At 40.9% G+C, this 57,175-nt stretch carries 63 protein-coding genes and 1 riboswitch (2 of these 64 running past the window's edge); of the genes, 12 read left to right on the forward strand and 51 right to left on the reverse strand.

Translation table 11 applies throughout. The features are described 5' to 3' along the window. Together ACSQ2E_RS12160 and ACSQ2E_RS12165 are read right to left on the reverse strand one after the other, a co-directional pair. On the reverse strand, positions 1 to 87 hold the start of the coding sequence (locus ACSQ2E_RS12160) for a GNAT family N-acetyltransferase (protein ID WP_435990813.1). Its footprint begins 372 nt before the window's first position; only the first 87 of its 459 coding nucleotides appear in the window; it begins with the start codon at positions 85 to 87; its stop codon lies off the left edge, out of view. 250 nt (positions 88 to 337) lie between these two features. Beyond that, entirely contained in the window at positions 338 to 985 is a 648-nt protein-coding gene (locus tag ACSQ2E_RS12165; protein WP_435990815.1) for a pentapeptide repeat-containing protein, read from the reverse strand. Positions 986 to 1,198: 213 nt separating this feature from the next. Between ACSQ2E_RS12165 and ACSQ2E_RS12170 the strand changes: the two genes are divergently transcribed. Next, positions 1,199 to 1,705 (forward strand): GNAT family N-acetyltransferase, encoded by a 507-nt coding sequence (locus ACSQ2E_RS12170; RefSeq protein WP_435990817.1) that lies wholly within the window; start codon positions 1,199 to 1,201, stop codon positions 1,703 to 1,705. Between the two features lie 153 nt (positions 1,706 to 1,858). Here ACSQ2E_RS12170 and ACSQ2E_RS12175 read toward each other — a convergent pair whose 3' ends face one another. Continuing rightward, positions 1,859 to 2,368, reverse strand: coding sequence for an NUDIX hydrolase (locus ACSQ2E_RS12175; protein ID WP_435990819.1), 510 nt, complete (start codon positions 2,366 to 2,368; stop codon positions 1,859 to 1,861). A 270-nt stretch (positions 2,369 to 2,638) separates the two neighbouring features. Further along, positions 2,639 to 3,724: a citrate synthase/methylcitrate synthase gene (locus ACSQ2E_RS12180; protein WP_435990821.1), complete on the reverse strand. Its 1,086-nt coding sequence runs from the start codon at positions 3,722 to 3,724 to the stop codon at positions 2,639 to 2,641. A 112-nt stretch (positions 3,725 to 3,836) separates the two neighbouring features. Between ACSQ2E_RS12180 and ACSQ2E_RS12185 the strand changes: the two genes are divergently transcribed. Next, positions 3,837 to 4,715 (forward strand): LysR family transcriptional regulator, encoded by an 879-nt coding sequence (locus ACSQ2E_RS12185; protein ID WP_435990823.1) that lies wholly within the window; start codon positions 3,837 to 3,839, stop codon positions 4,713 to 4,715. 51 nt (positions 4,716 to 4,766) lie between these two features. Here the strand turns inward: ACSQ2E_RS12185 and ACSQ2E_RS12190 are convergent, their stop codons facing one another. Both ACSQ2E_RS12190 and ACSQ2E_RS12195 read right to left on the reverse strand, forming a co-directional pair. Further along, positions 4,767 to 5,471, reverse strand: coding sequence for a class I SAM-dependent methyltransferase (locus ACSQ2E_RS12190; protein ID WP_435990825.1), 705 nt, complete (start codon positions 5,469 to 5,471; stop codon positions 4,767 to 4,769). A 336-nt stretch (positions 5,472 to 5,807) separates the two neighbouring features. Then, positions 5,808 to 6,332, reverse strand: coding sequence for a GNAT family N-acetyltransferase (locus ACSQ2E_RS12195; RefSeq protein ID WP_435990827.1), 525 nt, complete (start codon positions 6,330 to 6,332; stop codon positions 5,808 to 5,810). 190 nt (positions 6,333 to 6,522) lie between these two features. Here ACSQ2E_RS12195 and ACSQ2E_RS12200 point away from each other — a divergent pair, with 190 nt between their 5' ends. Together ACSQ2E_RS12200 and ACSQ2E_RS12205 are read left to right on the forward strand one after the other, a co-directional pair. Beyond that, on the forward strand, positions 6,523 to 7,080 hold the full coding sequence (locus ACSQ2E_RS12200; protein ID WP_435990829.1) for an MEDS domain-containing protein: 558 nt from the start codon (positions 6,523 to 6,525) through the stop codon (positions 7,078 to 7,080). 133 nt (positions 7,081 to 7,213) lie between these two features. After that, positions 7,214 to 7,648, forward strand: coding sequence for a hypothetical protein (locus ACSQ2E_RS12205; RefSeq protein WP_435990831.1), 435 nt, complete (start codon positions 7,214 to 7,216; stop codon positions 7,646 to 7,648). 73 nt (positions 7,649 to 7,721) lie between these two features. On the opposite strand, the gene ACSQ2E_RS12210 is transcribed toward ACSQ2E_RS12205, so the two are convergent. Continuing rightward, the gene (locus ACSQ2E_RS12210; RefSeq protein ID WP_435990833.1) at positions 7,722 to 8,096 is read right to left on the reverse strand and encodes a nucleotide excision repair endonuclease; all 375 of its coding nucleotides are present in this window, start codon (positions 8,094 to 8,096) and stop codon (positions 7,722 to 7,724) included. A gap of 127 nt (positions 8,097 to 8,223) precedes the next feature. After that, positions 8,224 to 9,111, reverse strand: a complete 888-nt coding sequence (locus tag ACSQ2E_RS12215; protein ID WP_435990835.1) for a diacylglycerol/lipid kinase family protein — start codon at positions 9,109 to 9,111, stop codon at positions 8,224 to 8,226. A 354-nt stretch (positions 9,112 to 9,465) separates the two neighbouring features. Between ACSQ2E_RS12215 and ACSQ2E_RS12220 the strand changes: the two genes are divergently transcribed. Then, entirely contained in the window at positions 9,466 to 10,488 is a 1,023-nt protein-coding gene (locus tag ACSQ2E_RS12220) for an STAS domain-containing protein (protein ID WP_435990837.1), read from the forward strand. Between the two features lie 15 nt (positions 10,489 to 10,503). On the opposite strand, the gene ACSQ2E_RS12225 is transcribed toward ACSQ2E_RS12220, so the two are convergent. Next, a complete protein-coding gene (locus tag ACSQ2E_RS12225; protein WP_435990839.1) occupies positions 10,504 to 11,373 on the reverse strand; it encodes an aminoglycoside adenylyltransferase domain-containing protein in 870 nt (289 codons plus the stop codon). Between the two features lie 148 nt (positions 11,374 to 11,521). After that, the gene (locus tag ACSQ2E_RS12230; RefSeq protein WP_435990841.1) at positions 11,522 to 12,919 is read right to left on the reverse strand and encodes a protoporphyrinogen oxidase; all 1,398 of its coding nucleotides are present in this window, start codon (positions 12,917 to 12,919) and stop codon (positions 11,522 to 11,524) included. A gap of 220 nt (positions 12,920 to 13,139) precedes the next feature. Continuing rightward, positions 13,140 to 13,247: riboswitch (SAM riboswitch) on the forward strand. A gap of 106 nt (positions 13,248 to 13,353) precedes the next feature. Between ACSQ2E_RS12230 and ACSQ2E_RS12235 the strand changes: the two genes are divergently transcribed. After that, positions 13,354 to 13,569, forward strand: a complete 216-nt coding sequence (locus ACSQ2E_RS12235; protein WP_435990843.1) for a Fur-regulated basic protein FbpA — start codon at positions 13,354 to 13,356, stop codon at positions 13,567 to 13,569. Between the two features lie 72 nt (positions 13,570 to 13,641). Here the strand turns inward: ACSQ2E_RS12235 and spoIIP are convergent, their stop codons facing one another. Then, positions 13,642 to 14,808, reverse strand: coding sequence for a stage II sporulation protein P (gene spoIIP / locus ACSQ2E_RS12240; protein WP_435990845.1), 1,167 nt, complete (start codon positions 14,806 to 14,808; stop codon positions 13,642 to 13,644). Positions 14,809 to 14,980: 172 nt separating this feature from the next. Next, entirely contained in the window at positions 14,981 to 16,456 is a 1,476-nt protein-coding gene (locus ACSQ2E_RS12245; protein ID WP_435990848.1) for a flavin monoamine oxidase family protein, read from the reverse strand. 203 nt (positions 16,457 to 16,659) lie between these two features. On the opposite strand from ACSQ2E_RS12245, the gene ACSQ2E_RS12250 reads away from it, so the two are divergent. Next, on the forward strand, positions 16,660 to 16,896 hold the full coding sequence (locus ACSQ2E_RS12250; protein ID WP_435990850.1) for a hypothetical protein: 237 nt from the start codon (positions 16,660 to 16,662) through the stop codon (positions 16,894 to 16,896). 327 nt (positions 16,897 to 17,223) lie between these two features. Here the strand turns inward: ACSQ2E_RS12250 and ACSQ2E_RS12255 are convergent, their stop codons facing one another. Further along, the gene (locus ACSQ2E_RS12255; protein ID WP_435990852.1) at positions 17,224 to 17,538 is read right to left on the reverse strand and encodes a DUF3892 domain-containing protein; all 315 of its coding nucleotides are present in this window, start codon (positions 17,536 to 17,538) and stop codon (positions 17,224 to 17,226) included. A gap of 148 nt (positions 17,539 to 17,686) precedes the next feature. Further along, entirely contained in the window at positions 17,687 to 19,099 is a 1,413-nt protein-coding gene (locus tag ACSQ2E_RS12260) for an N-acetylmuramoyl-L-alanine amidase (RefSeq protein ID WP_435990854.1), read from the reverse strand. A 676-nt stretch (positions 19,100 to 19,775) separates the two neighbouring features. On the opposite strand from ACSQ2E_RS12260, the gene ACSQ2E_RS12265 reads away from it, so the two are divergent. Continuing rightward, positions 19,776 to 20,369: a glycosyltransferase gene (locus ACSQ2E_RS12265; protein WP_435994518.1), complete on the forward strand. Its 594-nt coding sequence runs from the start codon at positions 19,776 to 19,778 to the stop codon at positions 20,367 to 20,369. A gap of 56 nt (positions 20,370 to 20,425) precedes the next feature. Here the strand turns inward: ACSQ2E_RS12265 and ACSQ2E_RS12270 are convergent, their stop codons facing one another. The 3 genes from ACSQ2E_RS12270 to ACSQ2E_RS12280 form a co-directional block, all read right to left on the reverse strand. Continuing rightward, on the reverse strand, positions 20,426 to 20,998 hold the full coding sequence (locus ACSQ2E_RS12270; protein WP_435990856.1) for a maltose acetyltransferase domain-containing protein: 573 nt from the start codon (positions 20,996 to 20,998) through the stop codon (positions 20,426 to 20,428). Positions 20,999 to 21,206: 208 nt separating this feature from the next. Beyond that, positions 21,207 to 22,499: a M20 family metallo-hydrolase gene (locus ACSQ2E_RS12275; RefSeq protein ID WP_435990858.1), complete on the reverse strand. Its 1,293-nt coding sequence runs from the start codon at positions 22,497 to 22,499 to the stop codon at positions 21,207 to 21,209. Between the two features lie 231 nt (positions 22,500 to 22,730). Further along, a complete protein-coding gene (locus tag ACSQ2E_RS12280) occupies positions 22,731 to 23,600 on the reverse strand; it encodes a sulfite exporter TauE/SafE family protein (protein WP_435990860.1) in 870 nt (289 codons plus the stop codon). Between the two features lie 79 nt (positions 23,601 to 23,679). Here ACSQ2E_RS12280 and ACSQ2E_RS12285 point away from each other — a divergent pair, with 79 nt between their 5' ends. Continuing rightward, entirely contained in the window at positions 23,680 to 24,522 is an 843-nt protein-coding gene (locus ACSQ2E_RS12285; RefSeq protein WP_435990862.1) for a LysR family transcriptional regulator, read from the forward strand. Between the two features lie 49 nt (positions 24,523 to 24,571). On the opposite strand, the gene ACSQ2E_RS12290 is transcribed toward ACSQ2E_RS12285, so the two are convergent. The 11 genes from ACSQ2E_RS12290 to ACSQ2E_RS12340 form a co-directional block, all read right to left on the reverse strand. Continuing rightward, positions 24,572 to 25,795 carry a dicarboxylate/amino acid:cation symporter gene (locus ACSQ2E_RS12290; protein ID WP_435990864.1) on the reverse strand — a complete coding sequence of 408 codons (1,224 nt, stop codon included), beginning with the start codon at positions 25,793 to 25,795 and terminating at the stop codon, positions 24,572 to 24,574. Positions 25,796 to 25,910: 115 nt separating this feature from the next. Beyond that, positions 25,911 to 26,843 carry an NAD(P)H-binding protein gene (locus ACSQ2E_RS12295; protein ID WP_435990866.1) on the reverse strand — a complete coding sequence of 311 codons (933 nt, stop codon included), beginning with the start codon at positions 26,841 to 26,843 and terminating at the stop codon, positions 25,911 to 25,913. A gap of 51 nt (positions 26,844 to 26,894) precedes the next feature. Continuing rightward, a complete protein-coding gene (locus tag ACSQ2E_RS12300; protein WP_435990868.1) occupies positions 26,895 to 27,464 on the reverse strand; it encodes a TetR/AcrR family transcriptional regulator in 570 nt (189 codons plus the stop codon). Between the two features lie 127 nt (positions 27,465 to 27,591). After that, positions 27,592 to 29,265: a ribosomal protection-like ABC-F family protein gene (abc-f, locus tag ACSQ2E_RS12305; protein WP_435990870.1), complete on the reverse strand. Its 1,674-nt coding sequence runs from the start codon at positions 29,263 to 29,265 to the stop codon at positions 27,592 to 27,594. A gap of 471 nt (positions 29,266 to 29,736) precedes the next feature. Beyond that, positions 29,737 to 30,516 (reverse strand): SDR family oxidoreductase, encoded by a 780-nt coding sequence (locus tag ACSQ2E_RS12310; RefSeq protein ID WP_435990872.1) that lies wholly within the window; start codon positions 30,514 to 30,516, stop codon positions 29,737 to 29,739. Positions 30,517 to 30,788: 272 nt separating this feature from the next. Then, positions 30,789 to 31,208, reverse strand: coding sequence for a GNAT family N-acetyltransferase (locus ACSQ2E_RS12315; protein WP_435990874.1), 420 nt, complete (start codon positions 31,206 to 31,208; stop codon positions 30,789 to 30,791). A 161-nt stretch (positions 31,209 to 31,369) separates the two neighbouring features. Beyond that, a complete protein-coding gene (locus ACSQ2E_RS12320) occupies positions 31,370 to 32,302 on the reverse strand; it encodes a sigma-70 family RNA polymerase sigma factor (RefSeq protein ID WP_435990876.1) in 933 nt (310 codons plus the stop codon). Between the two features lie 197 nt (positions 32,303 to 32,499). After that, positions 32,500 to 32,733, reverse strand: a complete 234-nt coding sequence (locus ACSQ2E_RS12325; protein ID WP_435990878.1) for a hypothetical protein — start codon at positions 32,731 to 32,733, stop codon at positions 32,500 to 32,502. Between the two features lie 19 nt (positions 32,734 to 32,752). Beyond that, positions 32,753 to 32,950 carry a hypothetical protein gene (locus ACSQ2E_RS12330; RefSeq protein ID WP_435990880.1) on the reverse strand — a complete coding sequence of 66 codons (198 nt, stop codon included), beginning with the start codon at positions 32,948 to 32,950 and terminating at the stop codon, positions 32,753 to 32,755. Positions 32,951 to 33,085: 135 nt separating this feature from the next. Beyond that, positions 33,086 to 34,243 carry an ABC transporter permease gene (locus ACSQ2E_RS12335; RefSeq protein ID WP_435990882.1) on the reverse strand — a complete coding sequence of 386 codons (1,158 nt, stop codon included), beginning with the start codon at positions 34,241 to 34,243 and terminating at the stop codon, positions 33,086 to 33,088. Beyond that, the gene (locus ACSQ2E_RS12340) at positions 34,233 to 34,985 is read right to left on the reverse strand and encodes an ATP-binding cassette domain-containing protein (protein ID WP_435990884.1); all 753 of its coding nucleotides are present in this window, start codon (positions 34,983 to 34,985) and stop codon (positions 34,233 to 34,235) included. The genes ACSQ2E_RS12335 and ACSQ2E_RS12340 overlap by 11 nt, the downstream gene beginning before the upstream one ends. A gap of 165 nt (positions 34,986 to 35,150) precedes the next feature. On the opposite strand from ACSQ2E_RS12340, the gene ACSQ2E_RS12345 reads away from it, so the two are divergent. After that, a complete protein-coding gene (locus ACSQ2E_RS12345) occupies positions 35,151 to 35,849 on the forward strand; it encodes a LytR/AlgR family response regulator transcription factor (protein ID WP_435990886.1) in 699 nt (232 codons plus the stop codon). Between the two features lie 24 nt (positions 35,850 to 35,873). Then, positions 35,874 to 36,845, forward strand: coding sequence for a sensor histidine kinase (locus ACSQ2E_RS12350; RefSeq protein WP_435994520.1), 972 nt, complete (start codon positions 35,874 to 35,876; stop codon positions 36,843 to 36,845). A 409-nt stretch (positions 36,846 to 37,254) separates the two neighbouring features. On the opposite strand, the gene ACSQ2E_RS12355 is transcribed toward ACSQ2E_RS12350, so the two are convergent. From ACSQ2E_RS12355 to ACSQ2E_RS12435, 17 genes are all read right to left on the reverse strand, one after another. Beyond that, a complete protein-coding gene (locus ACSQ2E_RS12355) occupies positions 37,255 to 38,268 on the reverse strand; it encodes a serine hydrolase domain-containing protein (protein ID WP_435990889.1) in 1,014 nt (337 codons plus the stop codon). A gap of 86 nt (positions 38,269 to 38,354) precedes the next feature. After that, positions 38,355 to 38,876: a DinB family protein gene (locus tag ACSQ2E_RS12360; protein WP_435990891.1), complete on the reverse strand. Its 522-nt coding sequence runs from the start codon at positions 38,874 to 38,876 to the stop codon at positions 38,355 to 38,357. A gap of 28 nt (positions 38,877 to 38,904) precedes the next feature. After that, a complete protein-coding gene (locus tag ACSQ2E_RS12365; protein WP_435990893.1) occupies positions 38,905 to 40,029 on the reverse strand; it encodes a metallophosphoesterase in 1,125 nt (374 codons plus the stop codon). A 35-nt stretch (positions 40,030 to 40,064) separates the two neighbouring features. Further along, entirely contained in the window at positions 40,065 to 40,469 is a 405-nt protein-coding gene (locus ACSQ2E_RS12370; RefSeq protein ID WP_435990895.1) for a nucleoside 2-deoxyribosyltransferase, read from the reverse strand. Positions 40,470 to 40,495: 26 nt separating this feature from the next. After that, positions 40,496 to 40,780, reverse strand: a complete 285-nt coding sequence (locus ACSQ2E_RS12375; protein ID WP_435990897.1) for a hypothetical protein — start codon at positions 40,778 to 40,780, stop codon at positions 40,496 to 40,498. A 106-nt stretch (positions 40,781 to 40,886) separates the two neighbouring features. Next, positions 40,887 to 41,045 carry a hypothetical protein gene (locus ACSQ2E_RS12380; protein WP_435990899.1) on the reverse strand — a complete coding sequence of 53 codons (159 nt, stop codon included), beginning with the start codon at positions 41,043 to 41,045 and terminating at the stop codon, positions 40,887 to 40,889. 147 nt (positions 41,046 to 41,192) lie between these two features. Next, complete coding sequence (locus tag ACSQ2E_RS12385; protein ID WP_435994522.1) at positions 41,193 to 41,885, reverse strand: DUF421 domain-containing protein; 693 nt, start codon at positions 41,883 to 41,885, stop codon at positions 41,193 to 41,195. A gap of 117 nt (positions 41,886 to 42,002) precedes the next feature. Next, entirely contained in the window at positions 42,003 to 42,593 is a 591-nt protein-coding gene (locus tag ACSQ2E_RS12390) for a kinase (RefSeq protein ID WP_435990901.1), read from the reverse strand. Between the two features lie 199 nt (positions 42,594 to 42,792). Beyond that, a complete protein-coding gene (gene helD, locus ACSQ2E_RS12395; RefSeq protein ID WP_435990903.1) occupies positions 42,793 to 45,087 on the reverse strand; it encodes an RNA polymerase recycling motor HelD in 2,295 nt (764 codons plus the stop codon). Between the two features lie 218 nt (positions 45,088 to 45,305). Beyond that, a complete protein-coding gene (locus tag ACSQ2E_RS12400) occupies positions 45,306 to 45,698 on the reverse strand; it encodes a nuclear transport factor 2 family protein (protein WP_435990905.1) in 393 nt (130 codons plus the stop codon). A gap of 26 nt (positions 45,699 to 45,724) precedes the next feature. After that, positions 45,725 to 45,925: a hypothetical protein gene (locus tag ACSQ2E_RS12405; RefSeq protein WP_435990907.1), complete on the reverse strand. Its 201-nt coding sequence runs from the start codon at positions 45,923 to 45,925 to the stop codon at positions 45,725 to 45,727. Positions 45,926 to 45,961: 36 nt separating this feature from the next. After that, positions 45,962 to 46,669, reverse strand: coding sequence for a M48 family metallopeptidase (locus ACSQ2E_RS12410; RefSeq protein WP_435990909.1), 708 nt, complete (start codon positions 46,667 to 46,669; stop codon positions 45,962 to 45,964). A 3-nt stretch (positions 46,670 to 46,672) separates the two neighbouring features. Further along, entirely contained in the window at positions 46,673 to 47,185 is a 513-nt protein-coding gene (locus tag ACSQ2E_RS12415; protein WP_435990911.1) for a DUF1456 family protein, read from the reverse strand. Positions 47,186 to 47,352: 167 nt separating this feature from the next. After that, positions 47,353 to 47,970, reverse strand: a complete 618-nt coding sequence (locus ACSQ2E_RS12420) for an HAD family hydrolase (protein WP_435990913.1) — start codon at positions 47,968 to 47,970, stop codon at positions 47,353 to 47,355. A gap of 83 nt (positions 47,971 to 48,053) precedes the next feature. Further along, a complete protein-coding gene (lepB, locus tag ACSQ2E_RS12425) occupies positions 48,054 to 48,605 on the reverse strand; it encodes a signal peptidase I (RefSeq protein WP_435990915.1) in 552 nt (183 codons plus the stop codon). A gap of 143 nt (positions 48,606 to 48,748) precedes the next feature. Further along, positions 48,749 to 49,660, reverse strand: coding sequence for a cupin domain-containing protein (locus tag ACSQ2E_RS12430; RefSeq protein ID WP_435990916.1), 912 nt, complete (start codon positions 49,658 to 49,660; stop codon positions 48,749 to 48,751). Positions 49,661 to 49,740: 80 nt separating this feature from the next. Continuing rightward, a complete protein-coding gene (locus ACSQ2E_RS12435; protein WP_435990917.1) occupies positions 49,741 to 51,045 on the reverse strand; it encodes a D-serine ammonia-lyase in 1,305 nt (434 codons plus the stop codon). 129 nt (positions 51,046 to 51,174) lie between these two features. On the opposite strand from ACSQ2E_RS12435, the gene ACSQ2E_RS12440 reads away from it, so the two are divergent. After that, positions 51,175 to 51,951, forward strand: a complete 777-nt coding sequence (locus ACSQ2E_RS12440; protein ID WP_435990918.1) for a putative hydro-lyase — start codon at positions 51,175 to 51,177, stop codon at positions 51,949 to 51,951. A 47-nt stretch (positions 51,952 to 51,998) separates the two neighbouring features. Here the strand turns inward: ACSQ2E_RS12440 and ACSQ2E_RS12445 are convergent, their stop codons facing one another. From ACSQ2E_RS12445 to ACSQ2E_RS12470, 6 genes are all read right to left on the reverse strand, one after another. Next, positions 51,999 to 53,414, reverse strand: a complete 1,416-nt coding sequence (locus ACSQ2E_RS12445) for an MDR family MFS transporter (protein ID WP_435990919.1) — start codon at positions 53,412 to 53,414, stop codon at positions 51,999 to 52,001. Positions 53,415 to 53,436: 22 nt separating this feature from the next. Next, positions 53,437 to 54,057, reverse strand: a complete 621-nt coding sequence (locus tag ACSQ2E_RS12450) for a TetR/AcrR family transcriptional regulator (RefSeq protein ID WP_435990920.1) — start codon at positions 54,055 to 54,057, stop codon at positions 53,437 to 53,439. A gap of 115 nt (positions 54,058 to 54,172) precedes the next feature. After that, positions 54,173 to 54,910: a glycosyltransferase family 2 protein gene (locus tag ACSQ2E_RS12455; protein WP_435990921.1), complete on the reverse strand. Its 738-nt coding sequence runs from the start codon at positions 54,908 to 54,910 to the stop codon at positions 54,173 to 54,175. A gap of 156 nt (positions 54,911 to 55,066) precedes the next feature. After that, entirely contained in the window at positions 55,067 to 55,972 is a 906-nt protein-coding gene (locus ACSQ2E_RS12460) for a glycine betaine ABC transporter substrate-binding protein (protein ID WP_435990922.1), read from the reverse strand. 24 nt (positions 55,973 to 55,996) lie between these two features. Further along, positions 55,997 to 56,734 carry an ABC transporter permease gene (locus tag ACSQ2E_RS12465; protein ID WP_435990923.1) on the reverse strand — a complete coding sequence of 246 codons (738 nt, stop codon included), beginning with the start codon at positions 56,732 to 56,734 and terminating at the stop codon, positions 55,997 to 55,999. A gap of 4 nt (positions 56,735 to 56,738) precedes the next feature. Then, positions 56,739 to 57,175 carry the end of an ABC transporter ATP-binding protein gene (locus ACSQ2E_RS12470; RefSeq protein ID WP_435990925.1) on the reverse strand. The gene runs 556 nt beyond the window's last position, so only the last 437 of its 993 coding nucleotides appear in the window; the start codon falls outside the window, past its right edge; the stop codon is at positions 56,739 to 56,741.

A 57,175-nucleotide genomic window follows, 5' to 3' on the forward strand; every position in this document is an offset into this window, starting at 1 on the left:
CTGTTGCTCAATAGATAGTTCCAGCTGACAGCATTCGTACCAATTTTCGGCGTTTACTTCTGCGATTTTCACATGATTCTTATTCAAATATGTTCCCCTTTCACTCCATGATGTTCTTGTATTTTAGACCATTGAATCATACCATAAATTTCAAGAAATAAGGAGCGTATTTTCATTTTTTAAAATAAATAGAAATTATTTTTTATCTGTCATTAACTCTTGGATTTACGAAGAAACTGCGGATAGGCAGCGATGGCAATCAAGCCACCAGCTTTTCCGGCATTCTGCCTTGTCAACTCATAGATAAAGGAAGTTTTGAACAACAACAGTCTTTATACTACTCCTTCACTTTCAATCCCAATAAGCTTGCAAACCCGATCGCCTGCTCAGGTGAAACTTCACAACCAGAAAGATTTTCAAGGGCTACATTGATGCGTGTAAACCTGCATGTACTAATATCAATACCCTTTAGGTTAGTCTGAGTGAAGTCAATATCATTAAGATTGCACTGATTAAAGTTGACCTTAAGCAGTTCACAGTCAGAGTAATTGGCATTTTGTAAAAAGGTCTTGTTATATGTTACCTGTTTTAATCTTGCTTCAACAAAGTCACACATATTTGCCAGGCACTCTTCAAAACGGACATTTCCTAAATGAGCACCGGTAAAATTCACACCCAATAATTTGCATTCTTTGAAGATGACCCGATGGATGATTCCTTCACTGAAGTTTACATTCGACAGATCGCAGTTTTCAAACACGACATCTGTCATGTCGATACGGGGGAAAGATGCACCGGTGAATGAGACATTTTTAAACATAACTTTTGATAGTACGAGCTGATCGATCTCTTCCAGGTCCAACCCCGTATTTTCTATCGTACAATTCGATAGGAATGGATCTTCTTCATAATAGATATCTTGAAAATTGGCAGACCTTAAACGAGCAGGGATTTTCGGGTCTTCGATTTTAAATTTGTGGCCCATGATTACACCTCAGATTATGTTCATTTTGTATAAAGAAACTATAACATGAAGAAAATTGAATAGTAGTCTTGGATTTTTAATAGGTGTGTGTCTCGCAATGGTGTTAGTGGTCAAGTTTATAGCATTAAGCGTAGTTAAGAGAAAATAATGAATTTCCTCTCTTAACTATTTCAAGTACAATAAGGTGGAATGATTGGAAATGGGGTGTTCACTATGAAAGTAACAGAAACGAATCGTCTCTCCCTTAGATGGGTGGAGGAATCGGATACAGGATTTATTTTGACATTATTGAATGAGCCTGGATGGCTTCAATATATTGGAGACAAAGGGGTTCATACTTTGGAAGATGCAAATCGTTATATCTTGAAAGGTCCGAGAGCCATGTATGAGCAAGAAGGATTCGGATTATTCTTGGTAGAACGAAAGCTTGATCATGCACCGATCGGTTTGTGTGGACTGATTAAGCGAGACGGACTGGAAGACGTGGATATTGGTTTTGCCTTTCTAACTGACTATCAATTTCAAGGGTATGCATATGAAGCCGCTTGCGCTACGGTGGAGTTTGCTAAAGAACTCGGGATTAAACGACTGGTGGCGATAACGACAAAAGATAATGATTCTTCCTCTAAACTTCTTGAAAAATTGGATATGAAGTTTGAAGGATATGTGACATTGCCCAATGATACAGAAGAACTAAAGAAATACGGATTGAAACTCTAACTATATAGGAAATTTAATAACTGAGTAAAATTTTCTCATATCGAAAAGAGCTGGGTCATTAAACAGACAGCTCTTTTCCATAGTTTATAAATAATCGGTTTTGCCTGAATGAATAAGAACACGCCTAACCTATACCAGGTAAGCGTTTACGTCCTATTCGTATAATTTCTTTAATTCTACCAAAACATAGTTTTCCCTTTTAATCCATCGATTGTCCTCATACGTGCCCATCAACATTTCGTTCCCGTCAATGGCTTCATCCAATGTTACCCATCTGGGAGTCATCTCGAGCTCCGCCTCATATTCTTCTAATCGTTGAGGTATTTTATCCAAGTCTGATAGTTCGCAATGAAAATAGTGTGAAGTCATTTCAAATAGTGTATCTTCATCATTCATGTCCATATGCCTTTGTGTCACGATACCTACAGGCTCTTTTACCTGACAGTGTATGAAGCCGGTCTCTTCGGCAACTTCCCTTATCAGGGCAGCAGACAGACTTTCATCTTCTTCGACTCCGCCTCCTGGAAATTTATAATCTCCCCTGTTGGAATGCATAAGAAGGATTTTACCATCTTGCATTATGACTGCCTTAACGGCGGTTCTATATTTCGTATTGTATTCAGTCATCCCGTCTTTTGGTTTACCTAATACAGTTTCAAACAAACCTTTTGCTCCTTTCTTCGAGTATATTAGTTACCCTACCGGGGTGGGGATTGGGTTGATTGAAAACAAGTAGGGAATAACTTTAATAAGGATTGATATAAGAATTGAGCATGCTTGAAGATATCCCTTATACCAGTTCGCACTATTTACCATTCGACAAATTTTCTTATTGTCCTTCAATACCATAATCTATTCCAAAGAAAAAAACGCATAGAGGACTCTAAGCGTTTACACAAAACCTTCATCAACTAGACGGAAATGCTTCGTTATTTAGGCGTTTCGTTTTCCAATATATTTGGATTGCGGCCTGAATATGGTATTGTTTTCAGCCTGCTCCAATACATGTGCGGTCCAACCAACGATGCGAGCGGCCGTAAATGTCGGTGTGAATAACTCTGATGGCAGATTAATCGATTTCATGATGGCGGCAGCGTAAAATTCTACATTGGTGTATAGGGATCTTCCCGGCTTTAATTCAGCTAACAGTTCGATCGCCTTCTTCTCGACAAATAGTGCCAGATCCAAAGAGTGATCATCCCCCTTATTTTCTAACAGCTTTTTTCTTAAAGCAAGTGCCCTTGGATCATGAGTCTTATATACCCGATGACCAAATCCCATCAATTTTTCACCTTTCAGCAATTTTCCTCTGATGATATTTTCGGCTTTTTCAGCCACGCCTATTTCATTCAATAAATCAATGACCCCAGATGGTGCCCCACCGTGAAGTGGACCTTTCATTGTCCCGATCGCTGAAGTGATGGCTGAAACAAGATCTGATTCCGTTGAGGCCGTGACCCTTGCCGAGAAGGCAGAAGCATTCATTCCATGTTCGAGTGTGAGAACCATATATGTTTCAAGTGCATTCACAACTGCCTTTGAAGGACTTTTTCCGGTCAGCATATATAGATAATTCTCCACATGGCTTAACTTGGTATCTGCCTCTAATAGAGGTCGATCCATCAGCATATTGAATCGATAGGCAATGATGGTAGGTATGACAGCTGTCAATCTCAATGATTGCTCTATAGTAGGCTTCCATTTGTAAACTGATCCTCCCATAGAGGAGATAACCGTCCTTAATACACTCATGATATCCATTTCTTTTGGGAGAGTATGAAGGGTGTCCTTCATTGCAGGTGTCAAGTCTCGGTAAGTGCTCAATTTCTTCTTGATTTCCACTGCATCCTCGTCTTTTGGGAGATACCCATACCACAACAAGAACGCAGCACCTTCAAATGACAGATGACTGAGTTCTCCGATTTCATATCCCCTATAGATGAGGGTACCTTCCTTTCCATTAATGTGACTGATCGACGTTTGAGCTGCGACTATTCCTTTTAACCCTTCACTAAACATTCAGAACATCCCCTTTTTGCTTTATTACAATTATTGTATAATGGATTTATAATTAAGAAAATTAAATATATTTAATTGAATTGATTATATTTTATAATAAGGGGTAGATCTAGTGGATTTGAATATTATTAAAACATTTATTATCGCAGCTGAATTCAATCATTTCAGGAAAGCTGCCGAGCGATTGTATATCTCACAGCCGACCGTATCGGTACATATTAAACAACTTGAAAAAGAACTCGGAGTGGTCCTTTTTGAGAGAGAGGGGAAGAAAATCAAACTGACAGAAGCGGGGAGATCCTATTTACAAAATGCGAAGCGATTGATCGAGGTTTATGAGGAAGGAATAACAGACATTCAATCTTTTAGTCAGGGTTATACGACCACACTTAAAATGGCTATCTCCCCTTTGATTGCTGATAATGTGTTGCCTTTTGTGTTAAAGCAATATTTGGGGAATCATCCCCAGGTGGAGATTTCGGTTGAAATCATTGAATCTGCGGAAATAGAAAACGCAGTTTTGGAAGAAAGGGTGGATATCGGACTTTCCTGTCTCCCCTGTTTCAGTCCTGAACTTGAACAGACTCTCTTGTTTTCAGATAATGTCATTTTGGTGGCTCCTCATGATGGAAGGGATTTTGAATCAGCACCGCCCCTGGAAGAAGAGGAGTTACTGGCTTCGAATTACTTATTGACCCACAATCACCCTTCTTATTGGGATGAACTCTGTTATACCATCAAACAATTTTATCCGACAACAAGGATGATGAAAGTTTCGCAGACACATATTACGAAACGGTTCATCGCAGAAGGGCTCGGCGTATCTTATCTTCCTTCCTCATCAGTTAGGAGAGAGCTGTTGGAAGGGAGGCTTCTAGAGGTCCATTCAAGTGCTTTTCCCATGCCGGAAGCTAAAACCTTCGCACTTACAAAATATCAACATAAAACACAAAACGAATTTTTACGTTTCCTGTCTCGATTCAGAGTGTGAAAAAAGGATGGGATCATCACAAATTAGTGACGATGCCATCCTTTTTATTAATTACCTTTTTTGAAAAAGACCTGTCAGTAAGTCAGATGCGCCAAACATGTTATCTGAACCATTTTTATCGATCATTTTCCTGATTTCAATGGGCTTTAATGATTGGAAGACACTCTTTAACCGTTCTTCTGTATATCCTAACCCTCCCATCAGTGAGCCTTTTTTATATACTTCCCAATCAGATAGATCAGAGCCGCCTAATTTACCACCCTGATAAAAACATGTTATACCAAAGTATCCTCCCTCCCCTAATGCTCTTTCAATGAGAGTTAAGTAACTTATCCTTCTATGAGGAGCAATATGGTGAAAACATCCTGAATCGTATATGAAATCGTACTTTCCAATTGGGAAGTCACAATCAAAGATATTCTGATGTAGAAAGTTGATGGTCAAATTTCTTTCCTTGGCTCGTTCCTTAGCCCAATCAAGGGACGTTTTAGATACATCGACTGCATCAACCTCGCATCCCTTTTCTGCAAGGTGAATGGCATTCCTACCCGGTCCGCAGCCAAGTTCGAGTACCTTGCCCCGTGTGATTATTCCACGTTCTATATAAGAAACTAAGTTCTCGTCGGGTGCATTCACAAAGATAGGTACAGGTTTCTCCCGGTCAGAAAAAAACTCATCCCAGAATGGTTCAGGTTCCCGTAAAAATGAATCAAGCATGGTTAATAAATCATCGTAATTATGAATACTTTCTTGCATATGGTTCCCTCCTTTATCTATCAACTGATTTCATTTTACTTTATTACAAGGATAGAAAGGTTACCACGATTTTACAAATATATTATTTTATGGATGAATCACGAGTGAAATTTATGATTCGCTCTGCTTATACGCATCCAAAAATCGATCTTACGGGGTCTTTTATGTACGTAAAAGCTAGGATATTCGAATGCGTTTTCATCTAACTGGGCGGAATCTGATCATACTGGAGAGTGAGGTTGAAAGCAGTCGGATTACTATCATTGTCACAATTGTTACAAAAATGTAATAAACTACGAATGTAATATGTATCCTAGTTCTCTAATTTTGAAAGAATCAAACCAGGATCTTCTCCATACGGATATCTGACCACATTTGTTCATTCCAATAGGTAAAGTCAGGGATTCTGGCTATTACCTGATAACCCATCTGCCTGTATAGCTTATATGCCTGGGTGTTAAATTCAAAAACACCAAGTTCTATTCTAGTTAGTCCCTGATTTTTTATTTCCTTTTCTAAATAACGAATTGCTTTATATCCTATTCCCTTTCCGCGTGCCCCGGGATCTCCAATCGTAATACCTAACCAGGCAGTTCCTTTCACTTTTTTATAAAGATGAGCGGGATCGATCATATAATTCATTTCCCCCACAAGTTTATTTTCAAGGTAAATAAGAAACATATGATGAAATTCCAATCGCTCTTTCAATACATCCATGTCCATGTTCCTGCACTGTTCAAGCTCTTCCCTGTTTGGATTCGGGCGAATAAATGGAATTAAATCGGGATGGTTATCCCATTTGTTTAATGCTTTAAGGATATCAGTGTTTGGGTGGGTTAATTTTTTGATGTGAAGAGTCATCTCTCTTCCTCTCTTTCTCATTCTATGGATAAAGTGAAAAGACAACGAATTGTGCCATGTGATCATTACTTCTAAAACACAATTATTAGAATATTCAATCATAAATCTGTATAGCTTCTTATACGTTTATGTTATGCTTAAAGAAGCCTAGTGTAAAGGCAAGAATTTTTGGGACGAGAGGTGAGGATATATGGAAGTGTTAAATGATTTGAAGCTTGGAACGATACAGAAAGGTCATGTTTTTTATCCATTTCAGCAGGAGGAAGCCTACATTCGGAATTTGATGTTATTTATTCGGACTGGTTTGAAAAATAATCAACACATGTTGATTATTGAAAGCATGAGAAATATCACCAAGGTCAAGAATAGAATGAACAGATTGTTTACAGAGGAACAGCTCTCATCCATTTCGTTAGTTGATAACTTTGACTACTATTTTTTTAATGGGGACTTTAACACTCAGCATATTCTCAAAGCTTTCCAGAAGGACCTCTCCGTCATTAAGAATTTAAATTCTTCCATAAGAACCTGGGGGCATGTCGAATGGATTTCGGAAGAACCAAACGCAAACTTAATTAAAGAGTTTGAATCAATTGCTGATGATTATGTTTTTCAGGAAGGTATTCTTTCCGTTTGCGCCTATCCCCGACGCAACCTATCAAGTACGTTGACTGAAACATTGGAAATGGTTCATCAATTTGTGTTGACAGATGAAGATCTTCGATTATCCATGACATATAGGAGATAGGAAACTGTAAAGACCCTTCTTTTAAGACGGGTCTTTTATTTTTGAACTGTTTTGTTCTCATGGTTCTATGAATGACACCCCTCCAATATCTATAACTATAAAGCTTTCAACATTTATTCCAGGAGGGGTTCTTATGATCGGAACCATCAATCCCATCAAATTGAATGAAGTCATTGAGTATGAGGATCTTTTTCATGAAACATATTCTGGAACTTCTTTAAAGGCAGGGCGCATAGTACAAATTGTGTACTGGATTAAACCCGGGAAATCTTTTATTACGTATGATATTCTGGATAATAAAAAGAAATATGTAAACATTGAAGATTCCCCCTCCCCACCATCGATTCAAAGACGGGAAATCAGCTTTCAAACGTTATTTGAATTGAAGCAACAAGTTGATATTGAGATAGCCGGAGTGAAGAGACCTTCTGTCATCGTATCGATCAACATTCATTGGAGTGATGACGGCACTGAGGTTTCTTACGGAGTAACTGATAGGACGGATACAACCTATTTTGGAGTTCGGGAAGAATTGTTGGTGAAATGGAATCCAGCGTATGCCCGTTAGAAGCTTAAATACATCTCTATAAATCAAAAAGGTACCAGGGACCTCAATCGGCCCCTGGTACCTTTTAGTATTCTTACTTATAGAACACTTTGTCTACATTATATTTCGCTTGAAGTTTATTGATGATGTATGTCTCATAAATGTCACGATCCATAGCGTCCTCTACGATAGCTACGTCGATTCGGTAGACTTCTCCTCTGTGATTACGCAGTGGTGATACAGTATCTTCAAGATGCTTCTTTACTCTTTGTCGCAGCTTTCTGGCTTTCCCAACGAATAGAAGTTCATCATTGATATTATAAAATAAGATAATGCCGCCCTTATCTCTTGGAATTTCGTGAAGATCAATAAAGCCTTGGATGCTTTTGATCGTTGGTTCCTCAGAATCTTTCGGTTGTCTTCGTTCCGTTATGGAAATATCCGCTTGTGGGATTTGAATGTTTATCATGAATAGTCACGTCCTTTGTTTGCTGTAAGAAGTAATGGTAACACAAAAAGGATAGAATTACTATACAACGAAGCACTTCCCTTAAAAAAAGGAGTGCCTCTCCCCTCTCATTTCGTTAGGCGAATTCTTATTTCTTAACCGGAACGAGAATGTCCAGATGCTGTTTCAAATTTTCTATTGTGATTGGGAGTTTGTCTCCCTCGTCCCCATCAACATTGGCTATCATTTCATAGGTGGAGTTCACCAGGAGTTTGCTAACTTTCATATAGTGTACATGTTCACTTTCTGCTAATTCACCTAGCAGGATTTTAGGAAGTAATAAAAGGAACTTGGGAAGAGCCATATCTTTAATGATAAAGACATGAAGCTGTCCATCATTCACCTTGGCTTCCGGTGCGATGGTTTCCATCCCCCCTACAGAATTGGTCAGGGCAACAAGCATAAGAAGGGCTTCCCCTTCCCAATCATGTTCGGATTGGACCTTAAGCTCAAACGGCTGCTTCTCTTTCATTTTCTTCATTCCTTCTATTATATAGGCAAGTGGTCCAAGCTTTGATTTCTGTTCAACCGGTGTGGAAAACGAAGCCTCTGCTAATGCTCCGATTGCCACAATATTGATGAAGTATCGATCATTGATCTTTCCAACGTCGGTTTTCTGAACATGATTTTGTTTAAAGATATCGATTGCTTCTTCAGGTTTCATTGGAATATTGAGAGCACGTGCAAAATCGTTGACCGTACCGAGGGGGATGAGGCCGAATAAAGGACGGTATTCCTGTTCAGACATTCCATTAATGGCTTCATTGATTGTGCCATCCCCGCCCATTGCGGCAAGGAAATCGTATCTTTTCTCACAAGCTTCCCTCGCAAATTCCATTGCGTCCCCCTCTCCTTTAGTCAATCGCAAAACGGTCTCATACCCCATATCCTTCATTGTTTTAAGTGCATGGTCACTATATTGTTCACCCAATTCCTTCCCAGAAGATGGATTGACGATTAACATGGCTTGCTTCACGTTATTTCCTCCCTTTTACATTATGTATTTCATTAGGCTTTACCCTAAATGTAAAGAGAGGAATCCTTTTCCATCGTGAAAAAGCAGGGCAGCCAAATGAATAACCTGATTTCTATAGTATCAACATGATCAATGGAACAACCCGGACTCTTTTGGTTTTTTCAAGATATTGTGCATATGTGTACCTGCCTTTGTTCCAAACTGAAGGTTTGGAACTTAGTATACCCAACTCATGTTTCTTCACTAGACAATGGTTTATCTGTTATCAGATTTGGGTAAAAGAGTAGTATTTGATTTATTCATATAATTTATAAAAAAGTAGAGAAATCTATTCTGGCATTGATGGGGGTAAAGATGATGAGGAAGTATGATATTGATGTGAATGGCTCTTTATTTGATTGGGACCTGGAAAAGGGCTCTATAACGTTTGAAAATGATGAAGTCGTTCTATTCTGGGTGAATACTGCTTTTAAAACGTTGATTGATTCTATCGAGGAGATTGCTGGTGAAAAAGAGGCGCGACTGGTTCTTGAAACAGCGGGCTACCGTACCGGATTAATCGTCAGTGACTTCTACTTGAAATCGATAGGAGAGCCGGAAATGATCCTGGATAAGCTGCCTAATACATATGTAACTGCCGGGTGGGGAATAACAGAAATTCTATCCTACTCCATTGAAAATAAAACGGCCGTCGTCAAATTTGGCAATGGATGGGAATATAAAGTGAACGTCGCTCAGGGAAAAGAAGTAGAAGGCACCTTCATGCCTGGTCATTGGGCAGGTGTTCTGACTGGAATATTCGGTTCCAAAGTATGGTACCGGGTCGCAAAAAGCCAGATCAGTGGTGACGACTGTAGTGTTTATGAGTTTTTCGCTTCCGACATTTCACCCTCTTTGAATGTCAATGCGCTAATGGAAGAGCAAACCCTAGCAGCACAAGAAGAATTGGACCGTATTACACAACAGAGAACAGAAGTATTATCTGAAATCATTAAAGAAATTTCTTCTCCGATCATTCCTGTTTTGGACTCGATTCTCGTGGTCCCTCTCGTTGGTCGCTATAATGAAATTCGAGCTGAAGAATTGCTGAATAAAACACTTCTCAATCTGCCGCGTTACAAAGCTGAATTTCTGATTATCGATTTGACCAGTCTCAGCAGGGTGGATGATTATACGTTATCTTTCATTCAGAAATTCGTAAGTGCTGCCTCCCTATTAGGTACTAAATGTTTACTTGTGGGGATTTCTTCTGAACTGAGTATTAAGGTCACCCAGAGGGGCTATCGGATGAACCATATTCCCTGCTTTTCAATCCTCCAACAGGGAGTCAACTACGCGCTGGATCAATTAGGCATGGAAATCATCAAAAAGGTGTAGTAAGTATAGGCAGGATCATTTCCTGCCTTTTACCTCTTTGTCCAAGCGTTGAATATGTGGTTCATTAGACAAATGATTGCACAGGGGAATCAGATATTTTAAAAACTTAATTGTTTGTTGACCCCGATATTCATTGGAGTTTGTATCAAACCCATTCAACCCTGAACGGATGTTCATCGCTTCCCTAATCAGACTATGCCACTCCCTAGGAAGTTCCTGCAACCCATACTGACCGGCATCCTGCTTTGAAATGATAGACGCTTCTTTCAATGTGTAATATTGACGAAGAACTCCAAGGACCGACCACTCTATTTCAGCATCAATCATAGCGGTAGGGTAATGTTTTACCTCATCTACCGATTCTTCGATGGAATGAAGTCTTCCAGCCCAATAAGTATTCATATTTTGAAGGACATATTGGCACAATTCCTCTGCCGATGGTCCTGAAAAGGATGATGAAATTTCAGGTCCTACAACTCTAATCTCCTTATGCTTCACTAAATACCATGTGATAGGGTTAAAGTTGAAATATTCTCCAAAGTTCAATTCACCATTGTTATAGTATGCGTACATTTCGGTATCATCTTTACAGCTTGGATCCATCTTCCCGATATCTTCTTTTAAAATATATACCCCGTCCATTTCCGGTTTTTGAAACGTTTGCTGGAGTGTGGTATGGATACGATTAAGTGCGTCGGAATCTTCTGTGGTTAGTCGACGGTTGGTAACGGTTATAAAATCAATGTCACTTGAATCATTCACAAATGCTCCCAGGGCAACGGACCCATGTAAATACAAGCCTTCCAGGGTTTCCGGCAGATATGTATTGAACAGTCTAATATATTCATCTAGTACACTGTGTACTATTTTCGGTACGTTTGTCATGTTTTCCTCCATTGAATAGTTTTTATTCGTACAATGAACTCGCCTCTATATAGCCAATTATTTCAAATAATGGAAGAGTATTCAATAGTTATCTTTCATATGGGGTATTTTATCCTTCATTACCAAAAGAAGCTTGACTCCTATGAGGTCAAGCTTCTTTCATGATGTCTTCTATTAATGACTCTGCTATTTTCTTCCCGTTCTGAATACATGCGCCTATCCCCACGCCGTAGTATGAGGCTCCGGCCAGTTTCACTTGGGGCATTTCAGTTGAGAGCAACTGCTCCAAAGCCTGCACGGCCTGATTGTGTGAAAGATGATAATTCGGCATTAGATTTTTCCAATTTGTCACTTCCACTGAAATGGGATCCGCATTGATTCCGACGCTCTTTCTTATATCATCCAGTGCCACTCTTGTCAGCTCGTCCTCTTTCAAATTCTTTAACTGCTCGTAATGAGCACTCGTGCTCTTATAAAAGAGTCTTACCAGGAGATTGTGCTTTCGGGATGTATGCTTCCATTTCCGGCTCGTCCATGTACATGCATCGCACTTCACCTCACTGCCATTCGAAACAATAAACCCTGTACCATCAGCAGGAAGCTCCTCATCAGGAACATTAAATCCCAGATAGATGGAGATCAAGGAAGAGTTTCTTAGGGCATTAAAATCCTTGTTTAAATGTTCGTGATTTAGGATCTGTTGAGTCACATCATGTGGTGTTGCAAAAATGACAGCATCTGCTTGAATGTTTTCATGACCTTTTAACGTGAGCTCATATTTGGCAGCAGTCATACGGAGATTTTTTGTCTCTGTTCCTTTTAGTATCGTCGCATCACCGCATTCTTCTTCCAGACGGTCGATAATGGTGGATAACCCATGCCTAAAGGAAATAAACTTTTTATTGGAAGATCCTTTGAATTTCATCTTGTTTGCAGATAGCCCTTTGATGATGCTTCCATATTCATTTTTATAATCAAGAAGATATGGAAGGGTCGACGCCATGGTCAGTTTATACAAATTGCCTGAATAAACTCCTGATAATACAGGTGCAATCTGATTTTCCACCAGTTCCTTCCCGAGAAATGCTTCCAAAAAGTCTCCGATGGAACTTTCCTTGGTGAATAAAGTATTTTTCGTCTCCAGGTCCAGGAGCGCCGCTTTCTTTCCCGCTTCAGAAATAAGCGTGCTTTCATTAAGTGATTCTATGCTCATCGGAATGCCGAAAATCGTGTCGGCGGGTATTCTATGCAATTCCCCATTTGTATAAATGTAGGATGTTCCTGTTTCGTTATATACGAGTTCGTCTTGAAGGTGAAGTTCATTAACAATCGGAAGAACTCCCTCATTACGGGCAACAATGGAATCTGCGCCAGCTTCCATAATAAAGTCACCTTCCGTTATCGTCCTGATCTTACCACCGAGCTGTTGATCTCGTTCAATTAAAACTAACTCAATATCCAGGTTACGTTCCCTGGACATTTTTTGCAGATAATACAGAGCTGTTAAGCCTGTAATCCCTCCACCAACGACAACCACTTTCTTCATGCTATCCACTCCATTAATTACGTGTATGTATACAGATTATCATGTTTTAGACAGATTAGAAAAAGAAACTATGTCTAAAATAGGAAAATAGCATGTAAAAAGAGAAAGGTATCATGTTGATCCTTGTTCCTTCAAACTATTTACGCCTATACATAATTCATAGTTGACAACTAGGAATAGTTTGATATAACATATAATTGAATTCTGATAACCATATAGCCACTTATCCAGAGAGGTAGAGGGACTGGCCCTATGATACCTCAGCAACAGATTCTGTTTTCTAGAACACTGTGCTAATTCCACAAGCGTGAAGCTTGAAAGATAAGTTGAAGTTTTACACCTAAAGTCTTCTTCTTATCTTACTAGGAAGTTGGCTTTTTTACGTTAAAAAGTCTCTTCCTCTATTCATTTACATTATAAGAGGAGTGATCATTATGGGAGAAATTCTCCAGGAAGCGATCAATAAACGAAAAAATGAGTTAATTAACAAATTGATTGTCCATAACATTTTCAAAAAAGACGATAAACAATTATTTGAGCTATCACTAAGAGAACTGGAGAATGAATATCTGTATATCCAGAGAGAATGCCATCCTCATAGTGATAGTGGCTCTGTTCACTGGAAGAATTGCTCGAAACTAACCAGTTAGAAGCCACGTATATCAATTCGGGAATGGCAAAACAAAAAATGACGCGGGCCTTTGGCTCACGTCATTTCAATATTATTGAGCATTTACCTCAACCGCATCCTTCTTATAATAAGCTGCAAAAATCTCAGCAAACGCTTCGGTGGAATTATATAATTCTACTAAGTTATTTTCCACACCACCAAATTCAAGGAGCATGGCCCGTTCTGTTAAATCCTGATTGTAAACCCCGTTTCCTTCCGCTTTTGTTTTAACGAACACTCCCCTACTAATACCAGGGTACTTCTCCTCTAATTTAGCATTCAATTCTTTTGCGATTTTCAGATTCTTTTCAAAGTTCTTATTTTCTTTCCCTACAATGAAAAATAATCGGGCATAGTTCTTACCATTGATCGTCTTGGACGTAATATTTCGGGGCTGGGAATCCCGGTGAATATCAATTAAATAGGTAAGATTGTCATCTTGCGCGATTGCTTCCTGAACCAGTCCCCTGGTTAACTTGTAGGATTCAAAGTAGGTCCATGATTTATTTTTTAGCGCTTGGTTTACATCTGTCTTATCCTGAACTGCCCCGATCCCTCGTGATTCGAGTTCCTGTTTCAATTTTGATCCCACTGCAATGACATTGACCTTTTCATTGGTACTTGCAGGGTCTTTGGAGTCATTGTTTTTAATCAGTGGGCTAAAGGCTTCCCAACTGTGGGAGTGGTAAATGAAAACGGACTTTTCTTCGATTTCCTGCACACCGTCACCTGAGTTGTGATTGGCTTGATCGACTTGGTTCTGATCGATTTCCTGATCCTTCAACTGATCCTCCGTTGGCGCTGGGGACTCGTTAGGTAAATTGGTAATGTCCGTCCCTTTTCCGGCAACGGCTATATGCGTATGATAATTTTCGATTCCAGGGATTTCCCGTCCAAATAGACTCCTTGGGTCAAGGAGAGAAACATTTGTTACGCTTTCCAACCAATCAAAGTCAGTATTCATTGCCTCTTTATTCTCGATGCGCAAACCCGTCATTTCCTGTGACAGAAGCATAAGGAATGTCTCTTTCGGTACAAGCTCTGATACGGAAGTATAAAAGAGGCTGTCCACCCTCAATTTAATGGCCGTCGATGAAATCAGCCACACCATTGCATACATAAGGATGATCCCTATCAATACTACCCGGATGACGGCTTTCATAGAAACGAATACTAGTGGGACTAAGCTATTATTATTTCGAGACTTATACGACATCATCAGTACCCCTATATAAAGTATTTAATAGTTAACTTTATGCAGAGTGTCGAAGGAGTAGAAGATTTTTTCAGGATTCAATCTGATTTCTTATGGGAAACAGGTAACAAGTAGTAGATCTTTTTTCTAAAACGACATGAACGTAAAAAAACGCATGTTGAGATGCGTTTTTGGTTTATCGCCCATTCACTTCATGTGCAGCCCTGATACCGGATTCTACCGCTCCCTCTATCCACCCGTGAAAAGAAGAAGTATGTTCCCCTGCAAAATAGATCCTTCCTTCGGGTGTCCGGATATAATCCCCGATATCAGCTGCCTGTCCCGGTGTGTATAGAGTGAAACATCCTGCCGAGAAAGGATTTTTGCTCCAATTATATACAAAATAATTCAGCAGTTCTGTATAAACCCGATTTCCATAAACCCTGGATAGTTCCTTCAACACTTCTGAAATGATTGCTTCCTTCGATTTGCTATTCCATAAGAGAGCGTTTTGACCCCAGCTGTAGCTTGCCAGCATCACACCAGGCTTATTGCTTCCAATATCATGACTTGGCATATAAGTAAATCGGGTGGGAAGATCAGATACAATGTTTCCGTAATTCATTTCTTCCCAGAAGCGCCTTCTGAACTCGATTCCGATTTTTACAGAAGGCACATTGGTCACTTCACGGATCGCCTGCCACTTTTTAAATGAAATCGAATTATATGGGACGACATCAATAAATTGAAATACGGTAAAAGGAATAGTGACGATCACGAAGTCAGCTTGATACTCTCTCCCCGTTCCATCCAATGGGTTAACCGTATGAACGATGACACCCGACTTAGATTGTATGATACGGGTCACTTTTTGGTTCAAAAAAAGTTGGGACTGTAGGTCACCCATAAATGAATAGGGCAATCGATCATTCCCACCTGATATTTCATAAAACTTCGTCTCTTTTCTAAAGATCGGAAAAATAATATCTTTCAATATATCGACAAATGAAAACTCAGGAAATCCTTCAATCCCGAGAATGACATTTATTTTCCGGATGGCATTCAACGATAAGGATTTTCCAAACGGGTTGTTAGACAAAAATTGTCCCACGGAATAATTCGAGTATTGCTTTATCAATCTCAATTGTTCTTCGTGCTCACTATTATTATATAGATCCACAAAGGGCTGGGTCGCTTCTAGAAAAAGTTCAGAAGCGGTTTTCCCCCTTTCATTTTCAGGAAGAGGATATTGCAGAATATCCGGATCCGCTTCGTACTGTTTTCTCGTCACTAAAATGTTATTTACTAAAAACAGGTCTTTCGAAGAAGTATTTTGAAAAGGTTGAAATGGCAGTTTGAATTTTCGTATATACTCAAATACCAACTGATGGTTATCTGGAATCCTCATAGCACCGGCATCCAAATAATTACCTGAGGTAAACGGCTTCCTAACAGTATAAACCCTCCCCCCGATCCTCTTGTTTCCTTCAAGAATCATGACGTCATGTCCAGCCTCTTTTAATGTTGAGGCTGCAACCAGTCCACTCATCCCGGCACCAATGATGATGATCCTTTTGGATTTAGATGGCTTTAGTCCTTTTCGGATGATTGAAAGCATATCATCCGGATATTTCAATTCAGAAGGGGCATCTCTCATTATTCGATCGTCCATTCTACACCTACCTCCCTTGCTCTTTCATCATATGAATCCATTTAAGGAGGTATACATTTGTTTCCTGTGACATACTGATCATTTGCAGTTGTTTTCAGAACGCATGTTTCTATTTCAACCGTTCTATGTTATACTTAAGGTTCATTGGGTCTACGAGACTGTATTTAGTCAATCCCTCTAGCAGTAGAAGGGAGACATGTTAAATGTCACTAGAAAATATCGTAACCATGCTCAAGACTCTTAAGGAATTCAAGGAAAGTGAGATTGTTCATACGATTTCTGACCATGAGCACTCACCAGTTATGACCGTTACTTACCATTTGGACAGGGAATGTTTCCGCATCACCTATGTGGATTCAATGAAAGTGGAAGAATTTACTGATATCAGCCTTTTGGCGTCGACTATAGAAAGTGTAGTGCTACTTGAACCTTCGAGATAACGTTAAACGAACTGCCATTACTCCGGTAATGGCAGTTTTTTGTTTGTATGATGATGCATTATGTTAATCTATAGATAAAAAGGGGCGAAACTATGTCATTTTATCATCAGCCTTATATACGGACAGTGTCACTCAAGAGAGAAGACATCCCCTCATTTCACTCCTATCCTTCTTACATTCCAAGTATACGCTACTTAAAGGATCTCAATTTTTTGAAGATCGAGAACGAATGTTGCACCATTTATTGAAGGAGGAAGACTGATAGGTCCGTCCCTCACAAAAACGAGCATAACCCATTATTGGGTATGCTCGTTTATTTTTTCCTCTTTAGAAGGAAGGAAGTTCACTAAGATTATTTTCTTTCAGTCCATCCGGCTCACTTCGCAGGACATCCCTGCCATAACGATGAATCACATCGACATGGGCGATCTTTCCTGCTTTTGCCTCCTCGAGAGCGGTTATATAATCCAACTCCCTGCCACTTTCGGTCTTGAATGCGATAAGGTCATCGTCACTGTTTCTTCGGACAGCAACAATTTGTTCTGCGCCTGTAGAAAGTTCATCAGCTATTTCCATTTTAGCCTGGACATTACCTTCTTGCTTGTATTCTTCATAAATTTGTTCAAAATTCTTTTTTTTCAATTGGACTCACCTCCCGAACATACGTTTAGTATTTACGTACCGGTCCATCCATATGTATGGACTGATTATTGCATTTATTTAGGAATAAAAGTGAAATCGGTTTTAAATAAAGTTAAGAGTGCCGACTATACAGCACTCTCTTTTCAGCTTAATTCAATTTATCCAGCGCATTATTCAGCAATATTTTCTGACTTTCAATTGCTTTAAGAGCATCTTCAATATTTCTTTTATATATAGAAAGAATGCTTTGACCATAGGCAGTTCCTGGAACAGCCCACTTTCCATTTAAATCGGTCCAGTTCTTGGCAGAACCTCTGGTGACCAGTGAAAATCGCGGGTCGACCAGTGGTGCACCATCTGGAAGGGGTTCGATTGATGCGTACGCGTAAAGGTGCTGAATGTGTGCAAGTACCCCCTGTTCAGGCGTAGCGAATGAAGCCCCATCATTTCCGGGTCCGGTTGTACCTATCCCTGCATAGTTATTTTGAGAAGGTTTCACTTGTCCTGTGAATCTGAAATAATTGGTTTCGTGAATGGCTTGTGCATATGCAATATCTCCACGGATACCATAAAGGTTTCCGTAAAAAATGTAAAATTTCCCCACCGTGGGAGCGGAAGGGTTCACGGTTTTAACAAACTCATCTAATTGCTGGGGTTGGATAATAGATGTTCCTATAATGGTATACTCGATACCTGGCAGCTGTGGGGGCTGGGTAGGTTCCGGTGGATCGGTTGGCGGAGGGTCCGTCGGCACAGGAGCTGGCGCAGCCCCTTCTCTTAGAAGGAAGGCATCAATCCCAACCCGGCTTAATGCTATTATCTGATCCTCAGCATTTTTCCTCACTGAAAAAGCCCCAGTTTGAACCCTGAAATACGTTTTCCCAGAAACGACCACAATATCAATGAACGACTCAAATGATGCAGCTTTCAACTCTTTCAACCTGTCTTCAGCATTCTTCCGTTCTGTAAATGACCCGGCTATCACTTTGAAAAGTGGCTGATTACCGGACTCTTTTGCTGGAAGTGAAAGTGCTTTTGCAACTCCTTTTGCAAGGGAAATCCCTACTGCTTTTCTGAATTTTGTATCAATCAGGAGCGCAACGTCCTTTGAGGTGTCAACAAACAAAATTTCCACTAACACTGATGGCATTTTCGTTTCACGGAGTACATGAAAATTTGCTCTCTTCTTCCCTCTGTCTGTTACTTTAAATAGCTGAACGGCTTCTATTACTTCTTCGTGGATAGTCTTTTGATATGATAAAGTCCGTGTAGGTACACTTCCATTGTATATATAGCTTTCAAACCCGGTCCCTCCACCTGCATTGTGGTGAATGGATAAATAAAAATCCAGATTCGAACGATTGGCAAGGTTGGATCTATCTATTAAAGACAAGGTTTGGTCCCCAGTCCTCGTCATTAATACCTTCACATTGTAATTCGACACCAAATAATCCCTTACTACAAGTGCCGTCAAAAGATTGAAGTTCTTTTCTTCATTTCCATTATACGTGGCACCAGGATCAGATCCTCCATGTCCTGGATCAATCATGATGGTTTTCAATTAATTTCCTCCTAAGAGTTTGACATATAGTACTATATTCACTAGTGGACAAGCATGCTTGGACATTATCCTATCGCAACCTCTTTTCAATATAAAAAAGGTTCCCCGCTTATGAGCAGGAAACACTTTTTTCACGTACAATTTTATATTCATGGAGGGGACTTTCTTATAGGGTTTAATTTTTTCTTTCTCTCTATTGTATTGCAAAAAACACGTTCTTATTCACTTTATTCATAATCATTGTATCGATTGACCGGCGGAGTTCCATACTGTGATCGCTTCAATTTTTCCAGTATGAACTGTTGATCTTATAACCATTGTTTCTTTACCTTTATATGGGGCCTAAGAGTCACCCCAAACTGTGCAACGTACGGATTCGAGAGGGAAGGAGATCCCATTTCAAATTTGGCATGATTTACGGGTGGACTGAGAAAAAGGTATTGAAATATTTTTCTTGCCAATGCATCACCTCCATAGAACACTTTATGTCGAGAGTGTCGGGTTGGTGAGGACAAGCAACTCAATTTAATTAAAAATGGACAACTTTTTTCAAGTTAACATATCTTCTAATCACAATTTAATGAATGTTTGACGTAAAGAAGCAAATGATAAACATAGAACGAATGTGCTGGGAGGAATTCAGTTGAAGAAATATGGGGTTCTTTTGTTAATCGTAATGGCGTCCCTCTTTTCATTACCGGGAATGGCAGCAGCTAAGCAGGATTCTTGTTTAAGTGAAGCTAGCATGAAAGTCCGGGAAGAAATGAGGACACTATGGACCGATCACGTCTTCTACACAAGAAACTATATCATTAGTGCAGTGGATGGGTTGGAAGATACAGATGTAGTACTGGCTAGGTTGCTTCAGAATCAGAAGGATATCGGGAATGCAATCAAACCCTATTATGGAGAAAAAGCAGGTAACAAATTAGCCGATTTATTAACAGAACATATTGTACTTGCAGGAAAGATCGTCGATGCTGCAAAAGGTGGCAAGTCAGCTCAATTAGAACAACTTAATAAAGAGTGGTATCGAAATGCCGATGACATTGCCCGACTCTTAGCAAGCGCCAATTCCCATTGGTCTGAGAAAGAATTGAAAGATTTGCTATACATGCATCTACAATTCGTTACCGACGAAGCAGTGGCACGGATTAATAAAGATTGGAAAGCTAATATCAAAAGCTTTGATGAGGGGAGGGCACATATTCGTCACTTGTCTGATGCCTTATCTAATGGCATTGTGAAGCAGTTTCCTGAAAAATTTTAAATAAAGGAGCTGGGAGTATGTTTTTTCCAGCTCCTTTTTCTATCTTAATCATACCATTAAGTTTTCCCTTCCAACTCAATTTCCTTGATGATCCGGGCAGGATTACCACCAATCACTACGTTTGAGGGAACGTCTTTTGTCACAACCGCACCAGACGCAATGACTACATTATCCCCAATATTCACCCCTGGGTTAATGATTGCCCCGCCGCCTATCCAGCAATTATCCCCGATGGTGACAGGCTTTCCAAATTCAGGTCCCTTGTTACGCTCGATGGGATTGATAGGATGACTCGCCGTGTAAATATGTACCCCGGGTGCAAGCATACAATTTTCTCCGATACTGACGTTGCACACATCCAATATCACACAGTCGAAATTAGCAAAGAAGTTGTTTCCTACGCGAATGTTATATCCATAATCGCATCTGAAGTTTGGTTCTAAATAAACCGTTTCTCCCGTTGAACCGAATAGCTGTTTAATTGTTGAAACTCTTTTTCCCCCTTCTTCCTCCGTTGTTAGATTTAACATTCGCGTTAAATAACGGGCTCTTTTTCTCTCTTCGGTTAATTGTGGATCCCAGGGTTCATAAAGCTCACCGTTAAGCATTTTCTGTTTTTCAGTTTTCATGTAGACCTCCATCAATGTAAGTAGCTTTGATAAAATTTTATCTAATATTATTTTAAAGTGCAAACGATTGCATTCTACCTGATATCGTTCCTTATTGATCTCTTGACAGGTTTGACTATACGATAAATAAAGCTATCTCTTTAGTATGATAAGAGATAGCCTGGCGTAGCGGGACAGCATTCCTTTGTACTAATCAAGAGTAGACTCTTTAGTTTTTATCATTTGAAGAATACCCGACTTTATCCGGAACAAGGTGATCGACTCTTTGTTCCTGACAAATTCGCAATGCGGTGGCGTATAGAAGCTGCACACCTTTTTCGATATCATCCATCTCTGCAAACTCTAATGGATTGTGACTGATTCCTTTTTCACAGCGGACGAAGATCATTCCATAGTCACTAATATAGGACATGATCAGGGCATCATGGAACGGTCCGCTCATCAAGGTAGGAGAGTCGAACCCGAGCTTTTCGTCTTCTTCCTTCATGACTTTCTTAATCCAATCTGCACAGTACCTTGGTTCACTTCGTGTATCTTCTTGGATGTCATATTTAAGGTGATAAGCGGAAGCGGTTTCTTCGATCATTTGATAAATTTTTTGTTCGAGTTTGGTCCGTGCTTCAAGATCGATATCACGAAGATCGATTGTAAACTCTACCTTCTCAGCAATAATGTTTCTGGAATTCGGAAACACCAGCATACTTCCTACTGTACCAACTGTGGTATCGGTTCCTTCTTCTTTAACCAATTCATCGAATTTGCGAATCATTTCTGATGCACCAACCAGAGCATCCTGTCTCATCTTCATTGGAACGGATCCGGCATGACCGGCAAAGCCTTCGAGCGTGACCGTCAACCAAATCGGCCCTGAAATTCCTGATACAATTCCTACCGGCTTATCTTTCCCTTCAAGCACCGGTCCTTGTTCTATATGAAGCTCCAGGAAAGCGGCGATATCCCCCTTCCTATATACAGGGCTTAATGTCAGGTCTGTATCGACACCAAATTCCTTCAGTGCCTCCCTTCTCGTCACCCCTGATTTGTCTTTTCGATCGAGTTCCCCTTCCTCCAACATTCCAGCCAAAGCCCTGACACCAAAAATGCCTTTATTGAAACGGCTTCCTTCTTCATCAGAGAAACATATTACTTCAATGGTCCGTTCAGGAATGATTCCATTGTCCATCATGGTATGAACTACTTCGATTGCTCCAAGGGCCCCCGCTGTTCCATCGAATCTGCCCCCATAAGGCTGTGAATCAATGTGAGATCCAAGTATAAGGGCGGGTTTGTTTTTATCTTTACCTTCCATCCTGCCGATCAGATTACCAAATCCATCAATCCTTGCCGTTAATCCAGCCTCTTCCATCCATCCTTTTACCTTATCCACTCCTTCTCGATCTTCTTTCGAGTGAGCCAGGCGGCAAACGCCAGTTTCCCCAATTTTTCCGATTTCAGCTAACTCTTGCAGATGAAGACTTAATCTTTTTCGATTGATAGTCAATAGAATCATCCTTTGTTAATGAATTTTAGACTTATTACCATTGTAAGGTCTATTGTCTCGCTAATCATTAGACAGATTGTCAATAAATGATGAAACAAGATCAGAAGGATACTTATCAATACTTACTTCGGATCTTGCTATAAAAATAGGTTCTCTACTTTAACAACTTTATCCTTCCAACTTTTAAAATTAAAAAAAGAGAGGGGAATCCCCTCTCCAAAAATTGTCTCTTTAGTAGTTTGCTGTCCTTTTTGATTGCTGAAGTGAATAAATCAGCATTCCGAAGAAAACGAGTACCGCTCCCAGAATCAAACCGAGTGAGACAGCTGCGATGGACAGCATCTTGAATAAGACACTCACTGCAACGACCATATAAAGGACAGCAAGCATCCGTTTTACCATGACGCCGGAGAATCGTTTGAGCTGGATGGAACCGATCGGTGTCCCGATCAACGCACCGATGATCAGCAAGATTCCGTGGCGATAGTCAAGTGACTCCCCTGTGTACATATATGAGGTGATCCCGGACAAAACGATAATGGAAGCAGCGGAAATACTGGTTCCAATTGCTTTGTTCAGATCAAGTTTGAGCCATTTTGTAAGTAAGGGAGTCATGACAAATCCACCGCTGACACCCATAAGGGATGAAATCATTCCCGTGAATAAGCCTATGACGGGAGCTGCAAAGATCCCTTTAGGCTTCGTGTCCTGTTGTCGTTTGCTTAAAAACTGGTAAGAAAACCAACTTAATATAGCAATATAGACAATTGAGATGAACGTCGATGCCCCGTTGATGGCGTCAAGCCATTTTACAAATGGTACGGTTACTACAGAGCCTATTACTCCGAAAACCCCAAGGAAAACCGCTAACTTTTTGGATACATTTTTTAAACGCAGATGTGACAGGGTACCTGTCACCGTAGATCCCAGAGTAAGCATCAAGGATAAGATGATGGCCTGACTAGGCTCATATCCAAGAACCAGTAAGGTAGGAGTCAGAACAATCCCACCCCCTATCCCAAAAAAACCTGAGATGACACCGATGACGGCGCCACCTATCATAAATAAAATCCATTCCATGTCGTACGTCACTTCCTTCATAGAACATTATACCTCTATATAAGTTATAATAGAAATGAATAATGATAATATAGTCGATTACGTTTATTAATGGAGGTATATGATGCAACTGGACTGGATTCGCACGTTTGTTACTCTCGCCCAACTTCAGCATTTCACCAAGACAAGTGAATACCTGAATTTATCTCAACCTACCGTCAGCGTCCATATTAAAAAGTTGGAGCAAGCCCTTGGAGTAGCACTCATTCACCGTTCCTCCACCAATCAACTGTTTAAGTTGACGCCTGCAGGAGAACGGATATTTGAGCAGGGAAAAAAGATGATGGAATTGTGGAGGGAAATGGAACAAGTGAATCAAAAGAAGCAGGAAATTCAATTACGGATTGGGTCCACTCACACCGTCAGTGATGTTCTGCTTCCTGATTTTGTTAAAAGGATCAAGGTCTTATACCCTCAAGTCCGTTTACAATTGATGATACATAATCACGAGACGATAGTGGAAGCTTTGAATTCAAACAATCTCGATCTTGCCCTCGTAGAAGGAACAAAAGGATTAGAACCCTTTCATGTAGAGGTGATCAGTCGGGATGAGCTCCGCTTCTTCGCGAGCAACAGGATGAACCTGCACTCTTCCCCGTTCATCCTCAGGGAAAAAGGGTCTGGGACGAGGGAATATGCGGATGAATTCTTAAAGTCGGAGCGCATCGTACCGGTTGAAGTCCTTGAAGCAAGCAGTCATTTCTTAATCAAACAACTTGCTGTAAGAGGACTCGGAATCGCATTTCTTTCAAGCTCCATGGTCAAAGACGAAGTGCTCCAAGGAAAACTCGTCCCCATTGAACCACATGTTGTCCACCGACCCATCTATGCAGTTCATCCTGAAACAGCGACTTCAGATCCTGTCATAAAGAAACTGATATCCTTGATTGAGCATCCGAATTAAATAGAGGGACGGACCTTGTTTTCAAGGTCCGTCCCTCTTTCATAACAAATTAGCCGTTTTTCTCTTCTGAGCGATCTACGACAGCTGCACCAACGATGTCGCCGGTAACGTTAGATGCCGTTCCACCCATCCCGATGATGGCATCGACTCCTGCAATGAGGGCGACTATTTCGAGTGGTAAGCCGAACATCGTTAATACCGCAGATAATGTAACCAGTCCTGCAGCAGGAACTCCAGATGTTCCTATAGATAGTAAAGTCCCGACCAGAACGATCATCAACAGGTCTGTAACAGAAAGGTGCAGATTCGTCACATTTGCAGCGAATACAATCGATACACCCATTCGTAAAGCTCCCCCGTCTGAATTGAAGATAGCCCCTAAAGGTAAGGCGAAATTCGCCGTTTTTTCAGAAATACCGGCTTTTTTAGCAGACTGAATGGCTACCGGCAAGGATGCGATGCTGCTGGATGTAAAGAAAGCAGTGCTATATGCTTCTTTCGTCTGTTTGAAGAAATTGATGACAGAGTTACCCGTCAGCTTCAAGAATCCAGCATATACTACAACCCACAAAAGAAGGATTCCAAGATAAAAGACCCCGACAAACTTCAATAGAGATTGGATCGTTTCCCACCCCTGCTGACCAAATGTAGCCGCACTGATGGCAAACACACCGATGGGAGCATAAGCCAACACCCCTCTTAGGAGAATATAAAACATTTCGTTGAAGGCAGTAAAAAATTTATCCAATAATTGCCCGTATTCTTCCATCTTTCTGTCTGCAGAATATTTCATCCACGAAATGGCTATCCCCATGATGATCGAAAGGAACATAATGGCCAGAGTATCACCACCGGCAAAAGCCTGGAATAGATTATCAGGAATGATTTGCAGTAAGACATCCCCAAACTGCGGTGCTTTCGGTTCTTCCACCTGCGTATTGGGCAGTTCTAAATTTGTTCCAGGGTTGAACAGGAACGCCAAACCAAGACCGATGAAGACAGCGGCTGCCGTAGTAGCAGCATAATAAAGAATCAGCTTCCAACCCATCCGACCAAGCTGTGTCATACTCATCTTGTTCACTGCTTGAACCACAGTGAGGAATATCACCGGAATGGCAATCAAGCTAAGAAGATGAATTAGTACCGTCCCAAAAGGTCTCAGGATCTCAGCATCTGATTTAAAGACAAGACCGACGATGATCCCTAAAAGGAACCCGACGGACATCTTCAAAACAAATGGCACTTTCATATATTGCTTCCATATGTACTTCATTTAATCTACGTCCTTACCTATATTTTTTTCAGATATTCATTATATCACTTTTACGTGATGAGGGACGGACCTTGTTTTCAAGGTCCGTCCCTTCTTCAGTTAAGTTATCCATTCACTAAGCATTCATATACGCGATCGTATCCTTTATCCCCTGCTCGAAGGGAGTTGCTTCTATTTTCCCCATAAACGCTTCCAATTTTTCACCTGATAGAATGGTAGGTTCTGAATTAATATACTGCATCTCCAATGCTTCACGCATTCCTTTACCAGCAAAGAGGGCGAAGAGAGAAAACATCGGTTTTGAGATATAGTAAAGCCCTTTTTCTTCTCCGAGAACCCTTTTTATAAGCTGTTCAAATTCAATACCGTTCGTTGGTATGGCACCAGGAATATTCCAATTTTGATTGTAAGCTTCATCAATGCAAGCCAAGTCTACCATTACCTTTGCTCCATCCTTTGTATAAATAAATTCGCGAGAAATATCCTTAGGTCCGACAAAACCTGCCTTATTCTTTTTCATAAGCTGAGCAAGGGTGAAGTGAATATAAGTATTTTTGGCGTTCGGCCCATAAAAGTCTGGAAAATGGCAAACCAAAGTCTGGACAGAAGAAGCCTTTAATAAATGGTCCATATCTAATCGTAGCTTTCCTTTCTTCGTATGTGGATGCTTATCAAAGTCCTCTGACAGCTTTACTCCACCGCTTTTTCCGTATGCATAAATATTATCAACCACAGCGAGTTTAGCATTATTTCTTTCTGCAGCAAAGATAATATTTTTCGTAATCATACTTAGCTTCCCGCTCCATTCTTCATAAGGAAGATTCATTGCATGAAAGATTATTTCACATCCTATAGCGCTTTGGATAAGGTGGTCAGGATTTTCAGCATCACCGGACCGGATAGATACTAATTTCTTACTGCCAAATAATTGAATTAGTTTTTCCTTACGCCGTGCGAATGCAACTACCTCAATTCCCCTATTGATTAATTCCTCTACCAGAGCATATCCCATTCCCCCTGATGCTCCAATGACCATAACTTTATTCATTTTTCTTCCCCTCTCATTAATTAACCACTGGTCAAATAACTCCAAAAAATTTTACCCTAAGGATTTCAGGATAAAATTCACATGTGACTCTGCAAGGTTCCCTACTTCAACATATGTGTCGTCACAACGGCAGTAGTGACTGACAAACCCATGTAAAGATAGAAATATAGACCATGTCTGCTGGATGCTAATTTTTTTGTTACTCAATAGAATAATGGCTTTAGCAAATTTCTCATAAGATTCGTTCGGTCCCTTATTCACATAGCTTTTCACTTCATCATCAGATAATAAAAACATCATTTCATACTGACTTTTATGTGTCATACCAAATCGAATGTAAGCAAGTAGCACTGCCTTCAACTTTCCTCGATTATCCATCTTTTGATTCATTACGTCATCAAGCCATTGATCTAACAATTTGAAATCACTTTCAATTATGGCATAGAATAATTCAGCTTTATTCTTAAAATGATAATAAATTGATCCATGGCTGTAACCCAGTTCAGATGCAACCTGCCTTATGGAAACCTGTTGGTACCCTTTTTTTAGAAATAGCTCCCGTGCAGAAGCCATTATCATTTCTTTAGTGAGTTCTTGTTTTACCGCTTTTCTTGGTGACATATTATCAAACTTCCTTTTATTGACCAGTGTTTAATTAAATAATAACGACTATCCCACTCAATTGTCAACATTTACAAATAGGGACGGACCTTGTTTTCAAGGTCCGTCCCTCACAATTAAAAGTCTCTTACTCTTTTCTCCGCTTATTCATTTCACTTTTATAATCATCATAATTGCCACTGTAGCTTTTTAATGTGTAATCCTCAACGGCAATGATCCTTTGTGCCATTCTATTGATAAAATAGCGGTCGTGTGAGATGAAGAAAATGGTACCACTGAATTCGTCCAAGGCTTCCTCAATCGTTTCGATCGTATCAATATCCAGGTGATTCGTCGGCTCATCCAGAATCAATAGATTGATATCCTGAAACAATAACAGTGCAAGTTTTAATCGGATTCGTTCTCCCCCTGAAAGGTGTTTTACTTTCTTGAACACACTTCCTTTGTAAAACATGAACTTCGAAAGATACTCCCGCGCCTTCCCTTCCAGTATAGTGATGTTCTCCCGGAAAGCATCAAGGACGGTTGCCTCTTCGTTTTTAAATGTAATGATTTGAGGTAAGTAGGCGGCTTTTACATTTGCACCAAACTGGATTACGCCATCATCAGGTTGATCTTCGCCGATAAGCATCCTTAGGAAGGTGGTTTTTCCGCATCCATTTGGACCTAACATTCCCACTCTTTCTCCGTGCCGGACCATGATATCAGTATTGGCAAATATCAATTTTCCCCCGAACTGTTTCGACAATCCAACTCCTTTAATAGTCTCTTTCCCCGATCTTCCTGAAGCTTTCACGTCAAGCTGCATGTTCCTTCTTTCAAAAATGGGTTTATCGATAGGCTCGATCTTGGATAACTTTTTCTGAACGCTTGCAGCCCTTTTAAAGAACTTCGTATTATCCGCCCTCATTGCCCAATCTCGTAAACTTATTACCGTATTTTCCATACGTTTGATCTTCTTTTGCTGTTCTTTGAAATGTTCGTATTGGATTCTCATATTCTCTTCTTTCTGAAGCACAAAAGAACTGTAATTCCCCTTATAGGAAATCGATTTTTTATCTTCAATTTCCACAATTCTCGTGACTACGTTATCTAAGAAATAGCGATCATGGGAGACAATGAGGACCATACCTTTATAGCTCTTCAGGTAGCCTTCCAGCCATTCGATCGATGACATATCCAGGTGATTCGTCGGTTCATCCAGGAGCAGGATGTCCGGCTGGTGGATCAACAGCTTCCCTAACCCGACGGTTGTTTTTTCTCCACCACTTAATAGATCAAAGTCACGCTCCAACAAGCTTTCTGTAAGCTGCAGTCCCGTACAGACCTTGCTTATCTTCTCATCCCGCTCATACCCTCCCTTCACTTCGAATAATTGAATGAGATTACTGTATTGATTCAATGCTCTAGCAAGGTCATTCCCTTCCAACACCCTCATGTCATTTTCCAATTTACGCATTTCTAATTCTATTCGATCTACTTCCTCAAATGCTGAATAAAGAACATCCCTCGCTTGCAATCCTGCTGGGTGTTTTGGCGATTGTTCAAGGTAGGCACTGGTTGCGCCCTTCGAAATGTGGATGAGACCTTCATCGTATCCGTAGCTTGAAGTCTGGGGGTATCCAGGATAATAATTCATTGGCTCTATGCCTGCAATCACCTTTAAGACTGTACTTTTCCCGCATCCATTCTCCCCGACGATTCCCACTTTGTCTCCTTGAAAAACTTCAAGAGAAACATCTTCAACAACAAGTGTCGCTTCCATATATTTTTTGATTCCATTTACTTTTAACTCCAACATATGCGTCCCTTCTTTCATTTAACATGAAGCTACGCTAGTTATGGACAGGTTAAAAAAAGGCTTACTTCTATTCATTTATACAATAAAAAAAGACCATAAGAAGGTAATCCTTCTTACAGCCTTCTATCATGATCAACATCTAATCCATAAAGAAGCAACCAACGTCATACATATTGCTGACGTTGCATACCTCTTCATGAGAATATCATCTTGATATCAGGAAAGTAAGTTTCCTTCTAATTGCCTGATCCCATAAAGAGCATAATAAATAAACCCATCTTCCATAGGCACTCTTAGCTCATTACAAAATCCGTATTAATTTAAAAATAAATTAATCAGCAATTAGTTGGTTCCATAAACTTACTATCCCTCCCCGTAACATTTTCATTATTATCTCATTGTTAGATAATTTTGTAAATAGAGGGACGGACCTATATTTCTTAAAGGCAGGTCCGTCCCTCTTTAAAACCATTACTTGCCTATAAAACCGCCTTCGGATTTAATTAATTGTCCTGTGATCCATCCGGATTCTTCACTGGCTAAGAATTTGATCAGTCTTGCTGCGTCATCGGGTTCTCCGATACGGCCGCTTGGAAACATGGGGAGCAAATGATTTCTGATTTCATCAGTGATCCACCCTGAATCGGTCGGGCCGGGATCAATCGAGTTTACGGTGATCCCAACAGGTGCAAGTCCGACTGATAACGGTTCTGTTATTGCAATCAACATTCCCTTTGACGCAATATATGCCAAATTATCAGGGTCCGGTCCTTTTGAAACCATGTTGATAATCCGACCATAATTGCACCCCGGGAAAGCTCTCTCATATCTCCTTGCAAACTCCATTGTTAACAGTATGGTACCGCTATTGTTTACTTGGTAATGCTTATCGAGAATGCTTTTATCAAGTGTACGAAAGTTCGCCGGCGCTTCGTATGTTGCATTATTCACTAATATTGTAGGTGTGCCTAGAGTTTCTTGTACTTGGTCCATCAATCGAGAGGGAACTGTTTCGTCACTCAGATCCAGCTCCATATGAGCAGCGCGCACTCCCGTATGGAGCAGTTCCTCACATAGAAGATGAGGAAAGCTATGATCTGCTCCCGTTCCACTCATTTCATCAAATGAACTCAAATGAGTAAAGAAGACATCTGCACCTGCACGTGCAAGTGAACGACAAATGGCTGCCCCAATTCCCTTGTCTCGGCTTGCTCCCGTCACGATGGCTATTTTGCCTGACAGATTGGTCATAATGTGTTATACCTCCTATTGATAGAAGAGAAGATCCTTGTTAGTGATCATCTTAAATATTTTCATAGATTTCCAGTAGTGCCCCTCTGGATCACGAAAATGAGCGACCTTCATCCCCCACTCCAATTTCTCCCTGGGTCTGGTGATGAATTCCACCCTATTTTTTCAGTTTATGTAGAAGATGGAATTCAAATACAATCCTCATTTCAGATATGGTCAGGCAGTTAAGAGGGTTATAAGTTCGTAGCAGTCTTGAAAAATATGAAATCTGATTAATGCTCTGCAAAGGTCTTTCTAAACCCATAAAACGGTCTGTATCCTTTTTGTTCATAATAGGTATGAGAAGACGTGTTGGTCAGCATTTCAATTCTCGTCTTTGGAAATAGCCCATGAACGTATTTGAGTAGAGCATCCCCTATGCCCAACCCGCGGAAATCTGCGTTGACTAGTAGTTCACAAATAAACAATGATACAGATTGATCCGTAAGTCCACGGATATACCCGATGACACGCCCATTAAACTCTGCAACATATGCAATGTTCGAATGCTCCCAGGCATCCTTTGTACTTTCCATACTTTCCACAAGATTATTCCACTTTTCTTCTCTATTTAAAGTATGTATGTAGAAAAAATCTTCTGTTTCATATGCCCTTATTTCTATGAGGGTTTCATTTTTCAAACGTATTTGCATCTTGGATCTCCTCCCTTTGTTCTAACTCTCTACCAAATCACTTCATTCCAAAGCCAACAAAAAATAAAAGAAAGTTATGACTACACTTTAACATAATTATCCATCAACCATTATAGCTTTTAAAAAAAGAAGCTCAATCATCAGATTGGCTTCTTGTACTCCTATAAATTCCAATCCACTACAGGCTTGTCGATTTGAGGTGGAATCCCCAGTTCTTCACCAGCGGCAAAAATCAATTCTTTTCTAAAGTAGTAGCTAATATGGTGCACAATCTTCTCATTCTCCACTTCCTGGTACTGGATATCATGGATTTCAGGTCCTTTCGTTCCCTCTGAAAGCATGACTATGACATTACGGCCCCATAAGCTGTATTCCTCAGCCCTCATACCAGGGAGGCCATATTTCATGGATCCGGAACGCATCTCTCCCTTGCTGTATTCCTGGAAACCGAGGGCAGCCTCATTATGGGCTTCTTCACTGATTAATGCCATAACGGCTTGAATATCACCTTCATTCATTGCATTCAGGTAGGCTTGGATGACCGGATGAGTGTCAGATACTGGATGGTGAGTCCTGCTCTCGAGTAGGTCGACAGATGCCAACTTCTCTTTCATTCGACGGACCGTTGCATAGATTGCTCCCGGAGTGGTCCTTACCATACCCGCCACTTCCCTGGCATCGAACCTGAACACTTCTTTTAACAAAAATACCGCCACCTGCCTGGGGTAAAAAAGGTCAAAAAGGATGTGTAATGCTTCCTCTGCCTCCAGACCATCTGTGAAGTTTTCTTGAGGAAGTGCATCTTCCTCAAGAAGACCGACATGCCTTTTTTCTTTACGGCACTGGTCAATCCACGTAGTTGTCGCCATTCGATATAAATAGGCTTTCGGGTTAGTCGGGTGCCAACGCTGGTAATAGCCTCCGAATGCTTTTAGCATGGTATCTTGAAATAAATCCTCTCCATCCCAGGGTGAGCCCGTTAAATAACGGCAATACCTCCACAAGCCTTCTTTAAACTCTTCCATCATGGAATTGAATTCAATCGCCAATTCCCTGTTTTTTTCCGTAAATGATTCTTTCATTTTTTCCCGCATGGTCATCCCCCTCTAATTTATCGTTCATATGTAAAACGTTTAAACAATGCAAAATTATACGGAAACAGCAAAAAGTTAGTAAAGAATCTTAATATCCTATTTATTTTACCATAATATTCAAATTGCTAGCGTAATAGAAAAAGAGGACTCCCTGATTCGGAAATCCTCCAATACAAATTAATTTCGAATATGCGCTTTCAATTCTTTCGCTCATTACCCCTCTTGAAATTCCCCGTTACTTTTGCCATGATCAACTGAATCCCTTTTTCATCATGGGCATCTTTCATTTTTTTCAAAAATTTATCCGCTTCTCTGCCTTTTAATGTTTTCACCTGCTTACCTTCATACTCAATAAATACGGTTTGATCTTTGAGAACCCGGAAATGAAAAGGAGAATAATCCAGTCGGTTTCGTTTATCGACATTGTCCATTACTTGTTTTCCCTTCTTTTCATAATTGTTGGTGTTGCTTATTAGCAGCCTGCCAAGTACGGATCATACTCGGTACCCCTACTGACATGCTTACCACGAAACTCCACATCACGTACATCCATTGACCGGTGTAAAGGGCTACACATATGAAAAATAACAGTTGACCCAAGAGGGCAAACCAAGAAGCGATCCATGCGAAAGTAAGATTCTCCTTCATCTCCCATCCTCCTTGTATAAATTTTATACTCGATCAGCTTAGTCAATGTTTTTTCAGTTCAAATAACCATATAATGCAATACAGAAAAAATTTGAAGCAATCACTCGTTTAGAGACGTGGATACTGTATTTCTCTTTAGTTCATCACCCATTTATCCTTTAAAAATAGAACTCTGCCAATGGCAAAGATGATCACCATAATCACCAGATTGCTTCCTATGGTAATCGCGATGTGCTGATAGTCGACCACACCCATCAGCAATTCTTTGAATTGGCTGAATAGGTTAAGGATCGGGATGGCAAAATGTTTAAAGGTAAGTTCATTTAGTCCGACATTCGTGATGAACATGCCTGGGAACGCTGCAAGCATCATAATCGGTGCACTGTAGCTACCGGCTTCTTTAACGGTTTTCCCCAGAATGCTTGTGATCATCTGCAGGGAAGCGATAAACACGGCATACACAATAGTAAGCAGCAGGGAAATCCCTACTATCACATAGACATTTTCACCAAAGGATACTGCTTCTTTCAAGTTTTCTGTGAACATGCTGATTTCTATGGCGAGGACAATGAGCGTGACAAGACCTGTAATGACACCTACGGTAGCAATAGTCAACCACTTGGAAAGCATTAATGTGGATCGTTTGACAGGTGTCATGAGTAAAGCTTCCATCGTTTTCTTTTCTTTTTCCCCAGCAAATAAGTCAGCTGCCGATGGGGAGGTACCCACTCCTATGGATATAGCCAGGATTAGCGGAACAAGAAAAGATAACAGGAACATACTCCCCTCGTCATCTGACACTTCCTGTTTTATGATGGTGAATGGCTGAATGACAGAAAGGTCCGTCCCTTCAGCTCTCAACCTTTCTGACGTAACCTTTTTCTCAAAGGCGGTGAGGGAATTTGTAGCCGCATTCATCAGGTTGCTGGAGTTCTGGCTGAAGGAATCTCCTATTAAGGTGATATCGGCTTGCTTTCCTTCATTGATATTTTGAATGAAATCACTGCTCACAATCATGGCAACAAGTGCCTCTCCCTCTTCTACGGCTTTCCTGGGATTGTCTGTTTTAACTAATTCAATCGTTTCATTTCCTGAGAAAATTTGTGAGACGTCCTTACTGACATTGGAGTCTACTGCAAGGGCATACGTTTCACCCTCGCCGTCTGAAACCATATTTTCATAGAAGAATACGAGTCCACTCATCATAAATATCGGAAGAAAGACGGTCAAAAGAAGAGTTCTTCTGTCTCTGAAGCTGTCTTTCAATTCTTTCAAATAGATACTAAGAAGCATAATGTTCATCCCCTCTCACCAGTTTACTCATGAAGATATAATTAAGATCCCTGCTCTTTTCAGTCTTATATAATTCTTCAATATCCCCCTGGTACACCAATTCCCCTTTATGCATCATGGCTACTTTGTCACATAGCATGGAGACTTCCTCCATGATGTGACTGGAGAAGAGGATAGTCTTTCCTTCTCGCTTCAACTGATGTACAAGCTGGCGGAATACATTGGATGAAGTAATGTCGAGACCGGTCGTTGGTTCGTCAAAGAGAATGATTTCCGGATTATGAATCAGGGTTCGTGCGATGGCGACTTTCTGACGCATCCCCTTGGAGAAGCCTCCCACCCTCCTGTCAAGATAATCCCTCATCCCGAACATCCGTGAGAGGTCATCGATCCTCACCTTCGCTTCATGCTTACTTAACCCGTATAATTGGGCAAAGTATTGCAGGTTTTCTCGGGCAGATAAACGGTCATACAATCCCGTTTCCCCTCCAAATAACACACCGATCTTCGTTTTGATTTCGTTGGGATTCTTGATGGTATCGTAACCCGCTACTTCTATCGACCCCTCTGTAGGCGATAGCAAAGTTGCAATCGTCCTGAGAAGCGTCGTCTTTCCGGCACCATTTTCGCCTAACAGCCCGACCACCTCACCTTTTTGAATTGAAAGAGAGACATGTTTTAATGCGGTTACGTACTTTTTCTTATCTTTAAACTGTTTTGTAACTTCATGTATATAAATCAATATTCTCACCTCATTAAGTATGATTGTAATTTCATCTTACAAATAATTGGAGGTAGAATCTTTACTTATGTCGTGAAATGTCCTTTTCTTGTCGTGAAAATGCCAAATTCTTCATTAAAGATGGTAAAATGAAGGAGAACTTCAAAAGATGCGAGGGGAATGGAAATGAAGATTGGTCTCGTAGACGATCGTATGATTGATTTAGATAAATTAAACGGCATCGTTTCCCGTGCCGAGGGTCTGGAAATCGTTTTTTCCACCACCTCCGCCGAGGAAGCCTATGACCAAATCAAGAAAGAAACCATCGACGTACTGATTGCAGATATTGAGATGCCTCACCTATCCGGATATGAATTGGCAGACATTATCCACTCACATGCTCTCAACATATCGGTGATCTTCGTGACGGCAAACAGTGGATATGCCGTACACGCCTTTGAATTGAACGTCCATGACTATATTATGAAGCCCTATACAAATGATCGACTGATGAAATCCATCGAGCGCCTCATGGAAAAGTCGAGAACGGCAGAACTGAAGGGCCGACTCTATTTAAAGCAAAAAAATGATATACATATCATTCAAAAGAAAGATATCGTCTTCATTGAAAGATCTGGCCGATCAACGACAATTTACACGAAAGAGGAAAGGATCAAAACCTATCTGACCTTGAATGAATTAGAAGGAGAATTACGGGAAAGGGATTTCATCCGTTCCCATCGTTCCTTCATCATCAACATACACTTTGTAAAGAATTTCTCTCTCTATGCGAAGAATTCATATGTGATTACATTTGAAGGAATCGAGGCACAGGCCATGATCACAAAGGAAAAAGTAGAGTATCTGCAACAACATTATTTCTAAAAGGTGGAGCCCGTTGTGAAACAAATGAAGATTTATTGGTTAGTCCTTTCCCTATTTGGCTTTATACATATACAGGCGTTATTAACGAACCTCTCATGGCATCTGCCCGTTTATTTCACCTATCCCGCAGTCTTTTTCGTAACATATCTGTGTTATAGAAAAACGAAAATTAAGACTATTGAATTCGATCAGAAATGGAGCCACCTGCTTTCCGTCACACAACTATTTTTGTTACTTCCCTATTTGATTATTGAATCATCACTGTGGTTACCTGCGTTCTTTTTCATGATTTTTATCGGGATTGAGTGGGTCCGATGGGATGTCTCCAGCAAATTTAAGGTGCTTCAAAATGATCACTATCAGTTCGAGATGGAACGGTTTCATTTAACCGAAACATTTCGGGTTGTACGAAGTGAACGGCATGATTTTCTCAAACATATTTCTTCAATCCACTATATGCTCGAACATCACCATTACGAAGAGGCTGCTACCTATTTAGACGATTTGGTGGACGGATATGAAGAAACCAACCTTTCTATTAAAGGGGAACGTGGAAGTGTGGCTGGAATTCTCCACCAGATGTACAATCAAGGAAAAGCTTGCGGGGTGACGATGATATATGATGTGGATATGCCCCTTTCCACGTTACCCCTCCCAGATAAGAAGATTGTGACACTCCTTGGGAATCTGCTGTCCAACAGTATAGAGGCTTCCACCCAATGGCTTGAACATTACGGTAATCAAGCAAGCGTCAGCCTTCAGTTTTATAAACGAAGCGGTCTTTATATGCTGGTTTGCAAGAACCCTTCCCTCCCGATATCGCCATCTATCCTTGATGAGCTGTATCAACGCTACGGACATACAACAAAGGATGGCCACGAGGGTCTCGGCACCAAGATCATTCAAGAAACCGTGAAAGAATACAATGGTTTTCTGGATTTTGTTTATAAGGAAGAAGAATTTACGGTGAAAATTAAAATTCCGGCGATTCATTAGGGAAATGCAATTTATGCTGGACGAAATCGTAAAAGTTTTATCTTCTACAAGCTTTCTTTAATCCTATCAAAACACAATCTTACGTTTCAGAAATCTCATAGCAGGGAATATTCTTATGAATGAATCGAGAGGAGGAGCCTCAATGAGTGGAGCATCCGGAGCTGTTTTGTTTATAATTATTCCTCTATTAATCATTGCAGTCATTATTGGAATAACGATTAGTTACTTTAGAAAAAAAGCGAGAAAAAATAGAAATTTCTAGGATTAGTTGTACAATTGACTTGAGAAAAAGGCTCGGAAGTTCGAGCCTTTTTTCTTTTTCACGTCGAACTACATTTAAATGAGAATATAGATTATCATTTATCGATGACCATCCCTGCGCACTTGAATATAACCATTTTTACAACTATTAATAATATGCTCTGTATACTTCACCAATGAGCCCCTTTAGCTGATGGACACCTGTGTCTGTATTCGTCATGATGACCAGACCCGCTTCTTCATTAGGAAATGCAACCATCATCCCTTGAAAGCCGACTCCCCATCCGAGTGAAGAAACTTCTATCCCTTTCTCATTGGTATCACGAAAAACACCAAGCCCCATCCACTCTTTTCCAAATTGAGGGGTTAACATCTCTTTAGCACTATTTGTAGAGAACAGATTACTTTCGCCTTTGATTGAATTCATCCATTCAATAACCAAAAGAGCCACATCCGTTGGGGTGGTCCATAATCCCGAAGCTGCAGGGTAGGGGTATATTGGGTATTTCCCTTTCACCAATCCTCCATCCTTGGTATGACCGCATGAGAACTGATCTTTAGATGGTGGCAGCTGAAAAGTACTATTATTTAATCGTAGGGGTAGAAATAAATATTCTTCCATTACCTCTACAAATGCCTTTCCCATTACATCCTCTATCACAAGCTGGATGATACAGAAGCCGGCATCGGAATATGAAAATTCGCTTCCGGGCTTATATTTCACTTTGATTGGAATATCACAATATGGTGTTTTGCCATCCAATATTTCGACCATGGAAGGGGTATCAAACATAGGTATGAGTTCAGAAAAAGAGCCTTCCGGATCCACAATCCCTGAATGGTGACTGAGTAAATGCCTCAAAGTTATGACCCCAAAAGAATTCACCGGAACTTTCCATGATGACAGGTAATCGTTAATATTCCTATCTATTTCCAGAATGCCCTGTTCAGATAGAGTCATCACTAACATAGAGGTAAAAAATTTACTGATTGAACACGCATGAAAGATTGACTCATGTTCCACCCGTCTATTTGTTCCCGTCTCAAGGAAACCAAAGCAGGCGGTTTTACTTATGCATGCACCTTCAATTGTAGCCATGCTGACTCCGACTACCTGGTAATCTTTCAATTTTTTTTCAAAGTTGATCGTTTGTGGATTCATAGGATCCCCCACTGTTTTCATTTAAGATTTTCCCTGAATTAGGCTATCACATCACTGAAAGAAATGGTTGAATCACAACAACTGTATCAAGATTTATTCTTTTCAGAGAGTATTCTTCTAATCAGCCGGATTTGGCCCCTATGATTGATCTCATCCTCGAATACATGAGACCAGATGAAATAATGGTTGGAGGGTTGATTATCCCATAATCTGCTTTCATAGAGCCATTCATCATTACGTTCTGAAAACTCCGGGAACGTTTTCTTTCTGACCTCATCAAGTTTTGTCAGATAAAATTCTAGAGGATTCCTATTTATTTTCTTACGACCTTCTTCTCCAAGGCTATAGGCTGCACCCCATTGAGCCATTTCCTTTTCATTTGGCCTTCTCTCCTCGAACAGTTCTATTTGAAACCCTTTTTCTACAGCCGCCATGTGTAGTAATAAAGCTCCAATACTGTTAGCACCTTCGCACGGTAAAAAATCCAGCTCAGACGGGGTTAATCCTCTCACACTGTCCAATGTTGTTTTTCTGGCATAGTCCATCTGGCAGACGAGGTAACTGATTTGCGGACTATAACCCTTTTTTGTGTCTATTTTATATTCCATAGATTATCGCACCTTATTGTCATATTGATTAAACGACGGGGATCGAGCCGCGTTGTTTCACTGGGAGGACGTCTTTAGGTACCCATCCCTCTTCCCCATTTTTCTTGATTAAGTCATATCCTGTGCAACTACTGTCAACAACAGATATGATATCACCAATATCCACAGAAATCTGCGCACATGAAAGATCCGTTTTTGCCGAATAAGTTCCCTTTTCACTTTGATGAATGTACTCATTTTTAACATATAATAGATCATTGGTTCCAACTTGTTTGCACAGTGTAAAATGCTCAGATGGTTGAAGGGGTATCAATTCGTAGTTTGGGTAGGAAATGGACCCCGACATGATTGGTTCTGATATGTAGCCCTTCACCACTTCACATGTTAGGTGATGATCTATATAGCTTTGGGAAAAGCTGTCCCCGTTCTTTGTTCTATGTATGATAAATGCATTTAACTGACCTGTCGATTTAATGACATTTCCTCCATCAATGGAGATGATATTCCTATCTTCACTTACAATCGGATTATTGGAAGGAATGTCACTGGAATAATTGACAACGGGCCAATGGCCGACAATGACATATTTCCCTGTTCGATGTGATTTCTCCAGGAAGGCAGGCATTGTGATCGCAGAAATCCGATCCGTTTCTCTCCAATCTTTACGATCATCAAGACCTGCATGAACGAAAATATAGTCGTCTGTTTCGATTGCAGTTGGTAATTCCATAAGCCATTGGATTTCTTGAGGGAAATGTTGTGTGAGGACATCTTTCACCTCCTGAACCGTAGTATCTTCTTTTAGTTCAAACCCTACCTCATCAAGCCACTCTTTCAATATAGAATGTTTTCTTGAACTGATGTAGTTCATCAATTTAGGATTCTCTTCAAGAAGATCTTCTACCACAGTGTCGCAATTCCCTTCCGTTACATGGACGTTCGGGTTCCTCTTTGATAAATCCATGATATATCGGACAGTCCATTTACTATTGCTGCCCTTTTCACAAAGATCACCGTTAATGAAAAGATGATCTTCTGAACAAAAATTTACTTTTTGTAACAGATTGATAAATAGATTCAGTTCTCCATGTATGTCTGAGATTACTATAATCCTACCTTGACTTGGTAAGTTCACTCTTTTTATTTTCTTCAATGTCGGCTCCTTCCTCGAACAATGGTCCATAGGTCTTATTCATTTGCGCTGTAAATTCGGCTTTCTAGAACATATTCCAATAATTCTTCTTTACTCCCCGAACACTTTTCCACCTCAGGTAAGTGGTAAAATGTAGTCGTGTTAGCGAAATCATGTACCTCATCATTTGGAGAATACAAGATGATTCGTTTTTCAAGTCCCAGGGCTATTCCCAGTTCGACGTGACTCCCTTTTCCACCAGGGAGCATGATGATGACTACATTTGAATCAATGATGGCATCTTTTTCATTCTGGCCTATGTGCTGAAGGTCTTTCACTGTTGATGCGCGTTCATTCCTGGTCCAATCATATGCCTGGATAAAGCCCTTTTGTTCAAGCCGATCACTTACATATCGCACATGGTCCTTATTTGCAAAGCTTGAGCCAATATAAAACTTCATCGTTAACACCCTCTTTTTATTGGATATTATTTTCGAAACAATTTACGCTGCTTCATGTAATCAATTGCCTTCGTCTTGTTTTTTTCATTTACCAGATAGGCTGCTTCATTCTTTTCCCGAAGATAGCTGGTGAGCCTTTCTTCAGGAAGAGTACCTTCTACTATTGCTTTTTTCACGGCGCAATTCGGCTCAGTTTCATGAGTACAGTTCGTGAATTTACAATCCGCTGCAAGGTTCAAGATATCTTCAAACGTGTCGGGAGTATCTTCTTCGGGATTCATGATTTCGGTCAATTTTCTGTTGGTTTTCATTAGGACTCCTTTCAATCATTTTCATTTCCCAATATTCTTGTTAGTAAAGTTGGATTCTGTTAATCCATTATGGATAGATAAAAAGAAAGTCATTTTTATTTACTCACTAACCCATAGCGAGGAAAATAATCAATACAAGTCCAATGAACATATAGGTTGAGTATTTCTTTCTGTCGACTCCTATCCTAAGTTCCCATAGACCGACTGTTATCAAATACGCTCCCAGCAGTCCCATGACAAAAGGCAGTATAATAAAAAATAACATTTCAGCTCCCCCAATCTCTAATACAGCTATTTAGGATCCGAACATATATACCTACACCTATATTCCAATTATTCCAAATTATTTAATAAAACACAATCCTTTCCAAAATAAAAAGGTGCCACCCAAACTTAAGGGTTGACACCTTCTCTACTCCTTCAACCGGTCCCGACGCCGATCAATGTAAAGTGTTCCATTTTCCTGCAACTCGACGTAAAATGCATCTTGAAGTTTCACTTGGAAGTAGTTCAGCTGATTTCGAAGCCACTCTTCAGATATGCCCACTTCCTTTAAATTCTGATACAGGATGTTCCCATCAACGATTAATTCTGTTGGTATGTATGTAGGTCTACCGGTAATGATATCCTGATCCTTTTTGGTTAATGGTTGATTGCCGGATTTTAAAAATACGGTCAATTTCCCATCAGGTTCGAAAACAGCCGTATCAACTTCGTTAGTAGAAAATACATTTTTTTCTCTTAGTAGCATGCTTAAATCATCCATATTCAGATGATGTTTCCCTAACGTATCTTCAAGAATTTTACCATCTTTCATGACAATGACCGGCTGCCCATCCATCACTACCCGTGCTCTCGGTGATTTGAGTCCGATATATCCAACCAGGAGCGTTAAGACACTCCACCAGATAAGGCTGGTCAGTCCTTCAAGAAAAGGAGTCTTCGATTCACCTGCAATATCTGCTGCAATGGAACCGATGGTTATACCGGTTATATAGTTAAAGAAAGTTAACTGGCTCAATTGTTTTCTTCCAAGCAAACGGGCGACAAGGAGTAGAACCAGAAAGCTTGCAGTTGAACGTGCAATCATTTCAAAAAAATCCATGTGAATCAATTCGGTTCGACTCCTAAAGGTATTTTCTATTAGTATTGTTTAATAAGTATCTAATATACTCTACCCCGTCACCATTCATTTGAAGAATCACGCTACGGACATACCGGCTTATGAAGTTATAATGATATCTGCCGATTCGGCAGGATGACATCCATTGATATAATAGTCTTCTGCTTTCCAGTATCTATTTTCGAATTTTGACAAATTCTTTTTCGTTTCATTTGATTCGCGGTTAAACCTGGTCTCCCTCGGGCAGTCCAAATAGATAATCTTATCAAAAAAATGTTTCCACTCTTTCCGCTGGAGAAAAACTCCTTCTATAATGATTAATCCTTCCTTTGGCAACGGAATGGTACTGTTTTCATGAGTGTCCTTTGTCCCGTTATAAAAGGGGAGAGTGATCTGTTCCTCTTCCTTTAGCTTTTGAAAGAAGTGATTAGAAAGCCAATCTACATCCCATTGCAAATGAAAATATTCCTGCCATTCTTCTGAGCCAGTATTATAACGGCGTGCTCGTTCAACGATTAAATCATCCAGATGAAATATTTGATATGGACGATTTTCGTTATTCAAGATAAAACTTAATTGTTCCACAAAAGAGGTTTTCCCCGAACGGCTTAACCCATCTATTCCCAACAAAAATCTCGGCTTATCATGCTGGGCAACCATACTCTTCAACAAATCCACATAGGGATCCATCGTCTCCACTCCTTTCAATCCTTAAAAACTTGACATGATATATGAAACTTTGATTATTTATTTACAAATACAAATGAAATAAAACGCTCCCTATAATATTTTACCATTTTTTCCACAAAAGAGGGACGGACCTCTTTTTTCAGAGCAAAACCCCTTAAAATAGGGATTTCTTCTGAAAAATGGAGGTCCGTCCCTCATTCTATATTTGGATGAAGTGGGTTGGTTTGCCTATGCTGTAAAGCTTTAGTTCGTGCATGGCTCGCGTGCATGCGGTGTAGAATAGTCTTCGGAGACTTTCGTCACCGTATGTTTGGGCTGATGCGTCGTAAATGATGACGGCGTCGAATTCGATTCCTTTTGCTAAATATGCGGGTATGACCACGACCCCCTGTTCATATTCAAGAGAGACGCTCTTCATGAGTTTAAGGTTCTCCACATGATTTAACGAACCAAATACCCGTTCACTTTCAGCAGCCGTTTTGCATATGACGGCGATTGAACGATACCCAGTTGCCTTCCATTTCTCAATTGTTCCGGTAATTTTATCATGCAGGTCATCATGGTCCGTGACTGTCGTTATGACAGGTTTTGCTCCGTCCCGTTCGAAAGCGGAGATATGTTCCCCGCCCGGAACTATCCGGCGTGTAAAGTCTATGATTGGTTTAGTGGACCGGTAGCTCTCGGTCAGGTTAATGTGATCTGTTTCATCCTGCCCATACAAATCTGTCAGATTACTGAAATCAACATGTTCATTTGCATGAGCAAAGATCGCCTGATTAAAATCTCCGAGGACGGTCAATTTGGCTGAAGGAAACAACCTCTTGATGAATTCAAATTGAAACGGAGAGTAATCCTGAGCTTCGTCGATGAGTACATGCTTAATGGATGTATTCGTTTGGAAACCGAGAATCAGCTCTTTTAATAGTAAAAATGGAGTCGCATCTTCATAGTACAGTTTCCCATCGTCGAGTATACTCAACGTCGATTGGCAAATATTCTCCCATATATCAGGCGTTTCCTTCCTCATTAATGAACTAATTTTCATAGGGTCTGCAAAGAGCTGCTGATAAATACTTTTTACATCCACATATTGGAGGGACCTGATCCATTTATGGAGCTTTTTGAATTTTTTACGCACAATCAATTTTCTCAAGGCTTCATATTCCATTTCATAATCATCGGAGATATTTCTCTTCCTAAAATACTTACGGGCCTTATGATATTGCTCATTGCTCATCAATTCAATGGCTTCTTCCACCCACGGCTCCATCCGTTCATGTTTCTCCGCATGATCGATTTGGCTGTTTAGCCATTCAGTCAGCTTTTCAAGTCTATTATGGAAGCGAAGTGAGCCGTCACAAGTATAAAACCGTTCGGTGATCTCTTCAGCGGTGACCATCGTCCTTCCCCTGAACATAATTCCTTTGAACTTCATCCCGGAACCCTCTAAGGATTTCCTATATGATTTAATTGCTTCAAAGAAATCGGTAGATGCTTTGAATTGGATACTCGCCGTACGTGTTGCATACGTGTGGCGGTTATCCGCCTTCCTCAACACGTACTCGAGTTGATCGTAGGGACCCTCCACCTGGAATTCCATGCTTAGTCGGTGGTCCAAATACTCTTGGAAAGTCACCTGCTCCATGTTTTCTTCCCCAAGTTCAGGTAGAACTTGAGAAACATAACTGTTGAACATAGAGTTAGGTGAAAACAAAACGATTTGATCCGCTTTCAAAGTTTCCCTATATTTATATAGTAAGTACGCGATACGCTGGAGAGCAGAAGATGTTTTTCCACTTCCTGCTGCTCCATGAACAATGAGGAGCCTGCCGTGGTCATGCCTGATAATCTGATTCTGCTTCTGTTGAATCGTGGCGACGATGCTATGCATATGATTGTCTGTTCTTTTACCGAGTACCTCCTGTAAAATCTCATCGCCGATCGTGAGGCTCGTATCGAACATGGACTGAATCACACCATCCCTGATGAGATACTGCCACTTGCTCTCCACGACCCCACGGATGACGCCCCCCGGGGTGGTGTATTCTGCCTGCCCTGGTGGATAATCATAATAAACACTTGAAATGGGTGCCCGCCAATCGTAAATAAGAAAGTCATCACCTGTTTGATCAGCCAGGGTCGATATCCCGATATAAACCCTTTCAGTGCATTCTCCTTCTTCCGTGAAATCGATCCGCCCGAAATAAGGCTTCCCTTTCATCCTGTGCAATGCCGATAATTTTTTAAGTGCCTGTTTGTGAGTACTCTCAGAAACCGTCAACGATTGCGCCTGCTGCCTTAATGCAATAACGGTTTCCAGAAAGTCATCGAAGGTATCTGTGTTTACCTTTACCTCATCCCAGAAATGATTTCGGGTCTCCGCCACTTCCTCCTTGCGCCTTCCTGTTTCGGTTTCCAGGGTTTCGATCTGTCGCATGATGTTACCAATCACATCGTCCACTCGCTTTTGCTCATGCCTAATTTCAGATTTCATCTAAGCACTCCTTCAGCTATAAAATTCAGGGTTGACTAATAAGGATGTTATGTTATATAATTATTATTGAGGTAATATGAATGTTTTTATCTCGTCAAAAAGGTTTCTGTATTAATATATCATAATCACAAGACATTTACAATAACAAAATTAAACCTGCGCCGACTATTTATCATAGTGGTGCAGGTTTTTGTGTATATATATGCTGCTCTCCCGTTTTAAAAAACCCCATTTTCGTTCAAGGGATCTTCAGGAATTGGTTGACCTATGTCCCATAATTCTACGATTCTTCCATTTTCAAATCGAAAAATGTGGACAACCACCGCCCCTGGATCATCGGGATTCTGCCTTACATGGGAATGAACCGCTACTGTCTCTTCATCTGCCATCGCTCGTTTCACTTCAAATCTCTTATTGGGATTTTTTACAGCGTTGTCTTCCATGCCGAGCATGAGCGATTCCGAGTCTCCACGAAAATAGGGGTTATGATGACGAAAAGCATTTCCTGTATAATCCTTGAATGCACCCCGGACGTCCCCCGACGCAACTCGTTCCAGAAAGGAGACGGCTATTTCTTTCTTTGACATTGTATGTGTTTCAGACACTTCCATCACCCTTCCATTATGAACACTCTTCCCTAACTCACTAGTACTTCATAAAAAGTTCCATTAATAAATAAAGTGATGTCCCCTATCGTTCCAATGCAAAAAAAGGTGAAATAATAGGTTGCCTTTGTCACTTCTTTTTTGAAAAGTTCTTTAAATGCTTGAATAAAAAGCCGATCAAATTTAAACCAACTGAGAATCCAGGCAATGATAAGGAAACTGGCGATTGTCATTTCCCATCCCTCCCAACCTGCTGATGACATTGCTCACTATACCGTCATCTTCCAACTTGTACTTGCCAGCCATTTTTCTTTTTCTTTATAATCAGGTACAATCTTCCCAACCAGACGCCAAAACGACCGATCGTGATTGAGGTGAATCAGATGGCACAGTTCATGCACAACAACATAATCGATGACCTCCTGGGGCGCCATGGCCAATTTCCAGTTGAAGGTCAGTTGTCTTCTTCCATCGCATGTCCCCCATGTTTTTTTACTATCCGAAATGCGGATCGACCGGGGCTTGATCTTAAAATGGTGCTGATGAAGAGAAATGCTGCTCTCTACCATGGACTTGCACCTCTTGTAGTAAAACCTTTTTAACGCCTGCTTTATCCGTTCATCTTCAAGCTCTCTGACCTGGATTTTCAGTGCATCCCCGTTAAAAGTGACAGAGTCTTTCGTGATGTCAGGGGTGTGAAGAACTTCAATGGGGAAGCTTTTTCCAAGATACAGGAAAGGTTCTCCGTGCTGGTAGGACTTCAACTGTGGGCCATTTAAGCGTTCCTTCATTTCATTTGATTTCTTAAGGATCTCATTCCAGTGATCCTCAAGCAACCGAAGGACAGATTCTTCATCCGTCCCTTTAGGTGCTTGGACTTCAATATTTCCATAGCTGTCCAGAAAAATGCCGGTGGATTTACGGTTTTTATAATTAAGATCAAATTGAATCGTCTCTCCTGAATACGTATGGTTCATCTCCTAACCCCTATATCGGATTGCCAATCCTTTTAAGAAGTTCCGGGCGTAACGATCCCCGCAAATCCGATAATTTTTATGGCCATCCCTTCGTAAAATCGCACCTAATTCACCTTTCGTGATATGCACGTCAGCTAATCCCAGAATTTCAATCATATCCTCACTTGTTAAGGAGAGCGCAATCTTGACTTTCTTTAAAAGAAGATTATTCACATGTTCATACGTTAATTCCGGTCTTTCCGCCTGTCCAGGCTTTGGTTCCCGCTTCCCTCTTTTGAACGTAATAAAGCCATTTAAAAAGGATTCGAACATCTCATCGTCACAAGGTATGTGATCGTCCTCTTCATACGTATCCTCTTCTAATTCCTCATGATCCATTGACTTCGTAAGCACTTTCAAAACTTCATCTTTTGATAATTCTATTCCGCCATGCTTGAAAATGTCTACCATTTCTGTATTTTTAAGATCGAGAGCGTATCGCAATCGAATTAAAATATCGTTATTATCAATATTCATCTGTATGCCTCCTGAGAATTTGCGTCTAATTCATTAGCTTACCATTTTAAAGACGTAAAAAGAAGCTTGCATGCTAAGATTCTTAAAGCATAGGCAAAATTGACCTCATTGTAATTCATTAAGAACAAAATGAAAGGTCCGTCCCTCGGAGAGAACAGACCTTAGTTCTAAAAAATATTCAATAATTCTTCAAATGATTGAATCATATAGTCATATGATTCTACTTTTCCAAAACCATACGATGCATATACAAAAGGGATGCCTGCTTCTTTGGCTGCTTTACGATCGCCTTCTGTATCTCCAATATAGACAGGTTCCTTTAATTGGTTTCGGTCGATGATGAGTTTAATGTTTTCTCCTTTTGATAGACCGGTTCTTCCCGGATTCTCATAATCAATGAAATGCCTGTCCAGTCCATGATACTCATAGAATGCTTCGATATAACCGTCCTGACAGTTGCTGACGATGAATAGATTGTACTTCTCCGATAGTTTCTCCAACACTTTCTCTACGTGGTCATATAATTGACCTCCGTTTTTACTCAGGTGGGGAATTTCACGACGGGAAAGGTCTTTCAATAATTGCTCCCTTGCCTCTCCATTCAATTCCGGGAATAACTCCTTACCAATTTCCTTCATTTGAAGCCCCATGGTCCCTTCCAAATGCTTTCTGGTGATCCCATGCTCCAGCCGCTCATGATCTACGATTGTCTTATTCCAAGCTTCCAGTACTGACTCGATCGGGTCCCACAAGGTACCGTCCAGATCAAAGATGATGCTGTCCATTTTCCCATCCTCCTACTCTTTATATTTCTGATTTTTCAGGGATTGAATATTTTCCCCAAGTGGATGATCGCCATTTCTCTCACCTAATTATGAATGATTTTCATCTCCTTAACCGGCCAATACACGATATTTGTCGTTCCCACTATTTTATCGATGGGGATCGAGCCGATCTGACGACTGTCCTTACTGAATCTCCTGTTGTCACCCATGACGAATAATTCATCTTCCGGAACCGTCAGTTGTTTTAATGGAGTATCCTGTAAAGTGAAATCAGGAGTTAACGCCCCTACAGTCACTTCCTTTTGTTCATCCAGGTATGGCTCTTCATATGCTTCACCATTTATGTATAACGTATCGTTTATATATTCAATCTTATCACCAGGCAGCCCGATTACACGTTTAATATAATCTTCTGTTTCAGTTGCGTGAAATACTATGATATCAAACCGCTCGGGTTCATCCATTTTGTTTACGATCATGCGGTCATGATCCAGTAAAGTGGTATTCATCGAAGCTCCCTCAACGACAATGGGTATCACGATAAAGGACCGAATCATTACGGCTAACGCTATCCCAATTATCAAAGGCTGTGCCCATCCCATAATCTTTTTGCTTTTATTCACCAATCGATTCATCCTCTCACTCGGAAACTCTCAGTCTATTTATACTCACTGCTTCATTTTAACATATTATTCCTGAATTTTTGTCTGGAAAAGGCAGTTTCATTTTTAAGGATGTCGAATCTATCCGATTCCACATCCTTTTTATTTCGGTATGCTTAATAACTGCTATGCTTTTCCTCTGCCGCAATCGCGTCAGCTTTGGTTGTGTGAACCGTTCCCCTTGGATGATGTGGAGGTGCATATATCGAGTACAGTTTGATAGGCGTATTTCCGGTATTGATGACGTTATGCCATGTTCCGGCAGGGATCATGATGGCAAAGTCCTGCTTTACTTCTTTCTCATAGGTTAAGTTATCCTGGCGATCACCCATTCTTACAATTCCTTCTCCCTGTTCAAGACGGAGGAATTGATCAGTATTAGGGTGGATTTCCAAACCGATGTCTTCCCCGGGATTGATGCTCATAAGCGTTACCTGTAAATGTTCACCCGTCCATAAAGCCGTGCGGAACGTGTCATTATTAACCGTCACCTCATCAATATTAACGGAATACGGGTATGGCCCATAATCCTTTGACATCATCCGGTTGCTCGCTGCTGCACCTAAAACACTCAATCTTTCGGCATGCTGCCACTCATCTCTGCAGGTATTCACTAGGACCTCGTATACCGTGGAATGCTGAGCCTGCATACTGCAAATCCGATATAATTCATAATCTGCAAGCTCCGTTTCATATCCTTGTTGCAGTCCCTCCCGATAGGATTGAAAATGAATTCTATCTACTTGATAAGAAGGCTGGGTATCGGTAAGGGAGATGTATAAATTCGTTAACTCCCACCAATGGCGCTCCTCGTCTTCCTTCATACGCATAAGATTTTGACGTTCCTCACTATTTGGTGCGAATCCGGCCAATCGATCATATAAATCTGCAGTGGATGCCTTTCTGCTTATACCGTTAAGCAGGGTATTCACTAAGTGCTGAGAAATACATTCACTTCTTTGTGCAGCGTTAATAAAGGTTTGTGGGTGGGTTGAATAAGTCGTCGGCACATTGTACATCCTGATCATTCCCTTCTGCTTTTTACCACGATATCATATGCGTGGTTTCAGAAGATGTGCATCTGCCTAGTACCATACTAATCCACGATTCATTCAACCAAATAACCCTCTCCTTTTTTCACGTACTCTTCCATGATTGCTTCTGGCACGAGCTTTCCTCCCGTGGCCCATACTACATGAGTGGCATGAGATAAATCCACTTCAATGGAGGAAAGATGTTCCTCAAGATCCGGCAGGAAGGGACCAATCATCCCTGCCACTGCTGACGGCTCAAGGAAGATGGATTCCGAATGATGTAGCAGGGCGAGCAATTTGAATAGATTCTTATCGCTTACCGTATATACCCCGTTGACCAGCTCATTAATCATTCTCCCTGCAAGAGCAGAAGGTCTGCCAACCGCCAAACCATCCGCTTCCGTACGATTGCTTAATCCAATATCCTGGACTGAAATCTCTTCATGTCTGCCGGATGCAAGTCCAAGGAGCATACAAGGAGAATTTACAGGTTCTGCAAAATAACAATGAACATGTTCGCCGAATACATGCTTCAAACCATAGGTCACCCCACCTGGACCACCGCCCACCCCGCAGGGCAGGTAAACGATCAACGGGTGATCTTGATCTACTATTATCCCCTCCTCTTCGAATTGTCCCCTCAGCCTGAGAGCAGCGACTGCATAACCCATGAATAAATCCTTTGAATTTTCATCATCTATGAAGAAACAGTCTGGATCCAACTCACACTGCTTCCTCCCTTCAGCAACTGCGTGGGAGAAATCCTGTACATGTTCTACCACTTTTACTCCCTTTTCTCTTAAAAGTTCCTTCTTCCACCGCTTCGCATCGCGGGACATATGTACAGTTACCTTGAAGCCAAGAGCCGCCCCCATTATCCCTATGCTTAAGCCCAGGTTACCCGTGGAACCTACAGCGATGGAGTACCGTGAAAAGAGATTTTTGAAACGGCTCGTTGCCATCACTGAATAGTCATCTGTCTCTTGGATCCAGTTCTGTTCCATAGCAACCGTTTCCGCAATCTTCAATACTTCATAAATGCCTCCCCTTGCTTTAATCGAACCTGCAATTGGGAGGTCGTTATCACATTTAAGGAACAACTGACCTTGTATCGTCGATTGAACATTATCCTGAATCGCAGTTTGCATGTTTTTAAGAAGTTTGATTGGTGACTCGATAATCCCGTTTACCACTTCAGGGAATACCTTTTTTATATAGGGAGCAAAACGGGCGAGCCGCTGCTCGGCTTCAATGATCTCCTGAATGCTATCCCCTGAAATATTGCCGGATGCTTCCAAAGGGTTGGTCCATAAAGTTTCTGTTTGCGACCGTAAATCCGATAATAATTTCGGATCCATGCCATGAAGATTTTGAGACATATTCGATTCCCCCTTAACTTGAATGGTTGATTACTGATAACGTAGCACAGATATATGATAGAAATATATGATAAAATGGATATTAATCTTCAGACTATTAAAATTTCAATTAAAGGAGAGCGTGTTTCCATGTTACCTTCAGAACTAAGAACGAACATCAGATGCGGAAAGCACCAAACTCACACTTCAGGGGTCTGCCAGGATTATGTACAAGCCAACCTGGTTGTCCTTCCTAAGGAATATGCCTTTGAATTTTTATTATTCACCATACGCAATCCAAAATCCTGTCCGATTGTCGAAGTGTTGGAACCAGGGCAATTCCAATCCAAGTATGCCGAAAACTCCGACATCCGCACTGACATCCCTTTGTACCACGTATATGAAGATGGTCAATTAGTTGATAAGAAGCAGCGGATTGATGAAATATGGAGGGAAGATCTAGTCAGCTTTCTCATCGGATGCAGCTTTACATTTGAGAGTCAGCTCATCAAGGGGGACATTCCTCTGCGTCATATAGAGAAAAACAAAAACGTAGCAATGTATAAGACCAATATCCAGTCAGAAAAAGCCGGAGTATTTGAAGGGCCGATGGTCGTTTCCATGAGACCCATACCTGATTCACTCGTACAGAAAGCAACAGATATAACTGCTCTATTCCCCAAAATGCACGGGGCTCCTGTCCATATCGGAGACCCCGCTGGAATCGGCATACCGGATATTACAAAACCGGATTTTGGTGACTTTGTCGGAATCAGGGAGGGAGAGACTCCCATGTTCTGGGCCTGTGGGGTTACACCTCAAGCAGTGGCCCTTCATGCGAAGATCCCCTTCATGCTCACCCATTCCCCGGGCTGTATGTTCGTTACCGATTGGAAAAATGAAGAGTATTTGCAGGAAGGAAAATAAAATGAGGGACGGACCTGGTGATTTGTCAGGTCCGTCCCTCTATTTCATCATGCATTACTTCTAACTCTTGCAGGTCTCCCGCTTTTTATGAAAAAGGAAAGAACGAGTCCTGCAATGGCCGTTATGCCGGCAACAATGAATGAGACATTGACTCCATGAATCATCCCTTCGAGTCCACGGCTTGGATCTGCACTCGTTGTCATTACGGTTACAAGAAGCGCTGTTCCAACGGCACCGGAGACCTGTCTCATCGTATTGTTCATGGCTGTTCCGTGTGGTATCAGACTCCTGTCCAACTGATTCAGCCCGGCTGTTGTCACCGGCATCATCACCATGGCAACCCCGAACATCCTGAGGGCATTGACCGTTGCCAGATACATAAACGAGGTGTCAGTTGATAAATTTGCAAACATAAACGTCGTGATCGTGAGAATCGATAACCCGATGATGGCCAGCCAACGGGCTCCGAATTTATCAAAGATCCTCCCAGTAATAGGGTTCATAAGCCCCATCAAGAGTGCACCGGGCAGGAGCATAAGCCCTGATTCAAAGGCTGAGAACCCCAGCATATTCTGCATAAGAAGGGGAAGTACAGTAGCCGCTCCGATCATCGCGATAAACACAACCATTCCTAGCACTGTGGTTAACGTGAACATCTTGTTTTTGAACACGCGGAATTCGAGTATCGGCTGCTTCAATTTAAACTGTCTTGTGATGAACCAAAAGAGTGTGACGCTTCCCACAATCATCGAGATAATGACCTGACCACTTCCCCACCCTTGACTTCCAGCGATACTGAAGCCATACAATAACCCCCCAAATCCAAGGGATGAAAGTAAGATGGAAAGAACATCGAGTTTCGGATACGTTTGTTTGGTTACATTCTTTAAAATGAAATACGCGACGATAAAATCGACGATGACGATCGGCAAAATCACATAGAACAAGCTTCTCCAAGGGAATTGTTCAACCAGCCATCCAGAAAGGGTCGGTCCGATTGCCGGAGCGAACGAAATGACGAGACCGAACATCCCCATGGCCGCTCCCCTTTTCTCAACAGGATAAATGAGAAAAAGGATGGTTTGCATGAGGGGCATGATGATACCTGCCCCTGAAGCCTGTATGATTCTCCCGACCATCAAGAAGCCGAAGTTAGGTGCAATGGCACAGATGAGCGTCCCTCCTGCAAACAAGCCCATGGCACTCAGGAACAAAGCCCGGGTCGTGAATCGTTCAATCAGGAATGCCGTAATCGGAATCATCACCCCGTTTACGAGCATAAAGATCGACGTCAGCCATTGGGCGGTACTCGCATCAAGGCTCAGATCGGTCATAATATGAGGGAGAGCCGTCGCAAGCAACGTTTGATTCAGGATGGCAGCGAACGCCCCTGATATAAGTACTACGAGCAGGGGTGTTTTATTAAAGGTTTCCGATTGGGTATTTGCATCTCTGTTATTCATGTTCTCCCTTCTTTCTATTTAACTATGTAGAGGATTTACACAGTCCTCTTTTAATCATGTTCATTTCCTTATCGTATTTTTCAAGCGCTTCTTCATGCGTCAGTTCATCTGCAATGCTCTGAACGAGATTATGGAAGGTGACAGCTGATAGGATTTGCAATACATGATACAAATCCAATTTATTATCAATAGTGAATTGATCTTTATTAACTAAAAGGAAGATTTCCTCATAGCGCTTATCGATGGTTTCCTTGGTTAAAGTCTGAGTGAACGTTTTCTCTATTTTGTAGTTCATATTCAAGAGTACATTACGTATAAAGTTATTTTGTCCATTTTCGTATGAAAACGAAAGCATTGAATGAAACATGACCCTTGTGGCTTCGAACAAATCTCCTTCACGGGATCTCAATAAAGCAATGAAGGTTTCAAACCGTTTCCGGGCATGTTCCCCAACGAGATAGAAAAATGCATCCTCTTTATTCTCAAAGTACTGATAGAAGCTTCCCCTGGGAATTCCAGCCGTCTTCAGGATGTTTGCGATGGAGGCATCGTACAAGGATACCCTGGAAAACTCCTTCTTGGCTGCTTCCACCAGTACATTTCTTTTCTCTTCCTTCAAATTAAAGAATGTTGGTTTAGGCAATTTCACAATCCTCCTTAAAAAATGACACCGTGTCACATGGGACATTCTCCACTTTATGTGACACGGTGTCATATGTCAAACGATAGTGTTTAAAACATTGAAATTCATTCTTCATTTAGAACTTGATTCTTTTTAACTTGTCTGAGTGTTGGACTGCATATTGATAGATCTGATGATGATAATGATGCCTGATCGCAGACACTTCCCTCTTCATTTGGTCAGGATGCTTACTCGTTCCAGAGTCAGGGTGTGACCGATATTTAAGCAGGACTTCATCTAAATAGTAAATGACATAACCTTTCATCAGCATTCGGCACCACATTTCATAGTCCTGGGTGAATTTCAAATGCGGACTGAAATAACCTATTTCTTTATATACATCTCTATGAACCATCACAGAGCACCCATTTATAGGGTTGATACGTGTGATTGTACGGTAGATTTCTTCTGCATTGGAAAACCTTTTTCCCACGAACGGAAGCAATGTTTCATTGTCTTTATTGATATAATCATAATTATGAAAACTTGCTTTGGCGCCTTTAGTGATCATGTAGTCCAATTGTTTTTCTACTTTTTGTTTATGAAAGTGATCATCTGAACTCAACCAGGCGATATACTCACCACTGGATCTTTTGATTCCTGCATTGACGGCAGTCGCTGTTCCACCGTTTTCTTTTTTTATATACGTAATTCGATTCATGAAAGGGGTCAATCTTTCCAACTCTTTAGTAGAGCCATCATCCACAACAATGACTTCCGTATTCGGGTACGTTTGGTTCAAGGCGCTTCGAATCGCCTGATCCACGTACGAACAGTTATAAAAAGGGATCACAATTGATACAATCGGTTTCATGTTCTATTCCTCCAGTATTGCTTTGGTCAAGACGTCAATACTATAGAGTATTCATTTAGCGGTTTTCCGTTTAGGCGGAAAAGCTTTGCTGATAATTTATTACAAAAAGGAAATAGGACTGAACCACTATCGGTCCAGTCCTATATCACTCTTTTATCATTCTTTTAGTAGGTTGTTTTCCACGAGCCAATCATGGGCCACAACGGATACACTATTTCCTTCGATATCCACTTTGTAATTCAGTTCCCGCATAATATCACTGTTTATTTTATCTGCCAATTTACCAGTGATTTCTTTGATTTCGGGATACTTTTTATATACTTCATTGTTAATGCTGACAGCTGCCCTGTATGGTGGGAAGAAATTCTTATCATCCTTTAAGGTTATAAGATCATAATCTACGATGGTTGCATCCGTTTCAAAGGCGACCGATACGTCCACCTGACGGTTATTCAACGCTCTTTGAGTCAATCCAAGATCCATCTGCCTTATTTGGCCGGAGCCGAATTTGAAGCCGTATTTTTCTTCCACCCCTGGGAGGCCATCAGCTCGGTTGGCAAATTCTGCATCAGATGCCATGGTTAATTCACCGGGATGACTATTGATGTATTGTGCCAAATCACTAATTGATTCGATACCCAATTCCTTTGCCTGGTCTTCATTCATGGCAAGGGCGTATGTGTTATTGACATTGGACATATTCATCCAATGGATTCCTTTTTTTGCATCAAGCTTTTTCACTTTTTCGAACGTTTTCTCGGGATCTGACATCGGTTCCTGCCCCATATAGGTGATCAAGGCTGTTCCCGTATATTCCCACATCATATCCACCTGCTCATTTTCCAGTGCCTTACGTACGACAGTACTTCCAAGATTGTTCATTTGCTTGACTTTGAACCCCTCTTCTTTTAAAAGAAAGGCCGTCATCTCAGAAAGCAGGTATTGCTCGGTAAAGTTCTTGCCACCGACGGATATCTGTTTGCCGCCTATCCCCACGTTTGAACAAGCGGAAAGCATAAGTATAAGGGTCAGGACTCCAACCCATTTCAGCTTCTGTTTCATGAATTTCACCTCCTGCTTCAACCATTACATTTCCAATGTTTGTTTCGTGCCTTTAGGAACGACGAGCCGCTCAATGAGCCTCAAGAATAAATCAACCAGAATGGCCAGTATCGTTACCGGAATAGCACCAGAAATTAAATAACCATTATCGAATAATTGAATTCCCGTAAATATCCAGACGCCTAATCCGCCTCCGCCAACGACGTACGCCAGAGCTGCAGTACCTATGTTCAGTACTACAGCTGTCCTGATTCCCGCAAGAATCGAATACGCTGCATTCGGCAATTCAATACGGAAAAGGATTTGATGAGGCTTCATCCCCATCCCTCTTGCTGCATCTATCAGATTATCGTCAATCAAGTCAATTCCTGCAACTGTATTTCGGTAAATCGGTAAAAGGGAATAAATAAACAGAGCGAATATGGCTGTTTTAAACCCGATACCCAAAATACTGATCATAAGGGCAAGTACAGCCAGACTTGGAATGGTTTGGCCAAAATTAACTGTATTCGATACAATCCACTCGGCTCTCCTGAACTGCTTTCGGGTAACCAGGATCCCCACTGGAACCGCCACCACAAGTGCAAGCAACGAAGACACCAAGACCAGTTGCATATGTTGTTTCAATAAGTGGAGAAACGTATTGGATTGACTGAACATATAATCAAAATAATGATTTTTTATCGCCCAGACAAAGAACAGGATGACCAGTGCATACACCACATACCGGACAATATTACTGACAACCTTTTTGGTATTCACCGAATCACCCTTTCTGAACCGCGTTCGATTTTCCTTTGATTTCATAATGGAGATACTTCTGAACAAGATCTATTGTAATCGCGCCTAATTTAGTGCCCCCATCGTCGGTTACAATCACTTGATCAGCTTCCTGATTCAAAAGCATCGACAACGTATTTCTAAGATCATGCCAGACATTGATGGTCTTCGTATCAGGAATCGCTTCATCAAAATCTGCCAGTCCTATAATATTTTTCAAATCGGATATCGTATGGAGACTGAGACTCTTTATGGCTCGGTCTTTTCCGAAGAACTCATATACAAAGTCACTCTTAGGGCGGACAAGCATCTCTGAAGGAGTATCATACTGCATGATTTCTCCTCCCTGTAATAATACGATCTTGTCCGCCATCTTGATCGCCTCATCGATATCATGACTTACAAACAAGATGGTTTTCTTCA

It is taken from the genome of Rossellomorea sp. LjRoot5 (assembly GCF_964253455.1).
Lineage (GTDB): Bacteria > Bacillota > Bacilli > Bacillales > Bacillaceae_B > Rossellomorea.

What these genes read in the sequence shown, in the direction of transcription:
- ACSQ2E_RS12165 (WP_435990815.1), bottom strand. Translation starts at nt 985, where the DNA reads ATGGGCCACAAATTTAAAATCGAAGACCCGAAAATCCCTGCTCGTTTA.
- ACSQ2E_RS12170 (WP_435990817.1), top strand. Translation starts at nt 1,199, where the DNA reads ATGAAAGTAACAGAAACGAATCGTCTCTCCCTTAGATGGGTGGAGGAA.
- ACSQ2E_RS12180 (WP_435990821.1), bottom strand. Translation starts at nt 3,724, where the DNA reads ATGTTTAGTGAAGGGTTAAAAGGAATAGTCGCAGCTCAAACGTCGATC.
- ACSQ2E_RS12190 (WP_435990825.1), bottom strand. Translation starts at nt 5,471, where the DNA reads ATGCAAGAAAGTATTCATAATTACGATGATTTATTAACCATGCTTGAT.
- ACSQ2E_RS12195 (WP_435990827.1), bottom strand. Translation starts at nt 6,332, where the DNA reads ATGACTCTTCACATCAAAAAATTAACCCACCCAAACACTGATATCCTT.
- ACSQ2E_RS12200 (WP_435990829.1), top strand. Translation starts at nt 6,523, where the DNA reads ATGGAAGTGTTAAATGATTTGAAGCTTGGAACGATACAGAAAGGTCAT.
- ACSQ2E_RS12205 (WP_435990831.1), top strand. Translation starts at nt 7,214, where the DNA reads ATGATCGGAACCATCAATCCCATCAAATTGAATGAAGTCATTGAGTAT.
- ACSQ2E_RS12210 (WP_435990833.1), bottom strand. Translation starts at nt 8,096, where the DNA reads ATGATAAACATTCAAATCCCACAAGCGGATATTTCCATAACGGAACGA.
- ACSQ2E_RS12220 (WP_435990837.1), top strand. Translation starts at nt 9,466, where the DNA reads ATGATGAGGAAGTATGATATTGATGTGAATGGCTCTTTATTTGATTGG.
- ACSQ2E_RS12225 (WP_435990839.1), bottom strand. Translation starts at nt 11,373, where the DNA reads ATGACAAACGTACCGAAAATAGTACACAGTGTACTAGATGAATATATT.
- ACSQ2E_RS12230 (WP_435990841.1), bottom strand. Translation starts at nt 12,919, where the DNA reads ATGAAGAAAGTGGTTGTCGTTGGTGGAGGGATTACAGGCTTAACAGCT.
- ACSQ2E_RS12235 (WP_435990843.1), top strand. Translation starts at nt 13,354, where the DNA reads ATGGGAGAAATTCTCCAGGAAGCGATCAATAAACGAAAAAATGAGTTA.
- spoIIP (WP_435990845.1), bottom strand. Translation starts at nt 14,808, where the DNA reads ATGATGTCGTATAAGTCTCGAAATAATAATAGCTTAGTCCCACTAGTA.
- ACSQ2E_RS12245 (WP_435990848.1), bottom strand. Translation starts at nt 16,456, where the DNA reads ATGGACGATCGAATAATGAGAGATGCCCCTTCTGAATTGAAATATCCG.
- ACSQ2E_RS12250 (WP_435990850.1), top strand. Translation starts at nt 16,660, where the DNA reads ATGTCACTAGAAAATATCGTAACCATGCTCAAGACTCTTAAGGAATTC.
- ACSQ2E_RS12265 (WP_435994518.1), top strand. Translation starts at nt 19,776, where the DNA reads ATGGCGTCCCTCTTTTCATTACCGGGAATGGCAGCAGCTAAGCAGGAT.
- ACSQ2E_RS12270 (WP_435990856.1), bottom strand. Translation starts at nt 20,998, where the DNA reads ATGAAAACTGAAAAACAGAAAATGCTTAACGGTGAGCTTTATGAACCC.
- ACSQ2E_RS12280 (WP_435990860.1), bottom strand. Translation starts at nt 23,600, where the DNA reads ATGAAGGAAGTGACGTACGACATGGAATGGATTTTATTTATGATAGGT.
- ACSQ2E_RS12285 (WP_435990862.1), top strand. Translation starts at nt 23,680, where the DNA reads ATGATGCAACTGGACTGGATTCGCACGTTTGTTACTCTCGCCCAACTT.
- ACSQ2E_RS12290 (WP_435990864.1), bottom strand. Translation starts at nt 25,795, where the DNA reads ATGAAGTACATATGGAAGCAATATATGAAAGTGCCATTTGTTTTGAAG.
- ACSQ2E_RS12295 (WP_435990866.1), bottom strand. Translation starts at nt 26,843, where the DNA reads ATGAATAAAGTTATGGTCATTGGAGCATCAGGGGGAATGGGATATGCT.
- ACSQ2E_RS12300 (WP_435990868.1), bottom strand. Translation starts at nt 27,464, where the DNA reads ATGTCACCAAGAAAAGCGGTAAAACAAGAACTCACTAAAGAAATGATA.
- abc-f (WP_435990870.1), bottom strand. Translation starts at nt 29,265, where the DNA reads ATGTTGGAGTTAAAAGTAAATGGAATCAAAAAATATATGGAAGCGACA.
- ACSQ2E_RS12310 (WP_435990872.1), bottom strand. Translation starts at nt 30,516, where the DNA reads ATGACCAATCTGTCAGGCAAAATAGCCATCGTGACGGGAGCAAGCCGA.
- ACSQ2E_RS12315 (WP_435990874.1), bottom strand. Translation starts at nt 31,208, where the DNA reads ATGCAAATACGTTTGAAAAATGAAACCCTCATAGAAATAAGGGCATAT.
- ACSQ2E_RS12320 (WP_435990876.1), bottom strand. Translation starts at nt 32,302, where the DNA reads ATGCGGGAAAAAATGAAAGAATCATTTACGGAAAAAAACAGGGAATTG.
- ACSQ2E_RS12325 (WP_435990878.1), bottom strand. Translation starts at nt 32,733, where the DNA reads ATGGACAATGTCGATAAACGAAACCGACTGGATTATTCTCCTTTTCAT.
- ACSQ2E_RS12330 (WP_435990880.1), bottom strand. Translation starts at nt 32,950, where the DNA reads ATGAAGGAGAATCTTACTTTCGCATGGATCGCTTCTTGGTTTGCCCTC.
- ACSQ2E_RS12335 (WP_435990882.1), bottom strand. Translation starts at nt 34,243, where the DNA reads ATGCTTCTTAGTATCTATTTGAAAGAATTGAAAGACAGCTTCAGAGAC.
- ACSQ2E_RS12345 (WP_435990886.1), top strand. Translation starts at nt 35,151, where the DNA reads ATGAAGATTGGTCTCGTAGACGATCGTATGATTGATTTAGATAAATTA.
- ACSQ2E_RS12350 (WP_435994520.1), top strand. Translation starts at nt 35,874, where the DNA reads ATGAAGATTTATTGGTTAGTCCTTTCCCTATTTGGCTTTATACATATA.
- ACSQ2E_RS12355 (WP_435990889.1), bottom strand. Translation starts at nt 38,268, where the DNA reads ATGAATCCACAAACGATCAACTTTGAAAAAAAATTGAAAGATTACCAG.
- ACSQ2E_RS12360 (WP_435990891.1), bottom strand. Translation starts at nt 38,876, where the DNA reads ATGGAATATAAAATAGACACAAAAAAGGGTTATAGTCCGCAAATCAGT.
- ACSQ2E_RS12370 (WP_435990895.1), bottom strand. Translation starts at nt 40,469, where the DNA reads ATGAAGTTTTATATTGGCTCAAGCTTTGCAAATAAGGACCATGTGCGA.
- ACSQ2E_RS12375 (WP_435990897.1), bottom strand. Translation starts at nt 40,780, where the DNA reads ATGAAAACCAACAGAAAATTGACCGAAATCATGAATCCCGAAGAAGAT.
- ACSQ2E_RS12380 (WP_435990899.1), bottom strand. Translation starts at nt 41,045, where the DNA reads ATGTTATTTTTTATTATACTGCCTTTTGTCATGGGACTGCTGGGAGCG.
- ACSQ2E_RS12385 (WP_435994522.1), bottom strand. Translation starts at nt 41,885, where the DNA reads ATGGATTTTTTTGAAATGATTGCACGTTCAACTGCAAGCTTTCTGGTT.
- ACSQ2E_RS12390 (WP_435990901.1), bottom strand. Translation starts at nt 42,593, where the DNA reads ATGGATCCCTATGTGGATTTGTTGAAGAGTATGGTTGCCCAGCATGAT.
- helD (WP_435990903.1), bottom strand. Translation starts at nt 45,087, where the DNA reads ATGAAATCTGAAATTAGGCATGAGCAAAAGCGAGTGGACGATGTGATT.
- ACSQ2E_RS12400 (WP_435990905.1), bottom strand. Translation starts at nt 45,698, where the DNA reads ATGGAAGTGTCTGAAACACATACAATGTCAAAGAAAGAAATAGCCGTC.
- ACSQ2E_RS12405 (WP_435990907.1), bottom strand. Translation starts at nt 45,925, where the DNA reads ATGACAATCGCCAGTTTCCTTATCATTGCCTGGATTCTCAGTTGGTTT.
- ACSQ2E_RS12410 (WP_435990909.1), bottom strand. Translation starts at nt 46,669, where the DNA reads ATGAACCATACGTATTCAGGAGAGACGATTCAATTTGATCTTAATTAT.
- ACSQ2E_RS12415 (WP_435990911.1), bottom strand. Translation starts at nt 47,185, where the DNA reads ATGAATATTGATAATAACGATATTTTAATTCGATTGCGATACGCTCTC.
- ACSQ2E_RS12420 (WP_435990913.1), bottom strand. Translation starts at nt 47,970, where the DNA reads ATGGACAGCATCATCTTTGATCTGGACGGTACCTTGTGGGACCCGATC.
- lepB (WP_435990915.1), bottom strand. Translation starts at nt 48,605, where the DNA reads ATGAATCGATTGGTGAATAAAAGCAAAAAGATTATGGGATGGGCACAG.
- ACSQ2E_RS12430 (WP_435990916.1), bottom strand. Translation starts at nt 49,660, where the DNA reads ATGATCAGGATGTACAATGTGCCGACGACTTATTCAACCCACCCACAA.
- ACSQ2E_RS12435 (WP_435990917.1), bottom strand. Translation starts at nt 51,045, where the DNA reads ATGTCTCAAAATCTTCATGGCATGGATCCGAAATTATTATCGGATTTA.
- ACSQ2E_RS12440 (WP_435990918.1), top strand. Translation starts at nt 51,175, where the DNA reads ATGTTACCTTCAGAACTAAGAACGAACATCAGATGCGGAAAGCACCAA.
- ACSQ2E_RS12445 (WP_435990919.1), bottom strand. Translation starts at nt 53,414, where the DNA reads ATGAATAACAGAGATGCAAATACCCAATCGGAAACCTTTAATAAAACA.
- ACSQ2E_RS12455 (WP_435990921.1), bottom strand. Translation starts at nt 54,910, where the DNA reads ATGAAACCGATTGTATCAATTGTGATCCCTTTTTATAACTGTTCGTAC.
- ACSQ2E_RS12460 (WP_435990922.1), bottom strand. Translation starts at nt 55,972, where the DNA reads ATGAAACAGAAGCTGAAATGGGTTGGAGTCCTGACCCTTATACTTATG.